The sequence below is a fragment of the Streptomyces sp. NPDC042371 genome (assembly GCF_056437465.1).
Map to the genome: position 1 here is coordinate 336,802 of NZ_JBWKAP010000007.1, position 42,267 is coordinate 379,068.

At 71.4% G+C, this 42,267-nt stretch carries 37 protein-coding genes (1 of these 37 only partly in view); 15 read left to right on the forward strand and 22 right to left on the reverse strand.

Features of this window, described 5'->3' with window-relative positions:
• Window positions 1-846, reverse strand: partial view of a MocR-like transcription factor YczR gene (gene yczR, locus AC068B_RS23225; RefSeq protein ID WP_478673576.1) — the 5' portion only. 606 nt of this gene lie to the left of the window's left edge; the window shows 846 of its 1,452 coding nt (coding positions 1-846); the start codon lies at window positions 844-846; its stop codon lies off the left edge, out of view.
• Window positions 847-934: 88 nt separating this feature from the next.
• On the opposite strand from yczR, the gene yczE reads away from it, so the two are divergent.
• Entirely contained in the window at window positions 935-1,636 is a 702-nt protein-coding gene (gene yczE / locus AC068B_RS23230; protein ID WP_478673577.1) for a membrane protein YczE, read from the forward strand.
• Here the strand turns inward: yczE and AC068B_RS23235 are convergent.
• Together AC068B_RS23235 and AC068B_RS23240 are read right to left on the reverse strand one after the other, a co-directional pair.
• Complete coding sequence (locus tag AC068B_RS23235) at window positions 1,619-2,227, reverse strand: chorismate mutase (RefSeq protein ID WP_478673578.1); 609 nt, start codon at window positions 2,225-2,227, stop codon at window positions 1,619-1,621. The two genes, yczE and AC068B_RS23235, sit on opposite strands and share 18 nt — an antisense overlap.
• A 116-nt stretch (window positions 2,228-2,343) precedes the next feature.
• The gene (locus AC068B_RS23240) at window positions 2,344-3,189 is read right to left on the reverse strand and encodes an alpha/beta fold hydrolase (protein ID WP_478673579.1); all 846 of its coding nucleotides are present in this window, start codon (window positions 3,187-3,189) and stop codon (window positions 2,344-2,346) included.
• A 222-nt stretch (window positions 3,190-3,411) separates the two neighbouring features.
• On the opposite strand from AC068B_RS23240, the gene paaK reads away from it, so the two are divergent.
• Window positions 3,412-4,695, forward strand: a complete 1,284-nt coding sequence (gene paaK / locus AC068B_RS23245; protein WP_478673757.1) for a phenylacetate--CoA ligase PaaK — start codon at window positions 3,412-3,414, stop codon at window positions 4,693-4,695.
• Here the strand turns inward: paaK and AC068B_RS23250 are convergent.
• On the reverse strand, window positions 4,667-5,425 hold the full coding sequence (locus AC068B_RS23250) for an ANTAR domain-containing protein (protein ID WP_478673580.1): 759 nt from the start codon (window positions 5,423-5,425) through the stop codon (window positions 4,667-4,669). The two genes, paaK and AC068B_RS23250, sit on opposite strands and share 29 nt — an antisense overlap.
• A gap of 126 nt (window positions 5,426-5,551) precedes the next feature.
• Between AC068B_RS23250 and AC068B_RS23255 the strand changes: the two genes are divergently transcribed.
• Entirely contained in the window at window positions 5,552-5,899 is a 348-nt protein-coding gene (locus AC068B_RS23255; protein WP_478673581.1) for a helix-turn-helix transcriptional regulator, read from the forward strand.
• An 18-nt stretch (window positions 5,900-5,917) separates the two neighbouring features.
• Here the strand turns inward: AC068B_RS23255 and AC068B_RS23260 are convergent, their stop codons facing one another.
• A complete protein-coding gene (locus AC068B_RS23260) occupies window positions 5,918-7,420 on the reverse strand; it encodes an acyl-CoA synthetase (protein WP_478673582.1) in 1,503 nt (500 codons plus the stop codon).
• A 130-nt stretch (window positions 7,421-7,550) separates the two neighbouring features.
• Here AC068B_RS23260 and AC068B_RS23265 point away from each other — a divergent pair, with 130 nt between their 5' ends.
• On the forward strand, window positions 7,551-9,974 hold the full coding sequence (locus AC068B_RS23265; RefSeq protein WP_478673583.1) for a penicillin acylase family protein: 2,424 nt from the start codon (window positions 7,551-7,553) through the stop codon (window positions 9,972-9,974).
• 67 nt (window positions 9,975-10,041) lie between these two features.
• On the opposite strand, the gene AC068B_RS23270 is transcribed toward AC068B_RS23265, so the two are convergent.
• Both AC068B_RS23270 and AC068B_RS23275 read right to left on the reverse strand, forming a co-directional pair.
• Window positions 10,042-11,592: an acyl-CoA synthetase gene (locus tag AC068B_RS23270; protein WP_478673584.1), complete on the reverse strand. Its 1,551-nt coding sequence runs from the start codon at window positions 11,590-11,592 to the stop codon at window positions 10,042-10,044.
• Entirely contained in the window at window positions 11,589-12,701 is a 1,113-nt protein-coding gene (locus AC068B_RS23275; protein WP_478673585.1) for an NAD(P)H-dependent flavin oxidoreductase, read from the reverse strand. Before AC068B_RS23275 ends, AC068B_RS23270 begins: the two co-directional genes overlap by 4 nt.
• A gap of 121 nt (window positions 12,702-12,822) precedes the next feature.
• Here AC068B_RS23275 and AC068B_RS23280 point away from each other — a divergent pair, with 121 nt between their 5' ends.
• Together AC068B_RS23280 and AC068B_RS23285 are read left to right on the forward strand one after the other, a co-directional pair.
• On the forward strand, window positions 12,823-13,275 hold the full coding sequence (locus AC068B_RS23280; RefSeq protein ID WP_478673586.1) for a VOC family protein: 453 nt from the start codon (window positions 12,823-12,825) through the stop codon (window positions 13,273-13,275).
• Window positions 13,276-13,333: 58 nt separating this feature from the next.
• On the forward strand, window positions 13,334-13,672 hold the full coding sequence (locus AC068B_RS23285) for a VOC family protein (RefSeq protein WP_478673587.1): 339 nt from the start codon (window positions 13,334-13,336) through the stop codon (window positions 13,670-13,672).
• Between the two features lie 18 nt (window positions 13,673-13,690).
• On the opposite strand, the gene AC068B_RS23290 is transcribed toward AC068B_RS23285, so the two are convergent.
• Window positions 13,691-14,896 carry a beta-ketoacyl-[acyl-carrier-protein] synthase family protein gene (locus AC068B_RS23290; protein ID WP_478673588.1) on the reverse strand — a complete coding sequence of 402 codons (1,206 nt, stop codon included), beginning with the start codon at window positions 14,894-14,896 and terminating at the stop codon, window positions 13,691-13,693.
• The gene (locus tag AC068B_RS23295) at window positions 14,893-15,156 is read right to left on the reverse strand and encodes an acyl carrier protein (RefSeq protein ID WP_478673589.1); all 264 of its coding nucleotides are present in this window, start codon (window positions 15,154-15,156) and stop codon (window positions 14,893-14,895) included. Before AC068B_RS23295 ends, AC068B_RS23290 begins: the two co-directional genes overlap by 4 nt.
• Before the next feature lie 111 nt (window positions 15,157-15,267).
• On the opposite strand from AC068B_RS23295, the gene AC068B_RS23300 reads away from it, so the two are divergent.
• The gene (locus tag AC068B_RS23300) at window positions 15,268-16,032 is read left to right on the forward strand and encodes a 1-acyl-sn-glycerol-3-phosphate acyltransferase (protein ID WP_478673590.1); all 765 of its coding nucleotides are present in this window, start codon (window positions 15,268-15,270) and stop codon (window positions 16,030-16,032) included.
• Between the two features lie 3 nt (window positions 16,033-16,035).
• Here the strand turns inward: AC068B_RS23300 and AC068B_RS23305 are convergent, their stop codons facing one another.
• Together AC068B_RS23305 and AC068B_RS23310 are read right to left on the reverse strand one after the other, a co-directional pair.
• Entirely contained in the window at window positions 16,036-17,514 is a 1,479-nt protein-coding gene (locus tag AC068B_RS23305) for a hypothetical protein (protein ID WP_478673591.1), read from the reverse strand.
• 36 nt (window positions 17,515-17,550) lie between these two features.
• Complete coding sequence (locus AC068B_RS23310) at window positions 17,551-19,011, reverse strand: lipase family protein (protein ID WP_478673592.1); 1,461 nt, start codon at window positions 19,009-19,011, stop codon at window positions 17,551-17,553.
• Between the two features lie 148 nt (window positions 19,012-19,159).
• Here AC068B_RS23310 and AC068B_RS23315 point away from each other — a divergent pair, with 148 nt between their 5' ends.
• Both AC068B_RS23315 and AC068B_RS23320 read left to right on the forward strand, forming a co-directional pair.
• The gene (locus tag AC068B_RS23315; protein WP_478673593.1) at window positions 19,160-20,401 is read left to right on the forward strand and encodes a hypothetical protein; all 1,242 of its coding nucleotides are present in this window, start codon (window positions 19,160-19,162) and stop codon (window positions 20,399-20,401) included.
• Window positions 20,402-20,427: 26 nt separating this feature from the next.
• Window positions 20,428-21,177 carry a bestrophin-like domain gene (locus tag AC068B_RS23320; RefSeq protein WP_478673594.1) on the forward strand — a complete coding sequence of 250 codons (750 nt, stop codon included), beginning with the start codon at window positions 20,428-20,430 and terminating at the stop codon, window positions 21,175-21,177.
• Here the strand turns inward: AC068B_RS23320 and AC068B_RS23325 are convergent.
• Together AC068B_RS23325 and AC068B_RS23330 are read right to left on the reverse strand one after the other, a co-directional pair.
• On the reverse strand, window positions 21,159-22,736 hold the full coding sequence (locus AC068B_RS23325) for a phytoene desaturase family protein (RefSeq protein ID WP_478673595.1): 1,578 nt from the start codon (window positions 22,734-22,736) through the stop codon (window positions 21,159-21,161). The two genes, AC068B_RS23320 and AC068B_RS23325, sit on opposite strands and share 19 nt — an antisense overlap.
• Window positions 22,723-23,619, reverse strand: coding sequence for a DUF3626 domain-containing protein (locus AC068B_RS23330; RefSeq protein WP_478673596.1), 897 nt, complete (start codon window positions 23,617-23,619; stop codon window positions 22,723-22,725). The genes AC068B_RS23325 and AC068B_RS23330 overlap by 14 nt, the downstream gene beginning before the upstream one ends.
• A 149-nt stretch (window positions 23,620-23,768) precedes the next feature.
• On the opposite strand from AC068B_RS23330, the gene AC068B_RS23335 reads away from it, so the two are divergent.
• Complete coding sequence (locus AC068B_RS23335; protein ID WP_478673597.1) at window positions 23,769-23,957, forward strand: hypothetical protein; 189 nt, start codon at window positions 23,769-23,771, stop codon at window positions 23,955-23,957.
• A gap of 27 nt (window positions 23,958-23,984) precedes the next feature.
• Here AC068B_RS23335 and AC068B_RS23340 read toward each other — a convergent pair whose 3' ends face one another.
• From AC068B_RS23340 to AC068B_RS23350, 3 genes are all read right to left on the reverse strand, one after another.
• Complete coding sequence (locus AC068B_RS23340) at window positions 23,985-26,222, reverse strand: serine/threonine-protein kinase (RefSeq protein WP_478673598.1); 2,238 nt, start codon at window positions 26,220-26,222, stop codon at window positions 23,985-23,987.
• Window positions 26,204-27,148, reverse strand: coding sequence for an oxygenase MpaB family protein (locus AC068B_RS23345; protein WP_478673599.1), 945 nt, complete (start codon window positions 27,146-27,148; stop codon window positions 26,204-26,206). The genes AC068B_RS23340 and AC068B_RS23345 overlap by 19 nt, the downstream gene beginning before the upstream one ends.
• Window positions 27,149-27,261: 113 nt before the next feature.
• On the reverse strand, window positions 27,262-27,699 hold the full coding sequence (locus AC068B_RS23350; protein ID WP_478673600.1) for a nuclear transport factor 2 family protein: 438 nt from the start codon (window positions 27,697-27,699) through the stop codon (window positions 27,262-27,264).
• 111 nt (window positions 27,700-27,810) lie between these two features.
• Here AC068B_RS23350 and AC068B_RS23355 point away from each other — a divergent pair, with 111 nt between their 5' ends.
• The 3 genes from AC068B_RS23355 to AC068B_RS23365 all read left to right on the forward strand — a co-directional run bounded on the left by AC068B_RS23355 (window position 27,811) and on the right by AC068B_RS23365 (window position 29,680).
• Window positions 27,811-28,443, forward strand: a complete 633-nt coding sequence (locus tag AC068B_RS23355) for a TetR/AcrR family transcriptional regulator (protein WP_478673601.1) — start codon at window positions 27,811-27,813, stop codon at window positions 28,441-28,443.
• 65 nt (window positions 28,444-28,508) lie between these two features.
• Window positions 28,509-28,997 (forward strand): Pycsar system effector family protein, encoded by a 489-nt coding sequence (locus AC068B_RS23360; protein WP_478673602.1) that lies wholly within the window; start codon window positions 28,509-28,511, stop codon window positions 28,995-28,997.
• The gene (locus tag AC068B_RS23365; RefSeq protein WP_478673603.1) at window positions 28,994-29,680 is read left to right on the forward strand and encodes a Crp/Fnr family transcriptional regulator; all 687 of its coding nucleotides are present in this window, start codon (window positions 28,994-28,996) and stop codon (window positions 29,678-29,680) included. Before AC068B_RS23360 ends, AC068B_RS23365 begins: the two co-directional genes overlap by 4 nt.
• A 44-nt stretch (window positions 29,681-29,724) precedes the next feature.
• Here AC068B_RS23365 and AC068B_RS23370 read toward each other — a convergent pair whose 3' ends face one another.
• The 6 genes from AC068B_RS23370 to AC068B_RS23395 all read right to left on the reverse strand — a co-directional run bounded on the left by AC068B_RS23370 (window position 29,725) and on the right by AC068B_RS23395 (window position 38,214).
• A complete protein-coding gene (locus tag AC068B_RS23370) occupies window positions 29,725-31,293 on the reverse strand; it encodes a serine/threonine-protein kinase (RefSeq protein ID WP_478673604.1) in 1,569 nt (522 codons plus the stop codon).
• Window positions 31,290-32,444 (reverse strand): protein phosphatase 2C domain-containing protein, encoded by a 1,155-nt coding sequence (locus tag AC068B_RS23375; RefSeq protein ID WP_478673605.1) that lies wholly within the window; start codon window positions 32,442-32,444, stop codon window positions 31,290-31,292. Before AC068B_RS23375 ends, AC068B_RS23370 begins: the two co-directional genes overlap by 4 nt.
• A gap of 1 nt (window position 32,445) precedes the next feature.
• The gene (locus AC068B_RS23380) at window positions 32,446-33,126 is read right to left on the reverse strand and encodes a vWA domain-containing protein (RefSeq protein WP_478673606.1); all 681 of its coding nucleotides are present in this window, start codon (window positions 33,124-33,126) and stop codon (window positions 32,446-32,448) included.
• 62 nt (window positions 33,127-33,188) lie between these two features.
• Window positions 33,189-35,009 (reverse strand): vWA domain-containing protein, encoded by a 1,821-nt coding sequence (locus AC068B_RS23385; protein ID WP_478673607.1) that lies wholly within the window; start codon window positions 35,007-35,009, stop codon window positions 33,189-33,191.
• Complete coding sequence (locus AC068B_RS23390) at window positions 35,006-37,348, reverse strand: hypothetical protein (RefSeq protein ID WP_478673608.1); 2,343 nt, start codon at window positions 37,346-37,348, stop codon at window positions 35,006-35,008. The genes AC068B_RS23385 and AC068B_RS23390 overlap by 4 nt, the downstream gene beginning before the upstream one ends.
• Entirely contained in the window at window positions 37,345-38,214 is an 870-nt protein-coding gene (locus AC068B_RS23395) for a hypothetical protein (protein ID WP_478673609.1), read from the reverse strand. The genes AC068B_RS23390 and AC068B_RS23395 overlap by 4 nt, the downstream gene beginning before the upstream one ends.
• 105 nt (window positions 38,215-38,319) lie before the next feature.
• Here AC068B_RS23395 and AC068B_RS23400 point away from each other — a divergent pair, with 105 nt between their 5' ends.
• Both AC068B_RS23400 and AC068B_RS23405 read left to right on the forward strand, forming a co-directional pair.
• Complete coding sequence (locus tag AC068B_RS23400) at window positions 38,320-39,384, forward strand: ISL3 family transposase (RefSeq protein WP_478673610.1); 1,065 nt, start codon at window positions 38,320-38,322, stop codon at window positions 39,382-39,384.
• A 227-nt stretch (window positions 39,385-39,611) separates the two neighbouring features.
• Window positions 39,612-42,267, forward strand: a 2,656-nt coding sequence (locus tag AC068B_RS23405) for a CHAT domain-containing protein (protein WP_478673611.1), incomplete at its 3' end; no start/stop codon positions are given.

Genomic DNA, 42,267 nt, shown 5'->3' on the forward strand with positions numbered 1-42,267 from the left:
CTCGTCGGCGATGAGCCAGCAGCCGGACCGCTGAGCGGCCCCCAGCACCCGGCCCCGCTCCTCCTCGGGCATGAGGCAGCCGGTCGGGTTGTGGAAGTCCGGTATCAGATAGGCGAGTTGGGGCACCGCCTGCTGGAAGGCGGACTCGACGATGCCGACGTCCCAGCCCGCCTCGGTCACCGGCACGGACACCGTGCGCAGACGAGCGCGGCGCACGGCTTCCAGAGCGTTCGGATAGGACGGGTTCTCGGTGAGGACACGGTCGCCGGGGCCGCACAGGAGCCCCAGCACGAGGGTCAGCGCGTGCTGGGCGCCCGAGGTCACCAGGATCTGCTCCGGCACGGTGGCCAGGCCCCGTCGGGTGAAGCGCTCGGCGATGGCGGCACGGAGTTCCGGCAGGCCGTACGGGTGGTAGCCGGGGGTGTGCGCGTGCTCCGCGAGCCGCGGTGCGATCCGGGCGACGGTGTCGGTGAGTTCCTGCCCCGGCAGTCCGGGCGCGGCTCGCGCCAGGTCGATCGCGGTGTCCTCGGCCGCGAGGAGGCGCCGTACCCCGCTGGGGGCGTGCCCCTCGGGCAGCGCGGTCCACGTACCGGCGCCCTGGCGGCTGTGTGCGTAGCCGCTCTCGCGCAGCAGGTCGTACACGGCGGTGACGGTGGTCCTGCTGGTGGCCAGGGCGACGGCCAGGTCGCGTTCGGCCGGGAGCCTGACGTGCAGGGCGATGCGTCCGTCCAGGATCAGGCCGCTGATCGCGTGGGCGAGGTGGCGGTAGGCGGGGCGCATGCCCGCCGGGTCGGGCAGCATCGCGGCGAGCCGACGGCTGCCCAGCGTTCGATTCGCGTCGACCACACCATTCTCCTGGGATTGGCTGTGTTTTCCGGGCCAATCACTCTACAGAGTTGCCGCAATGGCCTTGAAAGCTTGGAACCTTGGAACCTTGAAGACACAGCATGGAGGCACCATCGGCATGCGGCACGACCACACGAAAGTCCGGCAGGACATCTCGTACGTCCCTCTCCGCGAACGCCCCGCGAGACGGCTGCCTCAGCTCCTCCTCGGCCTCGCCCTCTACGGGTTCAGCCTGTCGGTCCTGGTCCGGGCGGCGCTGGGGGTGAATCCGTGGAGCGTCCTGTACGAGGGCCTGGAGCGCCGCACGCCGCTGAGCTTCGGCATGATCAGCGGCGTCCTCGGGGTGCTCGTCCTGCTGCTGTGGATACCTCTGAAGCAGCGGCCGACGTTCGGCACCTTCGCCAACATCGTCGTCCTGGCCGTCTCTTCGGACGTGGGCCTGCTCATCATCCCCGACTCCCTCGGCCTGCCCGCCCGGACAGGCCTGCTCGCCGCGGGGGTGGTCCTCAACGGCCTCGCCGTGGCCGTCTACGTAGGCGCGCGCTTCGGTCCCGGCCCCCGCGACGGACTGATGACCGGCGCGGCCGCGTTGACGGGGCTGTCCCTGCGACGCGTCCGCACCCTCATCGAGGTCGCCGTGCTCGCCCTGGGCTGGCTGCTCGGCGGGACCGTGGGCGTCGGCACGGTGCTCTACGCCGTTGCCGTGGGCACCGTCACCCAGTTCTTCATGCCCAGGTTCGCCTATCGCGGCCTTCGCGAGCAGCGGAGGACGTCACCCCGCGCAGACTGACGGCAGCGCCCTTCCCAGGGCGACGGAGTGCAGGAGGTCGAGCCGCTGCTCGTGGCGCACGTGCGCGGCCGCGGCGGTCAGCACTCCCCCGCAGTACGGCGCCGTTCGCGCGTCCGGTGACGCGGCGATGCCCCGTACCAGCTCACCGTTGACGCGGTTGATCTCCTTGCGGACCTCGGCGAGGTCGGGCCGCTCCTTCGGGGCCTGGGACGGATCGGCGTCCCAGCGCCGGAACAGCCCCCGCTGGACGACCTTGTTGGCCTCGATCTGGTCCCGGAAGATCCGGACGGTCGCCGCCGGGTCCGCGCCGACCTCCTTCGCCTGCCCGGCCACCGCGTCCAGGACCTGACGCTCGCGGGCCGGGTCGTCGATGGGGCTGTCCGTGCCGTACTTGGCGGCGGCGACGAGGTCGGCGGTGGCGAGGCGCTGTGCGGACAGGTCGGCCAGGGGGTGCAGTTGGGCGTACGGCCCGACGGAGGCGGGGGCAGCGGGGGCAGCGGCGGAGGCGACGGCCGTGCCGCCGCCCGCGAGCAGCGCGGCGGCCAGGGCGCCCGCGGTGAGCAGACGACGGGTGTGGGTGGCGATGCGCACGACGCTTCCTCCAGGGGAGATCCGTGACGGACGTCCGGTGACGTCAGCCCATACGGTCCGGCCGGTTCCGTCCATACAGTCCGGTCGGGTCCGTCCATACGATCCGGTCGGGTCCGTCAATCCTGCGCGAGGAAGCCCGCGACCCGCCGCACGAACCACTCCGGGTCGTCCAGCCACGGGAAGTGTCCGCCATGCGGCTGCACTTGACGCACACCGTGCGGGAAGAGCCCGGCGAGTTCCTCCGCGAGTGCCGGGTTCGGGCCCCCGTCCCACTCCCCCGCGAGCACGAGGACCGGCGCGGCCAGGTCCGTCAGGGCGGCGCGGGTGGCGGTCGGGTCGAACGCGCCGTCGCCGTAGAAGGCGGCCGCCGCCTCCGCGTTCTTCTCCGAGGCGCTCGCCGCCCGGTGCGCCTGCGCCGCCGCGTCCCAGCGCCCGTAGGCGAGGGGCGCCAGGGCGTCCAGCAACTCGGCGGGGCTGCGTCCTGCGACGATCTCGTCCAGCGCGGCCTCGGCCGCCGGGTACCAGGGCTCGCCCGCGCGCAATGCCGCGGCCGCGCGGTGGTCCCGGTCGGTGACGGTGAATCCGACGGCGTGCGTGGCAGGGGCGACAAGGACGAGGGTGCGGACGCGCTTCGGATGGCGGGCCGCGTACAGCGTGGCGATGTTCCCGGACGCCGAGTGCCCGAGCAGGTCGACCTGGTCGAGCCCCAGGTGCTCGCGGAGCGCATCGACGTCGTCGACGAGCCGGTCGCAGCGGTACGTCGCCGGGTCGTCCGGCACCGCGGAGTCGCCCGTCCCGCGCAGGTCGAGCAGGATCAGGCGGCGGTGCGCGGTCAGGCCGCCGAGATCGCCGAGGTAGGCGGAGGCGCGCATGGGGCCGCCGGGGATGCACAGCAGGGGTTCGCCGTCCCCCTTCTCGTGGTAGGCGAGCTCCGTCCCGTCGTACGCGCTGAATGTCGGCATGAGGGTGATCATCACATCCCGTACGCCGCCCGGGCAACGGCCTCCCGCCGTGGCCCATGACGGTGGCCCATGCCGTGGCCCGTGCCCTCGCGCCGCAGCTCAAAGCCGCGGTGCGGGATCCCTTGACGCCCACCGCCGGGCCTGGATTACTGGGCTCCACAGAAGATCGACGACCGAATGATCGGTCGCCCGTTCAGGACGGGAGCATTCCCTATGACGCGTATGCCGCTACTGCTCGACGCGGCCGAACGGCTCGGCCCGCGCGAGCTCGCAGCCCTGCAACTGGAGCGCCTCCAGGACACCCTGCTGCATGCGTACGAGAACGTCCCGTTCTACCGGGCGGCGTTCGACAAGGCGGGGCTGCGCCCCGACGACTGCCGCTCGCTGGCCGACCTCGCGCGGTTCCCCTTCACCACCAAGGACGACCTGCGGGCCAACTATCCGTTCGGGATGTTCGCGGTGGAGCAGTCCGAGGTGCGCAGGCTGCACGCGTCGAGCGGCACGACGGGCCTTCCGACGGTCGTCGGGTACACGGAGCAGGACCTCTCCATGTGGGCGGACGTGGTGGCGCGTTCGATACGTGCCGCGGGCGGGCGCCCCGGGGACAAGGTGCATGTGGCGTACGGGTACGGCCTGTTCACGGGCGGCCTTGGCGCGCACTACGGCGCGGAGCGGCTGGGCTGCACGGTGATCCCCGCCTCGGGCGGCATGACGGCGCGCCAGGTCCGGCTGATCCAGGACTTCCGCCCCGAGATCATCATGGTGACCCCTTCGTACATGCTCACTCTCCTGGAGGAGTTCGAGCGGCAGGGCGTCGATCCCCGTACGACCTCCCTCAGGGTCGGCATCTTCGGCGCGGAGCCGTGGACGGAGGAGATGCGGCGCGAGATCGAGGAGCGCTTCGCCATCGACGCGGTGGACATCTACGGCCTGTCGGAGGTGATCGGCCCGGGTGTCGCGCAGGAGTGTGTGGAGACCAAGGACGGGCTGCACATCTGGGAGGACCACTTCTACCCGGAGGTCGTGGATCCGATCACGGGCGAGGTGCTGCCGGACGGCGAGCGCGGCGAGCTGGTGTTCACGTCGCTCACCAAGGAGGCCATGCCCGTGATCCGTTACCGGACACGGGACCTGACGCGGCTGCTGCCCGGTACGGCACGGATCTTCCGGCGCATGGAGAAGGTGACGGGCCGCAGCGACGACATGGTGATCCTGCGGGGCGTCAATCTCTTCCCCACGCAGATCGAGGAGATCGTGCTGCGCACGGCGGGCATCGCACCGCACTTCCAGCTGCGTCTGACGCGCGAGGGCCGCATGGACGCCCTGACGGTGCGGGCCGAGGCGCGCGCGGACACGCCGAAGGAGCGGCGCGAGGCCGCGGCCCGGGAGATCGCGGCGGCGGTGAAGGACGGTGTCGGTGTCTCGGTCGGCGTGGAGATCGTCGGTCCGGAGACGCTGGAGCGGTCGGTGGGCAAGTTCAAGCGGATCGTGGATCTGCGCGACTGACGCCGCCGCCCGCGCCGCCGTCCGCCGAGTTGGCCACGCACGCCCGGCTCTCCGTGTCGGCCCTGCCCTCCGCCTCGGCCCTGCTCTCCGCGTTCGCCTTGGTGATCGCGGCGTCGAGCTGCTTGCGCACGGCGACGGGCAGGGCGGCTCCCTGGACGGTGTTCACCACGTCCCCGGCCAGCACGTGCAGTTTGGTGTTGGTGTTCTGTGAGGCCGTGACCAGGACGTCCCAGGCCGCTTCGGGGCTCAGGCTGAAGGTGGACATCAGGATGCCCCGGGCGATGTCGATGGTCGGCCGGGTCTTCATGGCCCGGCGCAACTGGGCCACGACGACGCTCAGATCCTCGTCGGACCCCTCGGGCGGATTCGCCTCGTGCACGACCGGGCAGGACGCGTCCTCGTCCTCCTCGGCGGGCGGCGAGAACAGGCTCAGGGTTCCGGTCAGCTCCAGCAGCCGTTCCACCACGGGGCTGCCGTGCCGGATGACGACGGTCTTGCCTTGCTTCACCGCATATTGACGTACGTTGAGCAGCAGGTTCAGGCCGGAGCAGTCGCAGAACGTCACGTCGCGCAGATCCAGCTCTATGCCGTCGGCCGCATGGCTGAGGGCGCGGTAGAGCTCGATCCGGAGACGTTGTCCGGTGTCGAGGTCGAGTTCCCCCCGCAGGACCAGGCTCCTCCTGCCGCCCTCTGTTTCGAAGGACTGCTGAGAGTACGCGGGCTCCGGCATGGCCTCTCCTCACATCGCTGCCTACCGCTGGTCCTAGGCTGCCCGGCCCGCGTACACACGTCAACCAATACCGGAACTCTAGTACGTGTTTTTGAAAGCGTGAATGTCAGGCACTAGTGTTGATGCATGGATGGAGTGCCCGAGCCACATACCGGATGGACGTTTCTCACCAACCACGCACGCGTGCTGGCCGCCATCGCCGACAACCACAACGCCCGCATCCGTGACATTGCCGCACACTGTCGGCTCACCGACCGAGCCGTCCAGAAGATCATCGCCGACCTGGAGCAGGACGGATATCTCTCCCACACCCGGGAGGGAAGGACCAACACGTACCAGATCGATCCCGGCAAGGTGCTGCGGCACCCTGCGGAGTCCGGACTGGCCGTCGCCTCCCTGCTCTCCCTGCTCGCCCACGACGAAGCCGACCGGTCGGGCCCGACGAAGTCCACGCAGTCCACACAGTCCACTTAGGGCGGCGGACGGCACCGCTCAACCGGCGGCGAAACGGTCCCGGAGCTCCCGCTTGAGGATCTTCCCGCTGGCGTTGCGCGGCAGCTCGTCCACGAAGAGGACCCTCTTGGGCGCCTTGAAGTGGGCGAGCTTCTCCCGTGCGTGGTCGATGAGTTCGGCCTCGGTGAGGTCCTTGTCGCCGCGTACGACAACGGCGGTGACCGCCTCGATCCAGCGCTCGTCCGGCAGTCCGATCACCGCCGCCTCCGCGACCCCCGCATGTTCGTACAACGCGTCCTCGACCTGTCGCGACGCGACCAGGACTCCCCCCGAGTTGATGACGTCCTTCACCCGGTCGACGACGGTGAAGTAGCCGTCGGCGTCCCGCACCGCGAGGTCGCCGGAGTGGAACCAGCCGTCGCGGAACGCCTCCGCGGTCTCCTCCGGCTTGTCCCAGTAGCCCTCGCACAACTGCGGTGAGCGGTAGACGACTTCGCCCTGGGTGCCGTCAGGCACCTCGCGGCCGTCCTCGCCGACGACACGCGCCTCGACGAACAGGACGGGCCGCCCGCACGAGTCCATCCGCCCCTCGTGCTCGTCGGGCCCGAGGACGGTGGCGAGCGGGCCGATCTCGCTCTGCCCGAAGCAGTTGTAGAAGCCGAGCCCCGGAAGTCGGGCACGCAGTCGCTCCAGGACCGGCACGGGCATGATCGACGCCCCGTAGTAGGCCTTGCGCAGCGCCCGGAGGTCACGGGTCGCAAAGCCGGGGTGCCGCGAGAGGCCGATCCACACGGTGGGCGGCGCGAAGAGGCTGTCGGCGCGGCCCGCCTCGACGAGGTCGAAGATCCGCTCGGCGTCGGGCCCGTCGAGGATCGTGCTCTCGGCCCCGACCGCCAGGTACGGCATGAGGAAGACGTGCATCTGCGCCGAGTGGTAAAGCGGCAGTGAATGGACGGGCCGGTCCGACTCCTTGAGGTCCAGCGCGGTGATGGCACTGACGTATTCGTGGACCAGCGCCCGGTGGGTGAGCATGGCGCCCTTGGGGAGTGCGGTGGTTCCCGAGGTGTAGAGCAGCTGCGCCAGGTCCTCGCCGCGGGGCCCCTCTCCTTCGTATGCCGACGAGTCGGCGAGCCGCGCGAGGAGTGAGTCGTCCGCGTCCCGCAGGGCCAGCACCGGTACGCCCGAGGGCAGGCGCCCCGCGATGTCCGGGTCGGCGAGGACGAGGGAGCTGCCGGACTGCCGGACGATGTACGCGAGGTCGTCGCCGGTCAGGTTCTGGTTGACCGGCACGTGGACCAGGCCCGCCCGCGCGCAGGCGAGGAAGCCGATGAGATAGGCGTCGGAGTTGTGGGCGTAGGCCCCGACGCGGTCTCCGTGGGTCAGACCGCTGTCGCGCAGCGCTCCGGCCGCGCGCGAGACGGCGTCGTCGAGCTCCTCGTACGTCCACGCACGCTCGCCGTAGCGCAGCGCCGTGCGCCGGGGCGTGCGGCGCGCGCTACGCCTGAGGACTCCGTCGACCGTGTTGTCGCGTGCACCCGTCATGGCGTGATCCTCCGGGCCGCGCGCCACCCCGGTCAAGGTCCGCAACACGGGTCGCGTCAAGCGATGCCCTCCCTGACATACCGCTTGGTACGCTCAACCGCTTCTTCCCGAAACCCAGTTGGGAGGCACGATGCGCATTCGCACAAGACGCTCGGCGGCCGTGGGAATCATCCTGCTGACGGCGTTGGCCCTGCTGCCGTCGTCGGGCGCGGGGGCCGCGCCCCAGGACGCCCGCCCGTCCGGCGGCGGCCTGCACGCGACCATCCGCTACACCGAGTACGGCATTCCGCACATCCTCGCCGAGGACTACCCGAACCTCGGCTTCGGCACCGGCTGGGCGCAGGCCGCCGACCAGGTGTGCACGCTCGCCGACGGCTATCTGACCGTACGCGGCGAGCGCTCCCGGCACTTGGGACCCGACGCCGCGCCCGGCTCCGCGCTGTCGTCGGCGTCCACCAACCTGGGCAGCGACCTGTACTTCCGCGGCGTGCGGGAGGCCGGGACCGTGGAGAAGCTCCTCGCCCAACCCGCCCCCGCGGGGCCGAGCCGCCGCACGAAGGAGCTCATGCGTGGCTTCGCGGCGGGCTACAACGCCTGGCTGAAGCAGAACCGCATCACCGATCCGGCCTGCGCGAAGGCCGACTGGGTGCGCCCGATCACCGCGCTGGACGTGGCGCGGCAGGGCTTCGCCGTGCAGGTGCTCGGCGGGCAGGGCCGCGGGATCGACGGCATCACGTCGGCCGCACCGCCGACCGCCCCGCCGTCGGGCGCCACCACCCGGGACGCCGCCCCGGACCCGCGGCGCACGGCGAAGGCGGCCCGTGAGCTGTTCTCCGCACAGAACGCCGACATGGGGTCCAACGCGGTCGCGTTCGGCGGGCAGACCACCGCGAACGGGAAGGGCCTGTTGCTCGGCAACCCGCACTACCCCTGGCAGGGCGGCCGCCGCTTCTGGCAGTCGCAGCAGACCATACCCGGCGAACTCAACGTCTCCGGAAGCTCGTTGCTCGGCACGAGCGTGGTCAACATCGGCTTCAACAAGGACGTGGCGTGGAGCCACACGGTCGCGACCGGCGTCACCCTGAACCTGCACCAGCTCACGCTGGACCCGGCCGACCCGACCACCTATCTGGTGGACGGCAAGCCCCGGAAGATGACGAAGCGCACGGTCACGGTGCCGGTCAAGGACGGCGCTCCGGTGACCCGCACCCAGTGGTGGACCCGCTACGGCCCCGTCGTCACCGGCCTCGGCCCCCAGCTCCCGCTGCCCTGGTCCTCGACGACGGCGTACGCCCTGAACGACCCCAACGCCGTGAACCTGCGCGGCAGCGACGCCGACCTGGGCTTCGGCACGGCACGCTCCACCGCGGGGATCCTCAAGTCCCTGCGCGACACCCAGGGGCTGCCCTGGGTGAACACCGTCGCCGCCGACCGCCACGGCCACTCGCTGCTCAGCCAGTCCCAGGTGCTCCCCCGCATCACCGACGACCTCGCCCAGCGCTGCAGCACGCCGCTCGGCAAGGTCACCTACCCGGCCTCGGGCGTCGCCGTCCTCGACGGCTCGCGCGGCGCGTGCGCGCTCGGCTCGGACGAGGACGCGGTGCAGCCCGGCATCTTCGGCCCGTCGAGGATGCCGACCCTCAAGGACGCTCCGTACGCGGAGAACTCCAACGACAGCGCGTGGCTGACCAACGCGGACCGGCCGATCACCGGCTACGAGCGGATCTTCGGGACGATCGGCACCCAGCGCTCGATGCGTACCCGCGGCGCCGTCGAGGACGTGGCGGCGATGGCGAAGAAGGGCGATCTCACCGTCCGTGACCTGCAGCGCCAGCAGTTCGCGAACCGTGTGCCCGCGGCCGATCTCGCGGCGGCCGACACGGCGAAGGCCTGCGCCGCGCTGCCGGGCGGCACGGCAACGGGCAGTGACGGCACGGCCGTTGACGTAAGCAAGGCGTGCAAGGCGCTGGCCCGCTGGGACCACAGGATGGACAGCGACAGCCGCGGCGCCCTGCTCTTCGACCGCTTCTGGCGCAAGCTGACGGCGGCCGTGCCGAACGCGCAGCTCTGGAAGGTGCCGTTCACGGCGGCCGACCCGGTGCGCACGCCGAACACGCTCGACACCGCGCTGCCCGGCTTCCGGACCGCGCTGGCCGACGCGGTGACCGAGCTGACGGCGGCGGGCATCGCCGTGGACGCACCCCTGGGCGCGAACCAGTACGTCGTGCGCAACGGCAAGCGCATCCCGGTCTCCGGCGGCACGGAGTCCCTCGGCGTCTGGAACAAGATCGAGGCCGACTGGGACAAGATGAAGGGCTACACGGAGGTCGTGCACGGTTCGAGCCACATCCAGGCGGTGGGCTGGAACTCGGGCCGCTGCCCCGAGGCCCGCACGCTCCTGTCGTACTCCCAGTCCTCCAACCCCAACTCCCCGCACTACAGCGACCAGACGAGCCTGTACGGGAAGGAGCGCTGGGTGACGTCCCGCTTCTGCGAGAAGGACATCCTCGGCGACCCGGCGCTGGAGGTGGTGCGGGCGCGCGAGCGCCGCTGACCTTCCCGCGTCCAGGAGGCAGAGTGGCGCGGGGGCAGGACACCCCCGCGCCACCCGCGCCCCGGCCCTACATGGCGCGCTCCCGCCCCTCCCAGTACGGCTCGCGCAGACGCCGCTTGTACAGCTTGCCGTTGGGATCGCGGGGCATCGTCTCGATGAAGTCGACACTCTTGGGGCGTTTGTAACCGGCGAGATGGTGCTCGCAGTGGGCGAGGATCTCGGCGGCGAGGGCGTCGTCGGCGGTCCGCTCCTCGGTCACCTCGACGACGGCCTTCACCTCCTCGCCCCAGTCGTCGTGCGGGATGCCGAAGGCGGCGGCGTCCGCGACGGCGGGGTGGGTGAGCAGCGCCGACTCGATCTCGGCCGGATAGATGTTGACCCCGCCCGAGATGATCATGTCGATCTTCCGGTCGCGCAGGAAGAGGTAGCCGTCCTCGTCGAGGAGGCCGAGGTCGCCGACGGTGAAGAAGTCGCCGATGCGGTTCTTCTTCGTCTTCGACTCGTCCTTGTGGTACGAGAATCCGCCGGTGGACATCTTCATGTAGACGGTGCCGAGCTCGCCGGGGCCCAGCCGGTTGCCGTCGTCGCCGAAGACCGCCAACTCGCTGATGGGCCAGGCCTTTCCGACCGTTCCCGGCTTCTTCAGCCAGTCCTGCGCGGTCGCGAAGGCGCCGCCTCCCTCGCTCGCCGCGTAGTACTCCTCGACGCACTCGCCCCACCAGTCGATCATGGCGCGCTTCACGTGATCGGGGCAGGGCGCGGCGCCGTGGATGGCGTGCCGCATCGAGGACACGTCGTACGCGGCGCGTGTCGCGTCCGGCAGCGCGAGCAGGCGGTGGAACTGGGTCGGCACCATGTGCGTGTGCGTGCACTTGTGCGCGTCGATGAGGCGGAGCATCTCCTCGGGCGTCCACTTGTCCATGACGACCAGCGGGTGGCCGATGTGCAGGGCGGCGCCCGCGAACTGGAGGACGGCCGTGTGGTAGAGCGGTGAGCAGACCAGGTGGACGTTGCCGTCGAAGGGCTTGATCCCGAAGATGCCGAGGAAGCCGCCGAGGTACGACTCCTCGGGGAGCTTGCCCGGCAGGGGGCGGCGGATGCCGCGCGGGCGGCCCGTCGTGCCCGAGGTGTAGTTCATGACCCAGCCGAGCGTGCGGTCGGCCGGGACCGATTCGGGCCGCCCGTCGAGGAGTTGGGCGTAGGCACGGAATCCCGGCACGTCCCCGACGGCGTAGCGGTGGCTCGCCGGGAGGCCCGCCTCGTCGGCCGCAGCCACCGCCGCGTCCGCGAACCTCTCGTGGGCGATCAGCACCTTGGCGCCGGAGTCGGAGACGATCCAGGCGATCTCGGGACCGACCAGGTGGTGGTTGACGGGGACGAGGTAGAAGCCCGCCTGGGACGCGGCCAGGTACGCGGTGAAGAACTCCACGCCGTTGGGCAGCACGACGGCGAACGCGTCCCCGCGTTCCAGGCCCGCGGCCCGCAGTCCGTGCACCAGGCGGTTGACGGCGCCGTGCAGGCGGCCCGCCGTCCACTCCTCGCCGTCGGGCGCCACGAGGACGGTGCGGCCCGGGTCTGCGGCGGCCTGCGCCCAGAATCCATTCGGGGGTGTGCTCACGACTGACTTCCCCTTCCCGCGATACGGATGACACGGTCGACGGCCCGCTCGAAGCCGCGCGTCAGCTCGTCGAAGACGGCCTGGACGCTGCGTTCGCTGTTCATCCGGCCGACGATCTGTCCGACCGGGGTGCCGAGCAGCTCCTGCACCTCGTACTTCTGGATGCGCGAGACGGCCTCGGCGACCAGCAGCCCCTGCAGCGGCATCGGCAGCGTGCCGGGGCCCTCCGGGTCGTCCCAGGCATCGGTCCACTGCGTGCGCAACTGTCGTGCGGGCTTGCCGGTCAGGGCGCGTGAGCGGACCGTGTCGCCGGAACCGGCCGCCAACAGCTTCCTGGTCAGCGCGGGCGAGTGCAGGTCGGCCTCGGTGGTGGTGAGCCACAGGGACCCGAGCCACACGCCCTGCGCGCCGAGCGCGAGCGCGGCCGCGATCTGCTGCCCGCTGCCGATGCCCCCTGCGGCGAGCACCGGCAGCGGCGCGACCGCGTCGACCGCCTCGGGGGTGAGCACCATGGAGGCGATCTCACCGGTGTGCCCACCCGCCTCGTACCCCTGGGCGACCACGATGTCGATGCCCGCGTCCGCGTGCTTGCGGGCGTGCCGGGCGCTGCCCGCGAGGGCGGCGACGAGGACGTCGTGGTCGTGGGCGCGCCGGATCACGTCGGCCGGGGGCGAACCGAGGGCGTTGGCGAGGAGTCTGATCGGGTAGTCGAAGGCGACGTCGAGCTGATTGCGGGCGACCTGCTCCATCCAGCCGGTGATGCGCCAGCCCGACGCCTCTCCTTCGGCGAGCTCGGGCACGCCGTGCTTGGCGAGGGTGTCTCTGACGAACTGCCGGTGCCCCTCCGGAATCATCGCCTCTACGTCGGCCTCCGTGACGCCGTCGACCTTCGTTGCGGGCATCACGACGTCGAGCCCGTAGGGCTTGCCGTCGACGTGCTCCTCGATCCAGTCGAGATCCCTGGCCAGTTCGTCGGGCGCCGTGTAGCGGACCGCGCCGAGCACCCCGAACCCGCCCGCCCTGCTGATGGCGGCGGCCACCGCGGGGAAGGGCGTGAAACCGAAGATGGCGTGCTCGACTCCCAGTTTCTTGCTCAACTCCGTCTGCATGGGCGCAGAATGCCGCAGCGGCCCGGCCGAGGGAAGAGATTTTCTGATGCAGTGTCAGATCCAGTCGGATTCAGCCGTCAATCCGGTGGCCCTGCGACGCCCCACAGCCGATCATGGGTGGATGGCTGCCTTCTACCACGTGTGCTTCGCCGTCCCCGATCTCGAACGGGCGATGCGGGACTTCCAGCGCTCCGCCGGTGTCGAGTGGAGCGAGCCCGTCTCCGACCGGCTCGGGGCGTGGGACTACCGGATCGTCTTCACCGCCGGTGGAGCCCCCTTCATCGAGCTCATCGAGGGTGCTCCCGGCAGCCCTTGGGATACGGAGGGCGAAGCCAGGTTCGATCACATCGGGTTCTGGTCGAGCGATGTCCGGGAGGGCTCCCGGCGCCTGGAACAGGAGGGCTTCCCGGTGGACTTCTCGGGCTGTCCCCACGGCCGCCCGTTCGCCTACCACCGGATGGACAGCATCGGGGCCCGCGTCGAGCTCGTCGATGCCGCCCGCCAGGAAAGCTTCCTCCAGGCCTGGCATCCGGGCGGGCCGCCCATGCCCGCCATCGACGAGACGGCCGGGTGAGCCGCGGCAGCCGCCCGTTCGACACGCGGCGCGGCGCCGCTGTTCCTACGATGGCCGCATGGCCCTCGATCTGTTCTGCGGCATCCCGGTCAGCGACTACGCATCAGCACTCACCTGGTACGAACGCCTGCTCGGCGGTCCTCCGGCGTTCTACCCGAACGACGTCGAAGCCGTCTGGGAACTGGCGGAGCACCGCTATCTGTACATCGAGCACCTCCCCGAGCACGCGGGCCACGCCCGGCACACCCTCTTCGTCGGCGACTTCGACGAGCGCGTCGCGCAGATCACCGACCGCGGCCTCGCCCCCGCCCAGCGGGACACGTACGCGAACGGCGTCCGCAAGACGACGTACCGCGATCCCGACGGGAACGAGATCGGCTTCGGGGGCGCACCATAGGGGTTCACAGCCAGGCGCTCATTCCCGGGCGAGCACCACGACCGCGTTGTGCCCGCCGAAGCCGAACGAGTTGCTGACGGCGATGTCCGAGGACGGGGGCCGGGCCCTGTCGGCGACCACGTCGATGTCGAGCGTCGGGTCCAGGTCCGTCAAGCCTGCGATGGGTGGGACGAGGTCCTCGCGGAGTGCGAGGACCGTCAGCGCGGCCTCGATCGCGCCGGCCGCGCCGAGCGTGTGGCCCAGGCTGCCCTTGGCGGAGGTGACGGGCGGCCGGTGCGGGAGGACCCGGGCCAGGAGCGCCGCCTCCATCGCGTCGCCGCGCGGTGTCGACGTGCCGTGCGCGTTGACGTGGCCGACGTCGCCGGGGGCGACGCCCGCCTCGGCGAGCGCTGCGCGCAGGGCCCGCTCGGCGTGGTGCCCCTCGGGGTGCGGGGCCACGAGGTGGTGGGCGTCGCTGCTCGCCCCGTAGCCGATGAGCCGGGCGAGCCGGGGCGCCGACCGGGCGGCAGCGTGCTCGGGGCGCTCCAGGATCAGCGCGCCCGCTCCCTCGGCGATGACGAAGCCGTCGCGGGCCCGGTCGAACGGGCGCGAGCACTGGTCGGACAGCGCGCGGAGCTGGGCGAAGCCGGTCACGATCAGGGGGGTCACGGCCGCGTCGGCGCCGACGACCACGGCGATGTCGCACTGGCCCGAGGCGAGCAGGTCGCGGGCCGTGCCGAGGGCGGTGGCACCGGAGGCGCACGCGGTCGCCACGTTCAGGGTCGGCCCGGTCACGCCGAGGTGCAGGGCGATGGCGCCGCACACCATGTTGGGCAGGTAGCCGGTCAGGAAGTACGGGGAGACGCGCTCCGGGCCGTCCGACGCCAGGCGCGACGCGGCGGTCCGCTGGGTGTGCACCCCGCCGAGGGAGCAGCCGGTGACGACGGCGACGCGGGCCGGATCCCACTCTGTGGGATCGAGCTTGGCGGCGTCCAGGGCCTGGGTGGCGGCCGCAAGTCCCATACGGGCCCCGGGGTCGAGATGCGCGGCACCTGGCTGTCGGGGGCGGAGCGCGTCCACGCCGTCGACGCGGCAGCTCAGGGAGACCGGCAGGTCCCGCAGTTCCGGGTCGGGGCGGGCGGTCGTCCGCCTGGCCCGGACCGCGGCCCAGGTGCTCTCCGTGTCGTGCCCTGCCGCGGTGACCATGCCGATGCCGGTCACCGCGGCGGTGGCGTCCCGCGTCATCCGGCGCAGCGCTCGTCGAGGCGGCGCTCATCGACACGGGCGGCGAACTCGGCGAAGGTGAGCTCCCGCAGCTCGTCCTCGGTGGCGTCGACACGCAGTTCGTCCTTGAGCGTGATGGCCATCTCGACGACCATCAGCGAGTCGACGAGCAGCTCGGTCATCCGCGCGTCGGGGCGCACGGCGGCCGGGTCGACGTCGAACCTGTCGACGAGCAGGCCGGTGATCAGATCCGCGGTCGCGGATGACGCAGAGGAACTCATGGCGGGCCTTTCTCGAACGCCGCCCGTAATTCGGACGCTAGAAAGAGAGAGACCACCTCAATGGCACCTTTAGTCTTGCGCTGACCCATTTTCAGCTGAAAGTGGGATCTTGTGACCGAAGCGAATGAGGGGCCGCGGACCGACGCCCCGACGGGCCTGCTGGACGACATCGGCATCGATCTGCTGGACGTCGTGCTGGGGTGGCTGGCCGACGACTACCTCCGCGTCGAGGTGTCGGGCCTGGAGAACATCCAGCCCTCGGGACCCGCGCTCATCGTCGCCAACCACTCCGGCGCCTGGGGCCTCGATGCGTTCGTCCTGCACAAGCTCCTGCACCGGGAGCTGCGCAGACCGGTGCACGTCTACGCCTCCCCCGTGGTCTTCCGGCTGCCGGCCGTGGCCGCGTACGCCCGCAGGTACTCCGTTTTCAGCGACGATCCGACGCTGGGCCGGGACCGGTTGGCGGCGGGGCACCTCGTCGCCCTGTTCCCCGAAGGGCTCGACGGGGTCGGCAAGCCCTTCTCGCAGCGCTACCGACTGCGTCCCTTCAGCCCCGCTTTCGCGGTGACCGCGGTGCGGGCCGGCGTACCGGTGGTGCCGGTGTCGATCGTGGGCGCCGAGGAGACGTTGCCGAAACTCGGTGAGATCCGGTCGCTGGCCCGCCGGTTCGGCCTGCCGTACTTCCCCGTCACCACACCGCTGCCGCTGCCTTTCAAGTGGCGGATCAGCATCGGCGAACCGATCCCTGCCCCGGCCTGCGCCACGTCCTTCGCCGACCGTGCGGCGGCTGCGCGGCAGCTGTGCGACGAGGTGTGGTTCACGGTCCAGGGGATGGTCGACCGGGACCGGCGCCGCAGGGCGACGCCGTTCCGGTAGGGGTCAGTTCGCCAGCCATTCGGCGGCCCGGCGGGCATCGGCCGCCGCCTGGCTACAGCGTTCAGCGTGGGCGAGGAGCGTCATCCGGCACTGTTCACCGAACGCGTCGTGGTTCCAGCCGGACTGCCGTGCGCAGTCGGTGAGTCTCCTGGCGTGCTCCTCCAGGCTGCAGGCGCCCGCCTCGGCCACCGCGGCGTAGTGGGCGGGGCCCTGTCCGGCCGCGGGTGCCACGTACCCGTCGGCCGCAGGGCGGGCGTCCCTGTCGGCTGCCGCGTGCGCGTCGTCCGCGAGGGCGAGGCGGAGGGACGCGGCGGGCAGGTCGGCCGGCAGCGCGTCGGGGGTGAGGTGCGGGGCGAGTAGGACCGGTTCGGCGTGCCGGGTGAGGGCGCGGACGAGTTCCGTGGCAGTGGCGACGGCGAGCTCGGCGGCGGCACACGGCCCAGGCGCCGCGCACAGGGAGGCCGACGGGTCGTGGCTGCCGTGCCCCTGCGTCTCGTCCAGGTCGCGCAGCCATGCGGTGGCGCACAGGATCTCGGTGCCCGCGTCGACCTCCATGCCGTGCCAGGTGAACGGGGCGCGGACCTCGTGCAGGCTGGCGGCCAGCGGCGGATAGCGGCGCAGGGCCTCGCCCACGGCCCGCTCGGTACGGTCGGTGGCGGGCATCAGAGGCTGCACCGTAAGGAGCGCGAGGGCCTGCGGCACGGTGTCGGCGAGGGCTCTGGTGAGGGTCTCCAGCACGTGCTCGACCACGGCGTCCCTCGTGTCCTCGGCGACGCCGTGCCCCGTGTCGTCGGCGACGTCGTCGCGGACCGAACCGGCGAGTCCGCCCGGCTGCACGGCATGGACGTACGCGTCGAGACGCCTGCGCAGCGCGGCGGCGCGGGCCGCGTACTCGGTGCTGTCCTCCGCCTGGACCACGGCGTCGAGGATCGCGCTGATCAGGCTGTCGTCGGTGGCGGCGTCCCCGAGGACGATCCGCCGCGCGAGGCGCGCCGTGAGCGCACACCAGTCGTCGCGGGCGACGCTGCCGTCCCTGCGGCGCGCCGCGTAGATCTCGGCGGCCTCCTGAGCGGCGGCCTCCCGCACCTGGGAGCGCACGGCGCCCAGAGCGACGGGCAGCGCCATATGGGGCGTCACCCGCAGGCGGCGCCCCTCCGCGGTGAGGGCGGTGACGGTGCCCCGGGCGCCGACTTCCTCGGCCCGGTCGATCAGGCCCCTGGCGTCGTCGACGTTCAGCGGCATCAGGAAGGTGCCGAAAGCGGTGCGCAGCCGGGTCGGCCGCCCGCCCGCGGTGCGCCGCAACTGGGCAAGGACCTGCCGGGTCAGGTGCTGCCGGGTGAACGGTTTGAGTCCAAGGGCGCGGGCCGGGGCATCGATCCAGGACACGCGCTGGGCCGCAAGCGCGGCACTGATCAGGGCGCTCTCCAGGGGCCAGGCCTTTGGCGGGCGGCGGGAAGCGGTCGTGGTGTCACTGGCGTTCATCGCCGGTCTCCCTCTGGGGTCTGCTGGGCCGCGGCGTCACTTGTCGCGCACCAGGTAGGGCTGGTTGCCGACGATCTCGCCGTCGTAGCGGTTGATGAGCTCGTTGACACGGGCGCGGTGCGGCACCTCGCCCCTGCGCAGGGTGTCGGCGTACGCCTGCGGGGCGTGCGAGAGCGGATAGTCGTACGTCTCGTCCAGCCAGGCGCACTCGATCCAGTCGGCCGGGGTGTCGTTCGCGGAGGCCGGTCCGCGCCCGTCGAGGCCGGGGATCACGTCGTGTTCGTTGACGAGGCTGACCACCTGCGTGGTGGGGTCGACGGGTCGTTTGGTGTCGATGGGCGAACCGACGGCGACCACGTGGGTGAGCCGGTACGTGGACACGAAGTCGAGGTCGCTGGCCAGGTTCATGGCGGTGATGCCGCCGAGGCTGTGCCCGACGATCATCACCTCGGCGCCCTCGGGCACGCCCGCGCGCACCATCACCTGCCGCGCGGAGCGGCTGTACGTGGTGTCGGTGCGCAGCAGCGCGTCGAACGCCCCGACGAGGTCCTGCGGAGTGCCGTTGTTCAGCCGCCCGAAGCTGGTGCCGGGCAGCAGCAGTACGTACCGGGTGGCGCCGTCCGTGCAGTCGATTCTCCGCAGGAGGGCGAGACCGTGGTTGCCGAGGGCGGAGATGTCGTCGATGTAGCGGACGATGTCGTTGCCGGACCGGGCCAGGACGCGGGCCAGCATCGCGTCCGCGTCGCAGCGCTCGGCCCGCCCGGGGCCCGGGTTGAGATGCCTGATCAGTACAGAGGGCAGGCCGAGCAGCGGGTCGGTGGTGGGTACTCCGCCGGTCAGGGTGACCCAGGCGAAGCTGTCGTTGGTCGGGTTCTCGTCGAGCAGCCCGGTCAGCGCGAGCAGTTCCATGACCACCGGGCTGATGGTGGTCAGGGTGCGGGTGATGCCGAGGAGTTCCACCAACTCCCGCGCGGCGCGCAGCGCTTCGATCCTGCGCCCCGCGACGACGGCGTTGGTGAGCCGCTTCGCGAGCGGCGCCGCCAGGCTCGGGTGTTCAAGGGCCGCGGCCTCGATGCGCATCGCGAAGGCGTCCACGGCCATGGCGACGCAGGCGGGCCGCCGGCGCGCCACGGCTCCCAGGGACCGGACGGTCTCACCGATCAGGCCGCCGTTGGCGGCGAGACCGAGCCCGGCGGGGTTCGTCATCGCTCGGGCCGCGGACAGCGCGGTGCCGAGGGCCCACGCGGGGCGCCGCAGCGCCTGCAGGCCGACCCGCCAGCTCGCGCCCGCCACGGTGAGCTCGGCGCCGGTCCTGCGCGCGGCGAGTGCGGCGTCCGCGAGCAGGATCGAGGCGGCGATGAGCAGCTCGGGATCGGTCTGCTCCACCCGGTCCTGCGGTACGGGGTGCTGCTTCCGTACGAGGTGCTCCTGCCGCACGGGGTCTTCTCCCCGTACGGGCGTCGCCTCGTCGACCGCGTCGGCTGCCTGGGCTGTCATCCCCGCCACCTTTTCCCTGAGGGCCACTCCCAGCAGTAGACCTGCCCCCGTGCCCGTCGGCAGGACCGCTGCCGCCGGTCAGGTGAATCACCGAGCGTGCGCGCGTGCCGGGGTCGACGGCTGCCACGTCCCGTACCAGCATCCCGATGTGATCATCGCAAGAGTGGGCGCGGTATCGGTGCGGGCGCGATGGCTGCTGGTCGGTCTCCTCCTGACCGGGGGCTGCTGGTCGGCCGCCGGGCCCTCCGCCGCCGACGGCCCCACCGCCAACGGGCTCGCCCTGGAGGTCACGGTCAACACCCGCCCAGGCCTCGGCGCCCTCGATCCCGGCATCCGGACCGGTGGCACGGTCGTGAAGTCGTACCGCCTGATCAACCGCGGTGGCGCCGACCTGCACGACGTACGGGTGCACGACCCCGCCATGCCCGGCGCCGCGATCCGCTGCCCCGGCGGTCTCGACCGCGTCCCGATGCTGGCGGGACTTCGCTCGGCGTACTGCACGGCGACCGCGGCCGCACGCCCCGGGCCCCGGGTCGGCGACGTACGGGCGGTCGGACAGCAGCCCTACCTGCGCGCGATGGTGCAGGCGACGGCACGCTCCGGGTACGCCGGGGTCGGCGCGGCCCTGGGCCTGACGGAGACGGCGCGCCCCACGGGGGCCGACCGGGCCGAGGTCCGGTATGTGGTGGCCAACCACGGCAACAAGCCCATCCACGGCGTGCGTGTCACGGACCCGGCGCTCCCCGCGGAGCGGATCGGCTGTGCGGGGAGCGCGCAGCCGGTCGTCGCGCACCTTCCCCCCGGCGCGCGGGCCACGTGTGTCGCCGTGGTACGGCGCGCACCCGGTACGTACGGGAGCCGAGGTCAGGCCGACGGCAGCGACCTGCTCCGCACGCTCGACGCCCGCGGCGGTGCGGTGGCGCCCCCGCGGCTGACGGCACGTTCCTCGGCACGGTTCACGCTCCGCGCGCCGCCGCCCGTCGCTCGCGTGCCGCGGCCCGGCGGGCGGGCACCGCGGCGCCCGCCCGCCGCGCCACCGCTCCCCGGACCTCCGGTCATCGCCCGCTTCCCCCTGCCACCGCCTCCGCCTGGCATCGCGGCACCGGTGATCGGCCCCGTCGGCCCCGCCCCGCCGCCCGGAGCGGGTCTGGCTCCGGGAGTGGTCCCGCCGGGCGCCGTGCCACCGGGCGGCCTGCCACCGGGCGCGGCCCGCGAGCAGGCGCAGCCACCGAAGAAGATCGGACCACGTACCGAACCACGGCGCTCCCTGGCTGGCCGCTTCATCCGCAGGGACCGCACCCCCACCGGACTCGGCATGCTCGCCGCGCTGTTCCTGATCCTGCTTCCCGCAGCGATCGCGGCCGCCGTGTTCGGCTCGCGCAGACTCTGACCGTCCGCAACGAATCGGGACCGCCGATGATCGAGAGTTTCGCCATCGTCCTGGGCGTCGCCCTGCTTTCCGCAGCGATCGTCCTGCTCAAACACAGGTTCTGGCCGCTGGGACCGGACGAGGCTCCCCGCGAGGACGTCGCCGAGTACATCTCGATGATGGTCGGCGTTCTGTACGCCCTCGTCCTCGGCCTCGCCCTGGTGTCGGTGTGGGACGCCCACTCGGGAGCCGAGGACCACGCCGCCACCGAGGCCAGTGCCGCGCACCAGATCCACCTCCTCGCGGCGGGTCTGCCCGCCGGACAGGCCGACCGGATGCGCGGCGAGATCGAGTCGTACATCCGGCACGTCGCCGACACCGAGTGGCCCGCCATGGCCGAGCGCGCACCGCTCGGCACGACGGGCTGGCAGCTGCTCGACAAGGTGCGCGAGACGAGTCAGGTACCGGCCGACGCCACACCGGCCCAACAGGCGACAGGCCAGGAGACGCTGGTGCAGCTGAGCACCCTGGACGAGGCGCGCCGCGGGCGTGAGGCCGACTCCACGGAACAGCTGTCCCCGGTGATCTGGGTCGGCCTGGTCGTCGGCGGCGTTCTCACCATCGCCTTCATGTTCATGTTCGGCGTGCAGCGCAGCTTCACCCACGTCGTGATGGTGATGGGCCTGTCCGGCCTGATCGCCTTCACCGTCCTCCTCATCTACCAGCTCGACACCCCCTTCGACGGCTTGCTCGCCGTGGACGCGACCCCGTTCACTCGCTACTTCCGACCGGTCTGACCGGCATCCGGCTCCGACTCCAGCGCCGCCATCGCGGCGTTGTGCCCGGGGACGCCGCTGACACCGCCGCCGCGCACCGCGCCCGCGCCGCACAGCAGGACGTTCGCGTGCCGGGTCGCCACGCCCCAGCGTCCTGCGCCTTCCTGGGCGTAGGGGAAGGCGAGGTCGCGGTGGAAGATGTTGCCGCCGGGCAGCCGGAGGTCCCGTTCCAGGTCCAGTGGGGTCTTCGCCTCGATGCAGGGGCGGCCCTCCACGTCGAGGGCCAGGCAGTCGGCGATCGGCTCGGCGAGATGCGCGTCGAGCTGGGCGAGGGTGGACTTCAGGAGTTCGGCGCGCGCGGTGTCGTTGTCGCGGGCGAAGAGCCGTGCCGGGGTGTGCAGGCCGAACAGGGTGAGGGTGTGGCAGCCGCGCTCGACGAGCTCGGGCGCGAGGATCGTGGGGTCGGTGAGCGAGTGGCAGTAGATCTCGGACGGCGGCGCCGTGGGCAGTGCACCGGCGGCCGCCTGGGCGTACGCGGTCGCCAGCTCCTCGTACCCCTCGGAGATGTGGAAGGTTCCGGCGAAGGCCTCGCGCGGGTCGACGGACGTGTCGCGCAGCCGCGGCAGCCGCTCAAGGAGCATGTTGACCTTGAGCTGGGCGCCTTCGGCGGGCGGGGGCGGCTCGTCGCCGAGGAGTCCGGCGAGGGCCTCCGGTGACGCGTTGACCAGGACGTGGCGTGCGGTGGCGGTGTGCTCGGCGTCGTCGGCCCGGTAGGTGACCTCGGCGCGCCTGCCGTCCGTGTCGATCCGCGTGACCTCGCACCCCGTGCGCAGCAGCGCTCCCGACGTCCGCGCCGAGTCGGCGATGGCGGCGGTGAGGGCGCCCATGCCGCCGACGGGCACGTTCCAGTCGCCGGTGCCGCCGCCGATGACGTGGTAGAGGAAGCAGCGGTTCTGCCGCAGGGACGGGTCGTGGGCGTCGGCGAACGTGCCGATGAGGGCGTCGGTGAGGACGACGCCGCGGACCAGGTCGTCGCCGAAGCGGTCCTCGATCGCGGTGCCGATGGGCTCTTCGAAGAGGGTGCGCCACGCGGTGTCGTCGTCGACGCGGGCGCGCAGCTCGGCGCGGGTGGGCAGCGGCTCGGTGAGGGTCGGGAAGACGCGGCGGGCGACCTCGCCCGTCATGGCGTAGAAGTCGCGCCAGGCGTCGTACTCGCGCTGTCCGCCGGTGAGCCGCGCGAAGGCCTGCCGGGTGCGGGCTTCGCCGCCGCCGACGAGCAGGCCGGTGGGGCGGCCCTCGCGCTCGGCCGGGGTGTACGAGGACACGGTGCGGGTGCGCACCCTGAAGTTCAGGTCGAGGTCCCGGACGATCTTCTTGGGCAGGAGGCTGACGAGGTACGAGTAGCGGGAGAGCCGCGCGTCGACCCCGGCGAAGGGACGGCTGGAGACGGCCGCGCCACCGGTTTCGGAGAGCCGCTCCAGGAGCAGCACGGATCGTCCGGCGCGGGCGAGATAGGCGGCGGCGACAAGACCGTTGTGGCCACCGCCGACGATGACGGCGTCGTACTCACGATCGGGCATGGCTCTTCCTAGCACGGGGTGCACGGCTCTGCGGGCCGTCCGCCGTCCGTGGCGCCCCGAACCGGGCCAGGTAGTGCCACACCTTCTTGACCGCTTGCGGATCGTGGTGGCCGGAGCGCGCCGCGGCGCCGACGAGGTGCGGGTCGAGGACGCCGTCGACGGCCACCCGCGTGCCCAGGTCGACGTACTCCGGACCGCGGTAGCCGGGATGGCGGTGGAGTTCATCGACCCCGAGCCGGAATCCGGGGTGCCACTCCACCGGGCAGCCGAGCCGCCGGGCCGACGCCTCGACGGGCGTGCCCCGGTAGCAGGGGTCCAGGACCAGCGCCTCCACGTCGCGGTCCGGCCGCACCGGTCCGTGGACCTGTGCCTCGATGTAGTCGTCGAGGTCGTCCTGCCGGTCGGCGAGGGCGAGCTCGATCAGCCCCATGCGGTCCGCGACGCCGAAGTCCGCGGGTTCGAGGAAGCTGTCCGGATAGCAGAAGGTGGTCCGCGCCAGCGTCCCGGCGGTCAGCCGGAAGTGGGCGGAGCCGAACCGCGGCGCGCCGCCGACCGGCTTGCGGCGGAAGTTCAATGCCCCGTAGACGGGCCGTTCACTGGCAGGCGCTTCGTCGTACGCACCGTGGAAGATCCGGCTCTCCCAGCGCCACCGGTCACCACCGGGGTGCGCGGTCAGTCCGCCGTTGCTGGTCCCCGTGACGAACTGCGAGCGGTAGACGCCGTCTTCGGCGATGGCGTCCAGGATCGGCCTGCCGTGCAGCGGGCGGTCCGGATGGAAGTTGAGGGTCACGCGCAGCGACTTGTCCATCGGAGGGCCCGAGGCCAGTTCCGCGATGTGGCGCAGGGCTCGTGCGTGCGAGGTCTGGGAAGCTGCCGGATCCATGCCGCAGTGTGTCCCGGATCGATCAATCGGCGCACGTGATTTTGCCGGGCGGCGATCCGCCCTGGCCCCATCGCCGGGCCGGAGGAGAGAATGCCGGTCAGGGCGGGCCGCACAGGGGGGCCGCCGTGCACACGGGGACTGGAGAACGCATGATCGTCATTGTTTCGATACTGGTCGTGGCCGCGGTAGTGATCGGCGCGTGCTGGGCCGTACTGCGGCGCCGAGGGGGCTCGGGAGAGCGCGGCGCCGTCGAGCGCGGGGCGGCGGAGCAGGGATTCGCGCAGGGGCTGAGCGGGTCGAACGCCAGGAATCAGAACATGGGCGGTCCCGGGGTCTGAGAGCCCTCGGGACCGACGGGACGGAGCTCAGTGCTCCCCGGCGGCTCGCCGCTGCCGCAGCGCCGCGACCCGCCGGTAGAGCTCGACTGCCTCCGTGCCGCGGCCGAGCTGTTCCAGGCAGTGGGCCTCGTCGTTGCGGCTGGCGAGCGCGTCGGGATGGTCGGGGCCGAGGACCTGTTCGCGGGCCGCGGCCACCCTGCGGTACTCGGTGAGCGCGTCGGCCCAGCGGCCGAGCCAGCCCAGGCCGACGGCGACCTCGCGGCGGCTCACGAGGGTGTCGGGATGGTCCGGGCCGAGGACCCGCTCGCGGACGGCGCACACGTCCCGGGCCTCCGCGAGCGCCTCCTCCCAGCGGCCGAGCCGTCCGAGGTTCACACCGAGCCCGTGGCGGGCCCGGAGCGTCTCGGGGTCGGCGGGGCCGTTGACACGGGTGCGGTCGTCGATCAGCTGCCGGTACAGCTCGAGGGCCTCCACGCTGCGGCCGAGCCTGCCGAGGCTGATGCCGACCTCGTAGCGGGCGGTGAGCGTGTCGGGGTGGTCCGCGCCGAGCGCCCGCACCCGGGCGTCGGCGACTTCCCGATAGGTCTGCAGGGCCTCCGGCCAGCGCCCCAACTGCCCGAGCGCGTAAGCGACTTCGTACCGCGTGACGAGCGTGTCGGGATGCGCCGCCCCGAGGACGCGCGCGCGGGCCGCCGCCACTTCTTCGGCCAGCCGGTAGGAGTCCTCCAGGCGGCCGAGGCGGCTCAGGTTGTACGCGAGGTTGTGGCGGCAGCGCAGCGTGTCGGGATGGTCGGTCCCTGCGATGCGCTCGCGGACGGCGAGCACCGAGGTGTACGTCTGGTGCGCCTCGAAGTGCCGCCCGAGCTGCCCCAGTACGTACGCCATCTCCTGGCGGGCGGCGAGCGTGTCCGGATGCTCGGGGCCGAGCGCGCGCTCCCGCCCCTGTGCGACGCGGCCGTACTCGCGCAGGGCGTCGGAGGCGCGGCCGGTGCGGCTGAGCGTGAAGCCGACCTCGTAACGGCTGGCGAGCGTGTCGGGGTGGTCGGGGCCGAGCGCGTGCTCGCGTTCGGCGGCGACCGCGCGGTGCACCTCTCCCGCCTCCGCCCAGCGGCCGAGCCGCCCGAGGCTCAGTCCGGCGTTGTGGCGGTTGGTGAGCGTTGCCACCACTTCCGGCGCAGGCTTGGGGCGTTCGGTCGGCCGGGGGGCCGCCGCGCGACGCGCGTCGACGCGCGGAATCCATTCGCCGGTCAGGCCCGCGGCCGCGTCGGGCGGGGTGGTGCGCAGCACGGACGCGCCGCTGGCCTTGTGCCCGGTGGTCATGCCGCGGGTCCAGGAGGGCAGGCGCGCCTCGTGGGAGGGCAGCGGTTCGGGGCGGCGGACGGGCGGCGTGGCGACGGTGGGGGCGTACGTGATCGACGTGCGCCCCGCGGCGATGCGGCGGCCCAGCTCCCGCGCGTCGTGCGGCCGGGCCGCGGGCTCCTTGGCGAGCAGGTCCAGGACGATGCGGTCGAAGTACGCGGGCAGCTCGCCGCGGTGTCTGCGGGGCGGCGCGGGTGTGGTGTCGCGGTGTCCGACCAGGACGGCCCAGGCGTCCTCCATGTCGAACGGCGGGGCGCCGGTGGCGATCTCGTACAGCACGCAGCCGAAGGAGTAGAGGTCGCTGCGCTGGTCGACGGGGTCGCCGCCGATCTGCTCGGGCGACATGTAGTGCGGTGTGCCCATCGCGATGCCCGTGCCGGTCAGGCGGGAGGTGAAGCCGATGTCGGCGCCGAGGCGGGCGATGCCGAAGTCGCAGATCTTCACCGTGCCGTCGGCGAGTCGCATGATGTTCGCGGGCTTCAGGTCCCGGTGCACGATGCCCTGTTCGTGGGTGTAGGCGAGGGCGCCCGCGACCTGGTCGGCGATGTCCACGACGTCCGCGACGGGCAGCGGGTGCTGCTTGTTGTCCTCCAGGAGCTGGCTGAGGTTGCGCCCTTCGAGGAGTTCCATCACCAGGTACAGCACGCCGTCGTGCTCGCCGAAGTCGTGGACGACGGTGACACCACGGTGCTGGAGCGCGGCCGCGACGCGCGCCTCGCGCCGGAAGCGCTCGCGCAGCACCCGGGTGAAGGCCTGGTCGTGCTGAGGCCCCATCGGCTTGAGGCACTTGACGGCGACCTGGCGGCCAAGCGACTCGTCGCGTGCCCGCCACACCTCGCCCATGCCGCCGCGCCCGATCAGATCCAGGAGCCGGTAGCGGCTCTGGATCAGCCTGGTGTCCGCCATCTCGTGTTGTCGCCCCCGTTGCCTCGCTGCGCCCTCCCCGGCCCGTCCAGTATGGCGTCCCGTCTGTCGAGTTTGTACGGGGCCGGGCGGCTGCCGGGGCCGAGACGGGCCACGGCGCGCAGGATGTGCTTGGGCGGGAGTTGCCAGCGCACACGGGAGGGGATGCGGCGCAGGACGGTGCCGGTGAGGACGAGGCGGCGGGTCACCGTGGCGGGCGGCGGGGCCGCTCTGCCGTACAGCTCGTGGGCGTACGGCGGCAGGGAGGCGTATGCCAGGTTCGCCACGCGCCGCCACAGCAGGTCGCGCGCCGGAACGAGCAGGGCGTGCGTCGGGGGGCGCTGCAGGAAGTCGTCGACGGCGCGGGCGTCGGCCCCGGCGGCGAGCCGCGGCCGCACCTCCTCGAAGTAGGCGGCGAGTTCACCCGTCGACGCGGGTACGTCCGCGGGGTCGAGGCCCACGAGACGGGCGCTCTGCCGGTGCTCGTCGACGTACCGGTCGGCCAGCGCGTCGGTGAGGGGGAGCCCTGAGCGGCGTACGACATGGAGATAGGAGTCGATTTCCGCGCAGTGCACCCAGAGCAGCAGCTCGGGCTCGTCGACGCCGTACCGCTCCCCCGTCTCCGGGTCGGTGGCCCGCAGCATCGTGTGGATCTTCCGCACCCGGGCGCCCGCCTTCTCGGCCACCGCGGTCGTCCCGTAGGTGGTCGTGCCCACGAAGTTGGCGGTGCGCATGAGGCGGCCCCAGGCGTCCTTGCGGAAGTCGGAGTTCTCCATGACGCCGCGGACCGCGCGGGGGTGCAGGGCCTGGAGGTAGAGGGCCCGGATCCCGGCGACCCACATCATCGGGTCGGAGTGCGCCTGCCAGGTCACGGAGGCCGGGCCGAAGAGCCCGGGGTCGGGTGTGCGTGCCTGTGTGTGCTCGGGCATGGTGCGACCATCTCCTGCCGGGTGACGACCTGACCGCCAAGTGTGGCCAGGATGCTGCCCGGACGCCAGGAGGTATCTCTCACCGGCCGACGGGCCCTGCCTCGCTGCTTCGCTCAACCCGCCTGCCGCGAAGGGGCGTCGACGGGCCGGGTGAATCCGTGGGACCGGTGCAGTCGGCCGTCGGGAGCGAAGGTGTAGATGGTCAGGACGTCTGTGGACACCCGCCTCTTGCGCATGGCGGCGTGGATGGTGAGCCTCGCCGCGATCCTGTTGCCGTCCGCGAGCGCCTCGTGCACCTCGAAGCGGGCTTCGTCGTCCGCTGCCAGGTTCTTGCGGACGGGACGGATGTGGGCGAGGAGCTTGTCCCACTGCAGCCGTACGCCGTCGCTGACCATCACGATGTCCGGGGTGTAGAAGCGGGCCATGGCGGGGGCCGGGTCGTGGTCGCCGCGCACGACCTCGTCGTGGAACGCGGTCAGGAAGTCGGCGACGAACTGCGCGGGGGTGCTCTGCGTCAGGCTCTCCGTCAGGCTCTGTGCCAGTGGCTTCATGGGGCTCCCGTCCGGACGTGGCAAGGCGGAGCGGTCCTCGCGGGACCACCCCCAGGAACTCTTACAGCCTGTAAACTAAAGCGACCGCACAACTTTGACAAGGTGTAAGACTTGAGCCCTTCAAGCCCCGCTCCCCGACGGCGGGCCGATGCCGAGCGCAGCCGCACGGCCATCCTCGACGCGGCCGTCCAACTCCTCGGCGAGCGCCCCGACGCGGGGATGGCCGCCGTCGCGACCGCGGCCGGCGTCACACGCCAGACCGTCTACGCCCACTTCTCCTCACGGGACGACCTGCTCACCGCCGTCGTCGACCACATGACCGACCTGGTCACCACGGCGATGGATGCCTCGGGCCCCGACGAGGGCCCGGCGCCGGAGGCCCTGCTCCGTCTCCTCGACGCGGCCTGGCACGTCTCCCGTACGCATCCGGCCCTGATCCGGCTCGAACCCCGTCCGGCCCCGCCCGAAGCGGACCGGGCCCGCCACCGGCCGATTGCCGACCGCATCGCGCACGTACTCCGCCGCGGACGCGACGAGGGCTCCTTCGACCCGCTCGCCCCGCTTCCGTGGCAGGTGTCGGCCGTGATCGCGCTCAGCCACGCGACGGGAGAGGAGGTGAGCGCCGACCGCATGTCGCTCACCGACGCCACGACCGCCCTCCACTCCGGGCTGCTGCGCCTCCTGGCTCCGGGCTCAGGGGCGCCAGGTCGGCGACCGGCCCGCTGCCGAGGCAGGGCCAGTTGAGCCCCTCAGTGCCACACTGGCCGCCTGAACCCTTGTCCGGTCGACGATCAGGAGCCGGGGGCGCCATGGCAGAGACGGATCCGGTGGAGACCGCCTGGCGGATACACGCGGTCCTCATCGACTGGACGGGCAAGGTGGACGCGAAGGCGGGTTTCGCCCTCGCCTTGGAGTCGGCGGTCGCGGTCATCGCGTTCTCCGGCTCCGACGACCGCTTGGCGGAGCTGGACGGCGTGCTCTCGCTGATCCTGTTCTGGCTGGGTGCCGCCCTGCTAGGTCTTTCGGCCATCGCCTCTATGTCCGTGATCAGCCCACGCCTCGGGCGCAGAGCCGGGCCCCACCGGGAGAACCACTTCCTCTACTACGGTGACCTGCGGCACTGGGCTCCGGAGCGCCTCGCCGAGAAACTGGGCGAGACCTCCCCGCTGGACGCCTTGACCCATCAGCTGGTGGTCATGAGCCAGATCTTGTGGATCAAGAGCCGACGGGTACAGCAGTCGCTCGCACTCGCCGTCGTGGGCTGGGCGTTCGTAGTCATCGCATGGTTACTGGGGTGACCGTGCCGGGCCACCGCTCCGCCACCTTCTGGGAGGCACTCGGCCCCGCGGAACGGGCCGAGCTGCGCCGGGCGGCGGTCCAGGTTTCCCTCCCTGCGGACCAGCAGTTCCTGGCCCAGGGAGAGGACTCCGACCATCTGGTGGTCCTCGTGAGCGGCTGGGTCAAGGTCGTCGCCCAGTCCCACGCCGGTTACCGCGCTCTGCTCGCCCTGCGCGGCCCCGGCGAACTCCTCGGCGAGCAGGCGGGGCTGGAGCGGCGCCGCCGCTCCGCGTCGCTGCAGACCGCGACCCCGGTTGACCTGCTGTACCTGGCCGCCGTCCGCTTCCACGCCATCGCCCGCACCAACAACTCCGTCGCCGTGGCCCTGGAGCAGACGCTGTCCCAGCGCCTGCGCGAGGCCGACGCCCAGCGCACCGGCCTCACCGAACCGGTCCCGGCCCGCCTCGCCGCGCTCCTCCTCGACCTGGCCGAGCGCTGCGGCCACACCGATCCCGACGGCACCGGGCTGCACATCGGCCTGCCGCTCTCGCAGGACGACCTGGCCGGGCTGCTCCTGAGCTCCCGTCGGACGGTCAGCCGCGTACTGGAGCAATGGCGGGGCCAGGGCTGGATCGTGACGGGCCGACAGGCGCTGCTGATCCGCTCCGTGGACCAGCTGAAGAGGCAGGCCTTCGGCGGCTGAGTGCCCGGCATCGTCCGGCTCGGCCGGGGTTATGACACAGGCGCTCAGCACGGACTGTGGCTCACCCCGTCCTTGGGCGCCTTGTAGATGCGGTAGCCCTTCGTGTGGGTCAGTTCGTAGGTCACCTTCCAGTCGTCACAGGTGTCGTCGGGGTTCGAGGCCGGTCCGTAGCCGACGTCCTGACGGCTGCGGAAACTGACGGTGGCGAGCGTGCGGGGGCCCGAGGTGGAGAGGGCTTCGAGGACGATGCGGGTGTCCTTCGTGGTGCTTATGGCACGCGTCCATTCCCTGCGGCTGGCGGCGGAATTGAGGTCGACGACCCCCGACCCCGGGTCGTAGTGCGTCATGGCCCTCTTGTAGTGCCGCGTGTTGATGGCTCCGTAGAAGCGGGCGAACATGTCGGCCACCTCGTTCGCCTCCGGCTCGTCGACGACACGTGAGTAGTCGACGGTCGCCCCCGAAGCCTCGGCCCGCTCCGGGGTTTCGGCATCCACCGACGGGCCGCTGTCGGCCCCCGGCGACCTCAGGGCAACGAGCACGGCTATGGCCACGATCACCACCAACACCACCACCGTGGCGGCCACACACCCGCCCCACGCGAAGGACGGCGTCGGCGCGGGCACGGCCGGCACCTGAGTCGGCTGCGGTGGGGGCACGGGCTGCGGAGCCTGAGGCTGCCGCGGCGGTACGGACTGCGGGCGTGACTGCGACCCCTGCATTCCGCTGCGCGCCCGTTCCAGCGCCCGGTGCCAGTCCGCCAGTTCGGGCCGCCCTCGTGGATCCGTCCTCCTGCTGCTGTCCGCGAGAGTCGCCAGGTCGGTCGAGATGCTCCGGAGTCCGCTGAGATCCGTACTGTGCTGGTCCCGGTTGAAGAGCCTGGTGGCGATCAGACCGAACTTGAAGACGTCCGAGGCGGTCGTGGCCTTGGCCGCCTCCGGCACCTCCCAGCCCTCCGTCTCCACCTGAGGCAGTACGTCCTTGCCCCTGAGCCGCATCGAGTCGCAGTCGATCAGCAGGCATCTGGGCGTCGGCGCCAGCCTGAACAGGACGTTCTTCGGTGAGAGATCACCGACGATCACGCCCTGCCGGTGCAGCCGGGTGACCGTCGCCGCCAGGTCGGCGAGCAGCCGGAGCCGCTTCTGATCGTCGACATACAGCCCGATCCGCACGGTGTAGGTGTCTTCGTTGAGCAGGAATTCCATGCCCGCGGGCTTCGCTCCGCCCAGCTGGGAGTTGTTGAGCTCGAACTCCGCCAGCAGTCGTTGCATCAGGAAGCCGACCACCAGCGTGCCGGAGTTGAGCGAAGGCCGCAGTTGGGTCGGCCGGTCGCCCGTGTAGATCATCGCGAGCGGCCAGGTGAGCCGCTCGCTCAGGAAGGCACGGTCGTGCCGGTCGGACCGGCCGAGCTCCTCGAGGAAGACGACCATGGAGTAGAGCACGTCGCTGTCGCTCCGCACCGTGGCCAGGTACTCCTTGTAGGCAAGGAACTCTCCGCTGAACCTGCCCGGCGGCTCGGGCACGCCGTACACGACGCCCTGTCCCCCGGCACCCAGCCGGTGCGCCGCGTAGTCGCCCAACTGCTCGGGACGGGCATAGGAAACCGGGACCGTCATAACCGCTCTCCCTCCTCCTTGTCCCTCGGCCACAGCGCGATCAGTGTGCGGTCGTCGTCGAAGGTCTCCCGTGAGAAGTCCAGCAGATGCGCGAAGCCCAGTGGCGGTACGGGGCGGCGCAGCCGCATGCGGAACAGGCGCGCCACGGCCCCCGTTCCGTCTCCCAGGGGGTCGCCGAAGCCGTCCGTGCCGACCAGCAGGACCGTGCCCTGCTCCAGGGCGAAGGTGAGCGGGCGGATCACGCTCGGCAGGTACGGCATGGGTTCCACCGCGGAGGAGACCAGTCCGTCCGCCCCGTCCGGCTTCCCGCCCACCAGCCGGTGGACGTTCTCGTGCTTGATCTGCCAGGCCCCGGAGTCCCCGACCGAGATCACATGGATGAACACCCCGCTTTCGGTGGGCGTCGCCGTCCCGGCCACCAGGGTGGTGGCCAGCAGCCCGGCCGTCTCCTGTGGCCCCGCCTTCGGGCGATGCAGGATGCGACGGGTCTGCTCCACCAACTGCCAGTGCACCGTGTACAGGAGCCGGTCCCAGTTCTCCACGTAGCCCGCGCCGTCCCCGCGTACCTGGGACAGCATCTCGTCGATCGCACTGCGGCACGCCAACTGCGAGCCGATGTGCGGCTGCTGTGCGTCGGAGACCCCGTCGGCGACGGCGAACGCCACCGTCCCGGTGTTCCTGTCGCAGGCGACCGCCGCGTCGTCCTCGCGGGGGCGACCGTCGAACCGGTGCTGGTAGCCGCGCACGGAGGCCAGCCGTACATGTAGTGCCGGAGTGGACCAGCCGTCGCACACGATGTCGGGCCGGTAGGACAGGCCTGAGGGCGGCGTCGGTTCCAGCGCCACCGTCGGTTCGCCCACCTTCAGGGGCGCCCACAGCTGAGCCAGATCGTGCGGCGCAGTCAGCGGCCCGGGCTCGGAGGCGGGCTCCGGAGCCGGGGCGGCGGCGGATGAGGAAACAGCGGGATGCGGAGTCGAGCCGTCCACGGCATCGTCAGGGCGGTGCTGCGGCCGGTCATCGGTCGTCGGGTCCGGTCCCGGTGGCTGCCGTGCGGGATCCTGCTCGCGCGGCTCTTCCGGCGCCGTCCCCTGCTCCGGCCGCTTCTGTCGCTTCTGTCGCTTCTCGGAGTGGCGCCAGTTGGACCACTCCACGTCAGATCACATCGATCGCGACGGTGAAGCCTTCCGGCTTGTCGACCATCAGTTGCGGAGAGGCCGATGCGAGTGAACGGCCGGAGGCGATCACGCTCTTGGTGAGCGCGGTGCAGAACTTGGCGATCGCCGGGCCGACGTCCACGCCCTTGTCGGCGACGAAGCCGAATTCCGGCTGTGTGGCGACCTGGCTGATGGTTTCCGCGTCGGCGGTCGCTATCCCGCAGGCGATGATGTTCGGTGCCCCCAGGGTCAGGCCGCGGTCGGTGAGCCTGCTGTGCGGGCCCCGCCAGTCCTCGCCGCCGTTCGGCATGCCGTCGCTGAGGAAGAACACGGCGGGCCGGTGCACCTGGTACCCGTCGTTCTTGAGGCTCTGCACCTCGGCGGGGATGCGCTGGATCAGGTCCTCGAAGGCCGCCGCGTAGCTCGTCATGCCCCGCGTGCTCAGGCGCGGGAACTCCTCCGCGCTGCGCAGATCCACCAGATGGACCCGCTCGACCACGTCGTCCGAGAAGCCCAGTACGGAGAAGCGCACCTTGGCGGCCGCCATGGGCTCGCCGAGCAGCGCCTGGTGCAGAGACCTCAGTCCGTCGTTCAGGTCGTCGATGTGGTGCATCATCGAGTCCGACTCGTCGGCGAGGACGTAGATGGGGAGCAAGTGCCCCCGGTTGCTGTCCACCATCGTCTCTTGTCCTTGTCCCGTTCGTGGTTGCTGTCTTCAGTGGTCCGTCTGTTGTCCGTCTGTCAGAGCGCGTCCTCGGCCGCGCGGAAACCGTCCGGCGCGGCGAGCGAGAACTGTGGGTCGCCGGAGCTCAGGCGCTGCCCGTAGGCGACGATCGTGTCCCGCAGGAAGGCGGCGCAGCTGTGCGCCGCGGAGGCCGCGTCCTGGTTCGGCGCGGCCATGAATCCGAACTCGGGGCGGGTCGCCATGGTCCGGACCGCTCGCGCCTCGGCTCCGCCGATGCCGAGCACGATCAGATGGGGTACGACCGAGTTGCCTCCCTGGTCGACGAGTTCGCGGTAGGCGGCGTCCCAGCCGGAGCCCTCGTCGGGCACACCTCCGGTGAGGACGAAGACGATCGGCCGCAGGACCTGTGTGCGCTGGGTCTTGACCAGGGCGACGTCCTGCCGCAGCAGTGCCTGAAGGGTGCGGAAGGCGTGCTCGTACGAGAGCCCCTGGCGCCCGGTGAGGATCGGCGTCCGGGTGCTTGGCAGCACCGTTTCCAGCGGCAGCCGCAGTTCCGTTCCTGCGGCCATGCCCAGCAGGCACAGCCGCAGCGCGGCGGAGACTGCGGGTGCGCCGGAGAGCGCGGAGTGCAGGGCGGCGAGGCCCCGGTTGAGTTCGTCCAGGCAGTCACGGTTCAGCGACTCGTCGATGACCAGGTAGATGAGCGCTGCCCCGGAGAAGGGGACGGGCACGGCCGACGACGTGGCGGCGGTGTCCTGTGCGGTCGGCGTGGCGGTCGCGGCGGCCGTGGTCGGCACGGCTTTGTCAGGTACGGGGTTGTCGGGTAAGGGCTCGGGCACCGGTGGGTCGGTCTGCCGGGGCGGCACGGCAGCGCCCGGGTCCGGTGTGTCCCATGGCCGCGCGCCGGGCAGTTGCGGTGGGGCGGCGGCAGAGAGCTGGACGTGCCCGCCGGTGGCCTGGCCGACCTGTCCTGTCAGGTGCTGTCGCAGCAGGTCCAGGTCACCGGCCTGGATCAGGCCCTTCTCCGCCATCACCTGGAACAGGCCCAGTGCCCGCTGGTTCTGCAGTTCGGCGGTGGCGGCCCGAGCCTCCTCCAGCTGCCGACTCATGGCGAACGCCCCCGCGGCGTCGTGCGGGTGGGTGTTCAGGTACTGCCGGATGAGCCCCTCGCTGTTCATGAGCATCCCGGAGAAGGCCGCGTCATGGCGCTTGGTCGCGTCGATCTCGTACGCCTGCTGCACCGCCGCGAGATCGCCCGCCCGATGGGCGGCACCGACGTTCGGCACGTGTTCGGCGATGCCGATGCTCTCCGTCCGCCCTGCCTCGATCAGCGTCTCCAGGTAGGCCAGGGACTTGGCGTCGGGCCGGACCGAGACACGGCAGCCTTCCATCACAAGGCCAGGCGAAAGGGACGCCGGTGCCGCACAGAGTCCGCTCAGGTGGTTCTGGAGAGCGACGGCCTGCTCGATGCCGAAGCCCTGCCCGGCCGAGTGGAACCGGCTCACCAGATGCCCGTGCACCACGGGGAGGGGGTCCGTCAGACCTGAGCGCACCCAGTCCTCGGCGCCCGTCCAGCCGTCGACGCGGAAGGAGAAGGAGACGGTCACCTGGAAGACGTGCACCCCGTCCCGGGAGACCAGCGGATTGTTCTCGAGCACGGCCGTGCGATGCTGCGGCCGCATGTCGACCTCGTACCGCGTGCGGTACTTGGAGAGGAACTGCTGCCCGGCCCGCAGCGGGCGGCCGTCGAAGCACACCACCTCACCTGCGGCAGTGGCGTAGACGACGGCCAGATGCGGCTCCCTCGCCTTGGTCGGGCCCGTCCCCCACCGGGGCACCGGCGACTGGCTGACGATCAACGAGACCGGCTGGTTCACCGGGCACCTCCTGGCTGAGCGGCAAATCCGGACGGACCCGAGCGCAGAGCGCTGCCGAGGACCGCCGCGGAGCGGGGCAGGGGACGGAAGCAGTCGCGTCCGGTCCAGCGCGTGACGTGTCGTTGCAGGAGCAGGCGCACGCGAGGGCTGCGCACGGCGACGTCCTCGACCAGCATGCTGACCAGGTCGTCCAGGAGCAGCGGATCGGTCTCGGCCTGCGCGGCCCATCGCTGGAGCACCACGTCGGCCTCGTCGCCGAACAGCTCGCCACCGATCACCTCGGCCCACAGGTAACCGAAGAGCCGCCGCAGAGAACCCCCGCGCTGGTCCCGCACGGCCAGGTTCAGCAGAGTGGGGCGGCTGCGCGGCTGCGTACTTCCGGCCACCAGCTCCTCGGTGACCAGTCCGTCGGCGAGGATCAGGAAGACGAGGTGTCCGCAGGCACGGCTCTCCGGTTCGTGCACCATCTCGGCCACGGCCCGCATCACGACCGGGGCGTGCGCCGCCACGTCCTGCGCCAGCAGGTCGACGAAGCCGTCACCGATGGCGATGGCCACCTGGATGTGGTCGATCGTGCCGAGCCGGGTGAGGGCAGCGACGGCGGTGCCGAGATCGACGCCGCCCAGGCACAGGCCGTAGGCGCGGGCGGCAGCGGCCTGCAGCTCCCACGTACCGCTCAAGTACCAGCCGTTGACCAGGTTGTGGACGCCCGCCCACAGCGCCGGGTCACGGGCGCAGATCTTCAGGGCGTAGGCAATGGCCTCTCTCCGCTGCCAGCCGCACTCCTCGTGCTGCGCCCAGTGGGCGAAGACCCGGTTGGCGATGAACTCGAAGGACTCGGCTGCTATGAGCCCGAGCGCAGTCCCGGCGAAACTGCGCACCGGCAGCGAGGACGAGTCGACCAGCTCGGCAAGCCAGCCCACCAGCTCCTGCTGGATGCGGTACTCAGACCAGACGTGCCGGATGATCCGGGCCGGGTATTCGGCGTCGCGGTACTCGGCGACGGTGCACGGCAGCCAGCCGTAGTCGCCCTGGGTCACCGACCTGACGGTGCGGGCGCGGAGCTTCTCGGCGAACAGGCGGCGTGGCTGCGCGAATGGGTCCTGGCGCAGCGGGACGGAGCCCTGTTCGACACTGGGCGTCAGCACACCGCGCTCGCTGCGGAAGCGCGCCAGCAGGGTGGTCGAGGCGAGTGCCACCTCCTCCTGCGGCAGTCCGCCGAGCACGGCGAGGGCTACGGCCTGGGTGCGGAGCACGGTGTCGCCGAGCCCCTCGAACCACTCCTCGGGCCCTTCGCCCACGGTCTGGTCCATCCGGGTCCGGACACGGTCCAGGTCGAGGTCCGGTTCCTGCTGCGGATCACCGGCCGCCGGGCCGTATTCGTGCGCCAGGACCTCCGCGAGCCGGGCGGCGTCACGGCAGGCGGCGTCGTTCAGGAGCTCTTCGGCCAGTGCGGCGACACCTGCCGCAGCGAGCGCTCTCTCGGCCTGCGCCTCACCCAGACGGTGCTCCAGGTGGGCTCGGAAGACGGCGAGCAGCCCGGTCGGCCGGACGATGCGCTGCACGTACTCACCGACGCCGGGGCCCAGTTCGTCATCGGGCCCGGCGATCAGGACCAGGCGGGCGTCCGCCAGGCGCAGCAGCTCCTCCAGGCTTTCGAGCAGCGGGCCGCGCAGCTCACTCAGGTCGGGGGGCCGGTCGAGGACCAGGCCCGAGCCGCTGCCGAGCTCCTTCAGCTCCGTCAGCCGAGCCAGGTCGTCGACGGAGTCGAGCCGGTACCAGGCCTTCACATTGACGGCCATCAGCAGCCGCAGGGCCGCCGCGGTCTTGCCCGAGCCACCGGCCCCGCGCAGCACGACGGAGCGGCGCTGCCACGCGTTGTCCTGCACGTCGTCCCAGCGGGGCGGCTTCTGGAACGCATGCCGGACCGTTTCCACCGTACTTGCGGAGATGGCCCGCAGTACGACGCCGCGTTCCCCGGGGGCCTGGACAACGATCTTGTTGCCCTGGACCCAGTCGCGACCGATGTGGGTCCACGCCTCGCGGAGCAGACCGGCTCGCAGACTTCCCTGCCCGGTGCGAGCAGTGGCCTTCTGAGCGCTCGCACCCGCTCCGACGTTGTCGCCACCGCTGCCCGGACCCGCAGGCTGCTGCGCCCCGGCGTCACCCGCCGGGGGACGCGCGTCCCCGCCGCCTCCGCCCGGCGGGGGCGCACCCGCCCCGGCATCCGCCTTCCCCGGACCGGCCGCGTTGCCGGGCGGTGCGGGTGGCGGGGAGGGCGATGGCGGTTGGGGGCCGGGCGAATGCGGTGGGGGCGGCGAGCCGCCCGGCGCGCTCATGACTCGTCCTCGGTGCCGTCTTCGTTCTTGGAGCCGTATTCGTTGTGCTCGTACTTGTCTCCCTGCACGTAGTCCCTGCCGACCCTGCCGATGCTCACCGGATTGGTGCCCGCGGCTATCGGACTGTTCGTCACGTTGTTGAAGGTGAATGCGGACTCGGACGGTGGGGCCGGGGTCACCGCACCGGCCCCACCGTCCTCTCCTCCCGCGTCGACGCCCGGAAGCGAAGCTCCCCCTGCTCCGCCGGACGCCCCCCGTGGTTCCGCGGGAAGCCCTGGGGGCGCCGGATAGCCGGGCACAGTGACCCAGCCCCGGCGCCGCTCACCGTGCTTGGTGACGAAGTCGGCGGGCAGATAGGCCGCCGGGTCGATCCCGGGGTAGTTGCCGCCCACCACCATCGCGTGCACGCTCTCCGAGAGGACCAGCACCAGGTGGGCCCGCCGCGCCTGCTCGAGTACGCCCTTGACCGGGCCTGCGTCCACGAGCCGGGCAAGGTCATTGATCGCGGTCCCGGTCCAGCGCTTGCCCTGCCGGATCACGAGTCCCTGATTGAGACCGACCCGCAGCCGCATGCGATGGATCTCGTTGTACTTTTCCTGGTGCGCCCGCAACGCGTCCTCCAGCCCCCGCGTCAGCTCGCGCAGCAGCCTGGTCGGGCTGGTCCCCACGGGCGCCAGGATCAACATTCCGTCACCTCGGTCCTGGACCCGGCATTCCGCAAGTTTGAGCCCGGCCCGGGCGAGAGCGAATTCGACCACCTCGTACAACTCGCCGTGCAGCGTCGCCTGAGATACCTCCGGGCGCAGGCTGAAACCTTCGATGTCCAGCAGCACAATCCAATAGCTGTGCGGATCCGACGACACCACGGCAGTCCTCCTGTGCTCGAGCAGGGGCTACGAGCACCCCGGCGACTCCATGCAAGGGCCTGTTTCCAGCAGTGTCTACGCCAAGTGGCGCACAGCGTACGAGTTTTGACAGGGCATCATTGGGCTTCTTCGGGCGGCATCGACGTCGAGACCCCCAGCCCCGTAGACGTTCTACCGGACCGGGAGACCGCCTCGGTCGCGACCTGGCTTCGCGAGCACCCCGGCACGGAGATCGTGTGCCGCGACCGCCTGATGGCCTTCACCAAGGCCATCCAGCAGGCGGCCCCCAACGCCCGGGAAGTGGCTGATCGCTGGCACCTCCTCCAGAACCTCTCAACGGCTGTGGAGAAGACGTGCCGCCGCCATCGTGCATACCTGCGCCCACCTGTCGCCCCAGCCAGCGGATCGCCCTCTGCTGTGCCAGCGACTCCTCCTCTGGAGCGCGTGTGCCAACGCCACCGGGAGATCACCGAGTTGGCCGCTGCGGGGCTCTCTCTCAACGCCATCGGGCATCGCCTGCACCTGGACCGCAAGACGGTTCGGCGCTATCGGGGCCAAGACCTTGAGGACCTCCTCGCTTCGGCACGGGGCCGGGGCGTCGGCGTCCTCGACCCGTTCACCGCATACGTCCAGCACCGCTTTCGCGTGGGCTGCACGAGTTCGATGCAGCTCTACCGCGAGATGTGCGCCCTCGGCTACACCGGCGGCTACCACGTCGTGAACCGCTACGTGGCGAACATCAGAAAAGGCGCGGCGATCCCCGCCCAGACAGCGACACCCAGTCCTCGTGCCATCACCGCATGGATCATGCGTCCGCAGGAGGCACTGCGCCCCTCGGGGGCAGCAGAGTTAGATGACCTACGAAACGCCTGCCCTGAGGTTGCCGCCGCCTGCGACCTCGCGCGAAAGTTCACCGATTTGCTCCGCCACCACCACGACCATCGGCTTCGGGACTGGATCCAGAAAGCTGAACTGAACGGACCTGAAGCCATCGGCGTTTTTGCCGACTCCATCCGCCAAGACGTCCAAGCAGTCGCGGCCGGGCTCACCCTGCCCTACAGCTCGGGCATCGTCGAAGGACACGTCAACAGGGTCAAGACGATCAAGCGGCAGATGCACGGCCGCGCCTCTTTCACCCTGCTCAGAGCACGCATCTTCCTCCAGCCGTAGCTCTCACAGAAGCACCACCCCGGACTCCAGGACCGTTTCGCCAAGGGGGATCTCCCTCACGTGGCCTGCTGTTCGCTGGCAGGGCTGAGCGTTTGAGTTGACGGGAGTTCCCGCGTGCTGACCTGGTGCCGTTGTGGGGACGGGCCGGGGCAATGGCCGTAGCGTGGAGGGAACGGCGGTGCCGGTCACTGACAGGTCTGGTTGACCGGCAGGACGTGGGGGGCGCTGTGGTGGATGTCGATCTTCAGGTTGAGGTCGGGCCGGGTGGCAGCGACGGCTACCCGGTGGTGTTCCGGACGACGGGCGGAGATGAAACGCCGGGGGTGATGCGGCTGCCGCCGGCGCACGAACTGGAGACTCAGGCAGCACGGATACCGGATGCGGTGGTGGCTTCCTCGGCCCTGGTGCGCCGCGCCCTGGCCGACGGCGAGGCACCGGTGCGGGAGCTGGGGCGCACACTGTTTGACGCCCTGCTGGGCGGGCCCGGAGCGGGGTTGCTGCGGGCTGCGCGCAACCATGCCGCACTGCAGGGCGGCCAAGTCCGTCTGGTGCTGCGCGTACAGGCTCCCGAGCTGGCGCGGCTGCCATGGGAGTTCCTCTACGACGCCAGCGAGGGCGACTATCTGTGCCTGGAGGTCCCCCTGGTGCGCCATCCGCAGGTGGCGCGGCCGGTGGCGCCGCTGCGGGTGATGCCGCCGCTGCGGGTCCTGGGCATGGTCGCCCGTCCGGAGGATCAAGATCCGCTGGCGGTCCAGGCCGAACAGCAGCTTCTGCACGAAGCTCTGTCCGACCTGGTGGCGGAGGGCCGGGTGGAGCTGGACTGGACGGAAGGGCAGACCTGGCGTGATTTGCGTGAGGCGCTGCGCCGAGATGCCCGCAGTGCTTCTGCGCAGGGTGTCTTGCAACCGGGCGGGGCCCGGCGTGAGTGGCATGTGTTGCACTTCATCGGGCACGGAGGGTACGACACCCGCGCGCAGGAAGGCGCCCTGGCACTGGCCGGCGAGCAGGGAGGAACCTACCTGCTGGGTGCCGGGCAGCTGGCGATGCTGGTGGCCGGCCACCCCTCGCTGCGGCTGGCGGTGCTCAACGCCTGCGAAACTGGGCGCGCGGGCGGACTCAACCCGTTCTCCAGCGTGGCGGGTGCACTGATGCACAAGGCTCTGCCCGCGGTACTGGCGATGCAGTATGAGGTAAGCGACGAGGCCGCGCTGGAGTGCGCGCACGCTTTCTACTCGGCCTTAGCCCGGCAACTGCCGATCGACGTGGCAGTCATGGAAGCCCGCCAGGCCATGATGCTGGCCCGCCCCGGCTCTTTGGAGTGGGGCACGCCGGTGCTGTACATGCGCTCCCCCGACGGCCACGGCCACCTCTTCGACCTCACCGACACCCCCGGCCCCGCCACACAGCCCTCCAACCACCCGGGCACCGGTCTTCAGCAGGCGGGTAGTCGGCTGATGAAGCAACGCCACGAGGAGGGGCAAGCAGACCTGGATGAGCTGTATACCGAGGGGCTCGCCGCCTTCCACACCGAACGGTGGGACGAGGCAGTCGAGGCGTTCCGCACAATCATCGCCGTCGACCGCAGCTACCGCGACAGCCCGGCCAAACTGACCCAGGCACGCCACAGCCAGCGCCTCAACGCACTGTATGAGGCAGCCATGAACGCAGCAGCCGCCCGTCATTGGGGCGAGGCCGTCGAGCACCTCGAAGCGGTCGTCGCCACCGAAGCCGACTACCGCGACGCCCGATCCCTGCTGGGCCAAGCCCGCACCGAACAGCTCCGTGCCAGGCTGCGCGAGGAGATCACCACCTTGCATCGTGCGGGGCAGTGGCAGGCCGTCCTGGCCGCAGCCGAACAGCTCAACCAGCACACCCCCCAGAACACGGCACCGGTTCCCGACCCAGAGCTGGCGGCGATCGTCAAAGCCGCCCGGGAAGCTGCGGAGACCAGCAAGCGTGAGCAGGCCCTCAAAGGCCACTACCGTCAGGCCCTCGATCACATCGAAGCGGGCCGGTGGCATGAGGCCCTGCAGGCACTGGACAAAGTCCGGGAGATAGACCCTGCCTTTCGCGCCACTGCACAACTCACCTCCAAAGCCCGTCAGAAGATCAACCGCACTCTCAAAACCACGTCTCTGACCCTCATTGAAGGGCCCGGCGCGGTCAGAGCGGTCGCGTTTAGCCCTAGCGGTGAACGCCTTGCCCTCGCATGTACTAACAGGACCGCGCTAATCGTTGACGGCCACGGGCAGAAGCGCCTCACCCTTTTGCATACGAATCGGAAACGCTGGTTCGGAGGCTGGATCACTGGGGTGGCGTTCAGTCCGGACGGTCACCGACTCGTCACCGCCAGCGGGGAGACGGTGGCGGGAGTGTGGGACACCGAGACCAGCGCCCAACTCCTGACCCTCACCCACAACAGCTTCTTGTACAGGGCGGCGTTCGGTGCGGACAATCCCCGAACCTTCACCCCCGACAGCTTCGTGTTCGGGGTGGCGTTCAGTCCGGACGGTCACCGTCTCGCCACTGCCAGCGACGACGATACGGCGCGGGTGTGGGACGCAGAGTCCGGCACACAACTCCTGACCCTCACCCACGACAGCTCGGTGCACGGGGTGGCGTTCAGTCCGGACGGTCGCCGTCTGGCCACCGCCTGTCGGGATGAGACGGCGCGGGTGTGGGACGCAGAGTCCGGCACACAACTCCTGACCCTCACCCACCGCAAGTCGGTGTCCGGGGTGGCGTTCAGCCCAGACGGCCGCCGACTCGCCACCGCCAGCGAGGACAAGACGGCGCGGGTGTGGGACGCAGAGTCCGGCACACAACTCCTGACCCTCACCCACCGCAAGTCGGTGTCCGGGGTGGCGTTCAGCCCAGACGGCC

Coding starts and splice junctions, on each gene's coding strand:
- AC068B_RS23240 (WP_478673579.1), bottom strand. CDS start 3,189: ATGCCGACATTCAGCGCGTACGACGGGACGGAGCTCGCCTACCACGAG.
- paaK (WP_478673757.1), top strand. CDS start 3,412: ATGCCGCTACTGCTCGACGCGGCCGAACGGCTCGGCCCGCGCGAGCTC.
- AC068B_RS23250 (WP_478673580.1), bottom strand. CDS start 5,425: ATGCCGGAGCCCGCGTACTCTCAGCAGTCCTTCGAAACAGAGGGCGGC.
- AC068B_RS23255 (WP_478673581.1), top strand. CDS start 5,552: ATGGATGGAGTGCCCGAGCCACATACCGGATGGACGTTTCTCACCAAC.
- AC068B_RS23260 (WP_478673582.1), bottom strand. CDS start 7,420: ATGACGGGTGCACGCGACAACACGGTCGACGGAGTCCTCAGGCGTAGC.
- AC068B_RS23265 (WP_478673583.1), top strand. CDS start 7,551: ATGCGCATTCGCACAAGACGCTCGGCGGCCGTGGGAATCATCCTGCTG.
- AC068B_RS23275 (WP_478673585.1), bottom strand. CDS start 12,701: ATGCAGACGGAGTTGAGCAAGAAACTGGGAGTCGAGCACGCCATCTTC.
- AC068B_RS23280 (WP_478673586.1), top strand. CDS start 12,823: ATGGCTGCCTTCTACCACGTGTGCTTCGCCGTCCCCGATCTCGAACGG.
- AC068B_RS23285 (WP_478673587.1), top strand. CDS start 13,334: ATGGCCCTCGATCTGTTCTGCGGCATCCCGGTCAGCGACTACGCATCA.
- AC068B_RS23290 (WP_478673588.1), bottom strand. CDS start 14,896: ATGACGCGGGACGCCACCGCCGCGGTGACCGGCATCGGCATGGTCACC.
- AC068B_RS23295 (WP_478673589.1), bottom strand. CDS start 15,156: ATGAGTTCCTCTGCGTCATCCGCGACCGCGGATCTGATCACCGGCCTG.
- AC068B_RS23305 (WP_478673591.1), bottom strand. CDS start 17,514: ATGAACGCCAGTGACACCACGACCGCTTCCCGCCGCCCGCCAAAGGCC.
- AC068B_RS23310 (WP_478673592.1), bottom strand. CDS start 19,011: ATGACAGCCCAGGCAGCCGACGCGGTCGACGAGGCGACGCCCGTACGG.
- AC068B_RS23320 (WP_478673594.1), top strand. CDS start 20,428: ATGATCGAGAGTTTCGCCATCGTCCTGGGCGTCGCCCTGCTTTCCGCA.
- AC068B_RS23325 (WP_478673595.1), bottom strand. CDS start 22,736: ATGCCCGATCGTGAGTACGACGCCGTCATCGTCGGCGGTGGCCACAAC.
- AC068B_RS23330 (WP_478673596.1), bottom strand. CDS start 23,619: ATGGATCCGGCAGCTTCCCAGACCTCGCACGCACGAGCCCTGCGCCAC.
- AC068B_RS23335 (WP_478673597.1), top strand. CDS start 23,769: ATGATCGTCATTGTTTCGATACTGGTCGTGGCCGCGGTAGTGATCGGC.
- AC068B_RS23340 (WP_478673598.1), bottom strand. CDS start 26,222: ATGGCGGACACCAGGCTGATCCAGAGCCGCTACCGGCTCCTGGATCTG.
- AC068B_RS23345 (WP_478673599.1), bottom strand. CDS start 27,148: ATGCCCGAGCACACACAGGCACGCACACCCGACCCCGGGCTCTTCGGC.
- AC068B_RS23350 (WP_478673600.1), bottom strand. CDS start 27,699: ATGAAGCCACTGGCACAGAGCCTGACGGAGAGCCTGACGCAGAGCACC.
- AC068B_RS23360 (WP_478673602.1), top strand. CDS start 28,509: ATGGCAGAGACGGATCCGGTGGAGACCGCCTGGCGGATACACGCGGTC.
- AC068B_RS23370 (WP_478673604.1), bottom strand. CDS start 31,293: ATGACGGTCCCGGTTTCCTATGCCCGTCCCGAGCAGTTGGGCGACTAC.
- AC068B_RS23380 (WP_478673606.1), bottom strand. CDS start 33,126: ATGGTGGACAGCAACCGGGGGCACTTGCTCCCCATCTACGTCCTCGCC.
- AC068B_RS23390 (WP_478673608.1), bottom strand. CDS start 37,348: ATGAGCGCGCCGGGCGGCTCGCCGCCCCCACCGCATTCGCCCGGCCCC.